This is a genomic window from Rhizobium sp. BK376 (assembly GCF_004341625.1).
Taxonomy (GTDB): Bacteria; Pseudomonadota; Alphaproteobacteria; order Rhizobiales; family Rhizobiaceae; genus Rhizobium.
On sequence record NZ_SLZG01000002.1, the window covers coordinates 736,492 to 792,228 of the forward strand.

General features: G+C 59.5%; 56 protein-coding genes, 1 tRNA gene and 1 riboswitch (2 of these 58 cut by a window edge). Of the genes, 33 read left to right on the forward strand and 24 right to left on the reverse strand.

Features of this window, described 5'->3' with window-relative positions:
• Window positions 1-276, reverse strand: the 5' portion of a protein-coding gene (locus EV561_RS08020) for a VOC family protein (RefSeq protein ID WP_132519638.1). It extends 177 nt beyond the left edge of the window; 276 of the gene's 453 nt are visible here — the first part of the coding sequence; the start codon lies at window positions 274-276; the stop codon falls past the left edge of the window.
• 125 nt (window positions 277-401) lie between these two features.
• Between EV561_RS08020 and EV561_RS08025 the strand changes: the two genes are divergently transcribed.
• The gene (locus EV561_RS08025) at window positions 402-935 is read left to right on the forward strand and encodes a GNAT family protein (RefSeq protein ID WP_132519641.1); all 534 of its coding nucleotides are present in this window, start codon (window positions 402-404) and stop codon (window positions 933-935) included.
• Between the two features lie 274 nt (window positions 936-1,209).
• Window positions 1,210-2,724, forward strand: a complete 1,515-nt coding sequence (zwf, locus tag EV561_RS08030) for a glucose-6-phosphate dehydrogenase (RefSeq protein WP_132519644.1) — start codon at window positions 1,210-1,212, stop codon at window positions 2,722-2,724.
• 59 nt (window positions 2,725-2,783) lie between these two features.
• On the opposite strand, the gene EV561_RS08035 is transcribed toward zwf, so the two are convergent.
• Window positions 2,784-4,118 (reverse strand): DUF2778 domain-containing protein, encoded by a 1,335-nt coding sequence (locus EV561_RS08035; RefSeq protein ID WP_245512615.1) that lies wholly within the window; start codon window positions 4,116-4,118, stop codon window positions 2,784-2,786.
• 544 nt (window positions 4,119-4,662) lie between these two features.
• On the opposite strand from EV561_RS08035, the gene EV561_RS08040 reads away from it, so the two are divergent.
• The 5 genes from EV561_RS08040 to EV561_RS08060 all read left to right on the forward strand — a co-directional run bounded on the left by EV561_RS08040 (window position 4,663) and on the right by EV561_RS08060 (window position 8,474).
• On the forward strand, window positions 4,663-5,688 hold the full coding sequence (locus tag EV561_RS08040; RefSeq protein ID WP_132519647.1) for a methyltransferase: 1,026 nt from the start codon (window positions 4,663-4,665) through the stop codon (window positions 5,686-5,688).
• 54 nt (window positions 5,689-5,742) lie between these two features.
• Window positions 5,743-6,516, forward strand: a complete 774-nt coding sequence (locus tag EV561_RS08045; RefSeq protein WP_245512616.1) for a 2'-5' RNA ligase family protein — start codon at window positions 5,743-5,745, stop codon at window positions 6,514-6,516.
• A gap of 529 nt (window positions 6,517-7,045) precedes the next feature.
• A complete protein-coding gene (locus EV561_RS08050) occupies window positions 7,046-7,468 on the forward strand; it encodes a secondary thiamine-phosphate synthase enzyme YjbQ (RefSeq protein ID WP_132519650.1) in 423 nt (140 codons plus the stop codon).
• Between the two features lie 162 nt (window positions 7,469-7,630).
• Window positions 7,631-7,951: a hypothetical protein gene (locus tag EV561_RS08055; RefSeq protein WP_132519653.1), complete on the forward strand. Its 321-nt coding sequence runs from the start codon at window positions 7,631-7,633 to the stop codon at window positions 7,949-7,951.
• 166 nt (window positions 7,952-8,117) lie between these two features.
• Window positions 8,118-8,474: a hypothetical protein gene (locus tag EV561_RS08060; RefSeq protein WP_132519656.1), complete on the forward strand. Its 357-nt coding sequence runs from the start codon at window positions 8,118-8,120 to the stop codon at window positions 8,472-8,474.
• A gap of 128 nt (window positions 8,475-8,602) precedes the next feature.
• Here the strand turns inward: EV561_RS08060 and EV561_RS08065 are convergent, their stop codons facing one another.
• Complete coding sequence (locus tag EV561_RS08065) at window positions 8,603-9,349, reverse strand: SIMPL domain-containing protein (RefSeq protein ID WP_132519659.1); 747 nt, start codon at window positions 9,347-9,349, stop codon at window positions 8,603-8,605.
• A gap of 157 nt (window positions 9,350-9,506) precedes the next feature.
• Here EV561_RS08065 and EV561_RS08070 point away from each other — a divergent pair.
• Window positions 9,507-9,582 (forward strand) — tRNA-Ile (locus EV561_RS08070).
• A 127-nt stretch (window positions 9,583-9,709) separates the two neighbouring features.
• On the opposite strand, the gene EV561_RS08075 is transcribed toward EV561_RS08070, so the two are convergent.
• Window positions 9,710-10,219: an arsenate reductase ArsC gene (locus EV561_RS08075; protein WP_132519662.1), complete on the reverse strand. Its 510-nt coding sequence runs from the start codon at window positions 10,217-10,219 to the stop codon at window positions 9,710-9,712.
• A gap of 539 nt (window positions 10,220-10,758) precedes the next feature.
• On the opposite strand from EV561_RS08075, the gene EV561_RS08080 reads away from it, so the two are divergent.
• On the forward strand, window positions 10,759-10,977 hold the full coding sequence (locus tag EV561_RS08080) for a hypothetical protein (protein ID WP_132519665.1): 219 nt from the start codon (window positions 10,759-10,761) through the stop codon (window positions 10,975-10,977).
• Window positions 10,978-11,157: 180 nt separating this feature from the next.
• On the opposite strand, the gene EV561_RS08085 is transcribed toward EV561_RS08080, so the two are convergent.
• The 3 genes from EV561_RS08085 to EV561_RS08095 form a co-directional block, all read right to left on the reverse strand.
• Window positions 11,158-11,364, reverse strand: coding sequence for a hypothetical protein (locus EV561_RS08085; RefSeq protein WP_132519668.1), 207 nt, complete (start codon window positions 11,362-11,364; stop codon window positions 11,158-11,160).
• Window positions 11,365-11,683: 319 nt separating this feature from the next.
• The gene (locus tag EV561_RS08090; RefSeq protein ID WP_132519671.1) at window positions 11,684-11,980 is read right to left on the reverse strand and encodes a hypothetical protein; all 297 of its coding nucleotides are present in this window, start codon (window positions 11,978-11,980) and stop codon (window positions 11,684-11,686) included.
• 87 nt (window positions 11,981-12,067) lie between these two features.
• Window positions 12,068-13,015, reverse strand: coding sequence for a polysaccharide lyase (locus EV561_RS08095; protein WP_245512629.1), 948 nt, complete (start codon window positions 13,013-13,015; stop codon window positions 12,068-12,070).
• Between the two features lie 391 nt (window positions 13,016-13,406).
• On the opposite strand from EV561_RS08095, the gene EV561_RS08100 reads away from it, so the two are divergent.
• A complete protein-coding gene (locus EV561_RS08100; protein WP_245512617.1) occupies window positions 13,407-14,546 on the forward strand; it encodes a polysaccharide biosynthesis protein GumK in 1,140 nt (379 codons plus the stop codon).
• A gap of 14 nt (window positions 14,547-14,560) precedes the next feature.
• Here the strand turns inward: EV561_RS08100 and EV561_RS08105 are convergent, their stop codons facing one another.
• Window positions 14,561-16,057, reverse strand: a complete 1,497-nt coding sequence (locus EV561_RS08105; RefSeq protein ID WP_132519677.1) for an oligosaccharide flippase family protein — start codon at window positions 16,055-16,057, stop codon at window positions 14,561-14,563.
• 82 nt (window positions 16,058-16,139) lie between these two features.
• On the opposite strand from EV561_RS08105, the gene EV561_RS08110 reads away from it, so the two are divergent.
• Both EV561_RS08110 and EV561_RS08115 read left to right on the forward strand, forming a co-directional pair.
• Window positions 16,140-17,081: an ATP-grasp fold amidoligase family protein gene (locus tag EV561_RS08110; RefSeq protein ID WP_132519680.1), complete on the forward strand. Its 942-nt coding sequence runs from the start codon at window positions 16,140-16,142 to the stop codon at window positions 17,079-17,081.
• 173 nt (window positions 17,082-17,254) lie between these two features.
• Window positions 17,255-17,749: a heme-degrading domain-containing protein gene (locus tag EV561_RS08115; RefSeq protein ID WP_132519683.1), complete on the forward strand. Its 495-nt coding sequence runs from the start codon at window positions 17,255-17,257 to the stop codon at window positions 17,747-17,749.
• A gap of 131 nt (window positions 17,750-17,880) precedes the next feature.
• On the opposite strand, the gene EV561_RS08120 is transcribed toward EV561_RS08115, so the two are convergent.
• A complete protein-coding gene (locus EV561_RS08120) occupies window positions 17,881-19,137 on the reverse strand; it encodes an AGE family epimerase/isomerase (RefSeq protein WP_132519686.1) in 1,257 nt (418 codons plus the stop codon).
• A gap of 176 nt (window positions 19,138-19,313) precedes the next feature.
• Between EV561_RS08120 and metH the strand changes: the two genes are divergently transcribed.
• From metH to EV561_RS08135, 3 genes are all read left to right on the forward strand, one after another.
• The gene (gene metH, locus EV561_RS08125; protein WP_132519689.1) at window positions 19,314-23,087 is read left to right on the forward strand and encodes a methionine synthase; all 3,774 of its coding nucleotides are present in this window, start codon (window positions 19,314-19,316) and stop codon (window positions 23,085-23,087) included.
• A gap of 193 nt (window positions 23,088-23,280) precedes the next feature.
• Window positions 23,281-23,514: a type II toxin-antitoxin system prevent-host-death family antitoxin gene (locus tag EV561_RS08130; RefSeq protein ID WP_132519692.1), complete on the forward strand. Its 234-nt coding sequence runs from the start codon at window positions 23,281-23,283 to the stop codon at window positions 23,512-23,514.
• Window positions 23,511-23,912 (forward strand): type II toxin-antitoxin system VapC family toxin, encoded by a 402-nt coding sequence (locus EV561_RS08135; protein ID WP_132519695.1) that lies wholly within the window; start codon window positions 23,511-23,513, stop codon window positions 23,910-23,912. Before EV561_RS08130 ends, EV561_RS08135 begins: the two co-directional genes overlap by 4 nt.
• Window positions 23,913-23,914: 2 nt before the next feature.
• On the opposite strand, the gene EV561_RS08140 is transcribed toward EV561_RS08135, so the two are convergent.
• On the reverse strand, window positions 23,915-24,679 hold the full coding sequence (locus EV561_RS08140; RefSeq protein ID WP_132519698.1) for a GntR family transcriptional regulator: 765 nt from the start codon (window positions 24,677-24,679) through the stop codon (window positions 23,915-23,917).
• Window positions 24,676-25,557: an N-acetylglucosamine kinase gene (locus EV561_RS08145; RefSeq protein WP_132519701.1), complete on the reverse strand. Its 882-nt coding sequence runs from the start codon at window positions 25,555-25,557 to the stop codon at window positions 24,676-24,678. Before EV561_RS08145 ends, EV561_RS08140 begins: the two co-directional genes overlap by 4 nt.
• A gap of 544 nt (window positions 25,558-26,101) precedes the next feature.
• Here EV561_RS08145 and EV561_RS08150 point away from each other — a divergent pair.
• From EV561_RS08150 to EV561_RS08170, 5 genes are all read left to right on the forward strand, one after another.
• Window positions 26,102-27,361: an ABC transporter substrate-binding protein gene (locus EV561_RS08150; protein WP_132519704.1), complete on the forward strand. Its 1,260-nt coding sequence runs from the start codon at window positions 26,102-26,104 to the stop codon at window positions 27,359-27,361.
• Window positions 27,362-27,555: 194 nt separating this feature from the next.
• On the forward strand, window positions 27,556-28,500 hold the full coding sequence (locus EV561_RS08155) for a sugar ABC transporter permease (protein WP_132519707.1): 945 nt from the start codon (window positions 27,556-27,558) through the stop codon (window positions 28,498-28,500).
• 12 nt (window positions 28,501-28,512) lie between these two features.
• Complete coding sequence (locus EV561_RS08160; protein WP_132519710.1) at window positions 28,513-29,352, forward strand: carbohydrate ABC transporter permease; 840 nt, start codon at window positions 28,513-28,515, stop codon at window positions 29,350-29,352.
• A complete protein-coding gene (locus tag EV561_RS08165) occupies window positions 29,349-30,413 on the forward strand; it encodes a Gfo/Idh/MocA family oxidoreductase (RefSeq protein ID WP_132519713.1) in 1,065 nt (354 codons plus the stop codon). The genes EV561_RS08160 and EV561_RS08165 overlap by 4 nt, the downstream gene beginning before the upstream one ends.
• A 12-nt stretch (window positions 30,414-30,425) precedes the next feature.
• Window positions 30,426-31,430, forward strand: coding sequence for an ATP-binding cassette domain-containing protein (locus EV561_RS08170; RefSeq protein WP_132519716.1), 1,005 nt, complete (start codon window positions 30,426-30,428; stop codon window positions 31,428-31,430).
• A 78-nt stretch (window positions 31,431-31,508) separates the two neighbouring features.
• Here the strand turns inward: EV561_RS08170 and EV561_RS08175 are convergent, their stop codons facing one another.
• Window positions 31,509-32,072 carry an acyltransferase gene (locus tag EV561_RS08175; RefSeq protein ID WP_132519719.1) on the reverse strand — a complete coding sequence of 188 codons (564 nt, stop codon included), beginning with the start codon at window positions 32,070-32,072 and terminating at the stop codon, window positions 31,509-31,511.
• Window positions 32,073-32,269: 197 nt separating this feature from the next.
• Here EV561_RS08175 and EV561_RS08180 point away from each other — a divergent pair, with 197 nt between their 5' ends.
• Complete coding sequence (locus EV561_RS08180; RefSeq protein ID WP_132519722.1) at window positions 32,270-32,956, forward strand: class I SAM-dependent methyltransferase; 687 nt, start codon at window positions 32,270-32,272, stop codon at window positions 32,954-32,956.
• Complete coding sequence (gene phnF / locus EV561_RS08185; protein ID WP_245512618.1) at window positions 32,953-33,690, forward strand: phosphonate metabolism transcriptional regulator PhnF; 738 nt, start codon at window positions 32,953-32,955, stop codon at window positions 33,688-33,690. The genes EV561_RS08180 and phnF overlap by 4 nt, the downstream gene beginning before the upstream one ends.
• 5 nt (window positions 33,691-33,695) lie before the next feature.
• Here phnF and EV561_RS08190 read toward each other — a convergent pair whose 3' ends face one another.
• Window positions 33,696-34,589: a LysR substrate-binding domain-containing protein gene (locus EV561_RS08190; protein WP_245512619.1), complete on the reverse strand. Its 894-nt coding sequence runs from the start codon at window positions 34,587-34,589 to the stop codon at window positions 33,696-33,698.
• A gap of 87 nt (window positions 34,590-34,676) precedes the next feature.
• Between EV561_RS08190 and EV561_RS08195 the strand changes: the two genes are divergently transcribed.
• Complete coding sequence (locus tag EV561_RS08195) at window positions 34,677-34,898, forward strand: hypothetical protein (RefSeq protein WP_132519725.1); 222 nt, start codon at window positions 34,677-34,679, stop codon at window positions 34,896-34,898.
• A gap of 94 nt (window positions 34,899-34,992) precedes the next feature.
• Here the strand turns inward: EV561_RS08195 and EV561_RS08200 are convergent, their stop codons facing one another.
• The 6 genes from EV561_RS08200 to EV561_RS08225 form a co-directional block, all read right to left on the reverse strand.
• A complete protein-coding gene (locus tag EV561_RS08200; RefSeq protein WP_132519728.1) occupies window positions 34,993-35,466 on the reverse strand; it encodes a 6,7-dimethyl-8-ribityllumazine synthase in 474 nt (157 codons plus the stop codon).
• A gap of 92 nt (window positions 35,467-35,558) precedes the next feature.
• A riboswitch (FMN riboswitch) is annotated at window positions 35,559-35,727 on the reverse strand.
• A gap of 102 nt (window positions 35,728-35,829) precedes the next feature.
• Window positions 35,830-36,891 carry an ABC transporter ATP-binding protein gene (locus EV561_RS08205; protein WP_132519731.1) on the reverse strand — a complete coding sequence of 354 codons (1,062 nt, stop codon included), beginning with the start codon at window positions 36,889-36,891 and terminating at the stop codon, window positions 35,830-35,832.
• A gap of 11 nt (window positions 36,892-36,902) precedes the next feature.
• Window positions 36,903-37,691 carry an ABC transporter permease gene (locus EV561_RS08210; RefSeq protein ID WP_132519734.1) on the reverse strand — a complete coding sequence of 263 codons (789 nt, stop codon included), beginning with the start codon at window positions 37,689-37,691 and terminating at the stop codon, window positions 36,903-36,905.
• Window positions 37,688-38,584, reverse strand: a complete 897-nt coding sequence (locus EV561_RS08215) for an ABC transporter permease subunit (RefSeq protein ID WP_132519737.1) — start codon at window positions 38,582-38,584, stop codon at window positions 37,688-37,690. Before EV561_RS08215 ends, EV561_RS08210 begins: the two co-directional genes overlap by 4 nt.
• Before the next feature lie 76 nt (window positions 38,585-38,660).
• The gene (locus tag EV561_RS08220; protein ID WP_132519740.1) at window positions 38,661-39,764 is read right to left on the reverse strand and encodes an ABC transporter substrate-binding protein; all 1,104 of its coding nucleotides are present in this window, start codon (window positions 39,762-39,764) and stop codon (window positions 38,661-38,663) included.
• Window positions 39,765-39,952: 188 nt separating this feature from the next.
• The gene (locus EV561_RS08225) at window positions 39,953-40,825 is read right to left on the reverse strand and encodes a MurR/RpiR family transcriptional regulator (protein ID WP_132519743.1); all 873 of its coding nucleotides are present in this window, start codon (window positions 40,823-40,825) and stop codon (window positions 39,953-39,955) included.
• A gap of 178 nt (window positions 40,826-41,003) precedes the next feature.
• Between EV561_RS08225 and EV561_RS08230 the strand changes: the two genes are divergently transcribed.
• The 7 genes from EV561_RS08230 (at window position 41,004) to EV561_RS08260 (ending at window position 49,160) form a co-directional block, all read left to right on the forward strand.
• Window positions 41,004-41,771: an N-formylglutamate amidohydrolase gene (locus EV561_RS08230; RefSeq protein ID WP_132519746.1), complete on the forward strand. Its 768-nt coding sequence runs from the start codon at window positions 41,004-41,006 to the stop codon at window positions 41,769-41,771.
• A gap of 123 nt (window positions 41,772-41,894) precedes the next feature.
• Window positions 41,895-43,490: an amino acid permease gene (locus EV561_RS08235; protein WP_132519749.1), complete on the forward strand. Its 1,596-nt coding sequence runs from the start codon at window positions 41,895-41,897 to the stop codon at window positions 43,488-43,490.
• Between the two features lie 132 nt (window positions 43,491-43,622).
• The gene (locus EV561_RS08240; RefSeq protein WP_132519752.1) at window positions 43,623-44,993 is read left to right on the forward strand and encodes a glutamine synthetase family protein; all 1,371 of its coding nucleotides are present in this window, start codon (window positions 43,623-43,625) and stop codon (window positions 44,991-44,993) included.
• A 120-nt stretch (window positions 44,994-45,113) separates the two neighbouring features.
• Window positions 45,114-46,499 carry an aldehyde dehydrogenase family protein gene (locus EV561_RS08245; RefSeq protein WP_132519755.1) on the forward strand — a complete coding sequence of 462 codons (1,386 nt, stop codon included), beginning with the start codon at window positions 45,114-45,116 and terminating at the stop codon, window positions 46,497-46,499.
• Entirely contained in the window at window positions 46,496-47,647 is a 1,152-nt protein-coding gene (locus EV561_RS08250) for an iron-containing alcohol dehydrogenase (protein WP_132519758.1), read from the forward strand. Before EV561_RS08245 ends, EV561_RS08250 begins: the two co-directional genes overlap by 4 nt.
• A gap of 82 nt (window positions 47,648-47,729) precedes the next feature.
• Window positions 47,730-48,272 (forward strand): AAA family ATPase, encoded by a 543-nt coding sequence (locus tag EV561_RS08255; protein WP_132519761.1) that lies wholly within the window; start codon window positions 47,730-47,732, stop codon window positions 48,270-48,272.
• 174 nt (window positions 48,273-48,446) lie between these two features.
• Entirely contained in the window at window positions 48,447-49,160 is a 714-nt protein-coding gene (locus EV561_RS08260; RefSeq protein WP_132519764.1) for a ParA family protein, read from the forward strand.
• Between the two features lie 75 nt (window positions 49,161-49,235).
• Here EV561_RS08260 and EV561_RS08265 read toward each other — a convergent pair whose 3' ends face one another.
• Window positions 49,236-50,669 carry a L,D-transpeptidase gene (locus tag EV561_RS08265; protein ID WP_245512620.1) on the reverse strand — a complete coding sequence of 478 codons (1,434 nt, stop codon included), beginning with the start codon at window positions 50,667-50,669 and terminating at the stop codon, window positions 49,236-49,238.
• A gap of 180 nt (window positions 50,670-50,849) precedes the next feature.
• Here EV561_RS08265 and EV561_RS08270 point away from each other — a divergent pair, with 180 nt between their 5' ends.
• From EV561_RS08270 to EV561_RS08280, 3 genes are all read left to right on the forward strand, one after another.
• The gene (locus tag EV561_RS08270; RefSeq protein ID WP_132519770.1) at window positions 50,850-51,689 is read left to right on the forward strand and encodes a DUF4432 family protein; all 840 of its coding nucleotides are present in this window, start codon (window positions 50,850-50,852) and stop codon (window positions 51,687-51,689) included.
• Between the two features lie 72 nt (window positions 51,690-51,761).
• Window positions 51,762-52,100, forward strand: coding sequence for a sulfur transferase domain-containing protein (locus EV561_RS08275; protein ID WP_132519773.1), 339 nt, complete (start codon window positions 51,762-51,764; stop codon window positions 52,098-52,100).
• Window positions 52,101-52,195: 95 nt separating this feature from the next.
• The gene (locus EV561_RS08280; protein WP_132519776.1) at window positions 52,196-52,540 is read left to right on the forward strand and encodes a RidA family protein; all 345 of its coding nucleotides are present in this window, start codon (window positions 52,196-52,198) and stop codon (window positions 52,538-52,540) included.
• 62 nt (window positions 52,541-52,602) lie between these two features.
• Here the strand turns inward: EV561_RS08280 and EV561_RS08285 are convergent, their stop codons facing one another.
• The 4 genes from EV561_RS08285 to EV561_RS08300 all read right to left on the reverse strand — a co-directional run.
• Window positions 52,603-53,199 carry a TetR/AcrR family transcriptional regulator gene (locus EV561_RS08285; RefSeq protein WP_132519779.1) on the reverse strand — a complete coding sequence of 199 codons (597 nt, stop codon included), beginning with the start codon at window positions 53,197-53,199 and terminating at the stop codon, window positions 52,603-52,605.
• A gap of 12 nt (window positions 53,200-53,211) precedes the next feature.
• On the reverse strand, window positions 53,212-53,715 hold the full coding sequence (locus EV561_RS08290; RefSeq protein ID WP_132519782.1) for a DinB family protein: 504 nt from the start codon (window positions 53,713-53,715) through the stop codon (window positions 53,212-53,214).
• Between the two features lie 159 nt (window positions 53,716-53,874).
• On the reverse strand, window positions 53,875-55,533 hold the full coding sequence (locus EV561_RS08295) for a thiamine pyrophosphate-binding protein (RefSeq protein WP_132519785.1): 1,659 nt from the start codon (window positions 55,531-55,533) through the stop codon (window positions 53,875-53,877).
• Window positions 55,533-55,737, reverse strand: the end of a protein-coding gene (locus EV561_RS08300; RefSeq protein ID WP_132519788.1) for a CaiB/BaiF CoA-transferase family protein. The gene runs 1,010 nt beyond the window's last position; only the last 205 of its 1,215 coding nucleotides appear in the window; the start codon falls outside the window, past its right edge; it ends in the stop codon at window positions 55,533-55,535. Before EV561_RS08300 ends, EV561_RS08295 begins: the two co-directional genes overlap by 1 nt.

Below are 55,737 nucleotides of genomic sequence, written 5' to 3' on the forward strand. Positions count from 1 at the left end.
CTTGCCGCCGTCGAGCAGATGCTCCCAGTAATAATCGACCTCCGCCTGGTCCTTGCAGTCGACGAAGAACGAAACCGCTTCGTTGAATTTGAAATGTGGTCCGCCGTTGAGGCACATGAACTTCTGGCCGGCAAGTTCGAAGTTGGCAAAGAAGGCCTTGCCGTCAGGCGCTCTCTTCATCTGTGTCACGCGGCTGTCCCTAAAGATCTTGCTGTAGAAGGTGATCGCCTCTTCGAGCTGGTTGTCGAACCAGAGGCAGGGGGTAATTTTCTGCATGCTTTCCTCCATTTGCAGTGTTGCTGTGCCAAGGACGGACAGGGATCGGACGTTCCGACAGCGGCCCTCGGTTTTTTCTGCAACCCAGCTCGATCCCAGCTCGATCATCGTGCTAGAAGCCGGATATGATCAGTCTCGTCCCGTTTTCTACCGACCATATCGAAACTCTACTCACCTGGTTTCCGACCGATGCGGATCTGGTGCAATGGGCAGGGGCGACCCTCGTTTTTCCGCTCGACAGACGGCAGCTCGAAGACATTCTCGCCGAAACACAGGTTGTTCGGCCGCAGCGCAATGCCTGGATGGCCGTCACCGATGAGGGCCGTATCGTCGGTCATGTGCAACTGGTGACGGATCGGCGCAATGGTATCGGGCGGCTTGCCCGCGTCGGCGTCGCGCCGGCCGAGCGCGGCCGCGGATATGGCATTCAGATGGTCCGGTGCGTGGTGGACAAGGTGTTTTCCGATCCGAATACGGAGCGCGTCGAACTCAACGTCTTCAGCTTCAACACTGCTGCACTGCGCACCTATGAAAAGCTGGGTTTCGTTCGCGAAGGCACGCGCCGATCCTCGGCTCGCGTTGGCAGCGAGCGTTGGGACACCGTCATCATGGGGCTGCTCAGAAGTGAATATCTAAGCCATGTCGAGGCTGTGGCCTGACGGTCACGGCGGAATGGAGCATTGAGGGCTGGAGTCACCTCCCGGTGACCCGTGCGCTCAAACGAAATGCCATCGCCCACATTACGCAGCGCATCGCAGATTCCCGAAAGAATGCGGAAGCTCGATATCGTGAACGGGAATCTCTGGACATTCGCGTCGTTGCTTGAAAGCTTGTAATATAAAGGCTCTACGTCATATCTGGCGAAGCAAATGAACAAGGAGGCCCCCACATGTTCCGGATGTCGATCGATCGTCTCGTTTCCTGGGTGCGGCTATGACCGGCCCCTATGTTGCTCCCGCCCCGCCGGTCACCCTCGTTATCTTCGGCGCCACCGGTGACCTCACGCGTCGCCTGCTGGTGCCGACGCTGATCAACATGATCAAGTCCGGCCTGGTCGGAGACGGCTTTGCCGTGCTCGGCGTTGGCATCGAGCCCGGCGGAGACGAGATGTTGCGCGAGCGGCTGGGCAAGTTCCTGCTCGACAACAAGATCCAGTTTGAAGATGGCGGCATCGGCTGGCGAAACCTCAGCGAGCGGATTTCCTATATTTCGGGCGACTTCACCCAGGACTCGATCTACGAGCAGATCGGCCAGCGCCTCGAGAAATCGGGCCATGGCAATGCCGCCTTCTACCTGGCCGTACAGCCGCGCTTCTTCGGTGACATCATCGACAAGCTCGGCGACCATAAGCTGACCACGGAGACCGCGGGCTATTTCCGCCGCATCGCGATCGAGAAGCCGTTCGGTACCGATCTGGCTTCGGCCAAGGCGCTGAACGTGCGCATCCTCAACCGGGTCGCCGAGACGCAGGTCTACCGGATCGACCATTTCCTCGGCAAGGAGACGGTGCAGAACATCATGACGGCGCGCTTTGCCAACATGATGTTCGAGTCGCTCTGGAACAGCAATTATATCGACCATGTCCAGATCACCGCTGCGGAGATCGTCGATGTCGGCACGCGCGGCAAATTCTACGACGAGACCGGCGCATTGCGCGACATGGTGCCCAACCACCTGTTCCAGCTTCTGGCAATGGTGGCGATGGAGCCGCCGAACAGCTTCGACGCCGAGGCGATCCGTAACGAAAAGGGCAAGCTTCTGAAGGCGTTGCGCGTCTATTCCCCCGAGGAAGCGAAGCACAACGGCGTACGCGGTGCCTACACGGCGGGTTCGCTCGCCGGCAAAGACCTGCCGGCCTATACGCAGACACCCGATGTCAACCCTGACAGCAAGACCGAAACCTTCGTGGCCTTGAAGCTCTTTGTCGATACATGGCGCTGGGCGTGCGTTCCCTTCTATCTGAGAACCGGAAAGTCGCTGACGGCGCGGGACACGGAAATCGTCGTCACGTTCAAGCAGGTGCCCTTTGCGCAGTTTCACGGCACCGAGGTGCAGCGCATGCTGCCGCCCAATAAATTGATCATCCAGGTGCAGCCAAACGAGGGCCTGCACATGGAAATCTCGATCAAACGGCCAGGTCTCGTGGTCGATACCGTGCCCGTGTCGCTGGATTTCCGATATTCTGATATGTTCGATATCGGCAATACGACCGGCTACGAATCGCTGCTTTATGATCTTTTCATCGGCGATCAGACGCTGTTCCAGCGGGCCGACGCGATTGAGGCGGGCTGGGCTGCGGTGCAGCCCTTCCTCGATCTCTGGTCACATAGCGGTGACAAGCCGGATCCCTATGCACCGGGCAGCATGGGTCCGCAATGCGCCGACGATCTGATCGAGCGCGACGGGCGCAAGTGGCACGAGCCGCAGGTCCTACGGAAGGACAAGTAACCTACATTGGATCGAAGGAACGGTGCCGGCATCCGGCATCGTTCAATATTCGTCTCTGATCAGCGGGAGAAAAGCCTGCCGAAGAGCGTACGGGACGGCTCGGCGGACGCCGTTGCGGTGCCGCTATATTCCGACATGCGCCGTACGACGACGAGCTGGCGGATTTCGCCGCGCTGGTAGGCGGCGAGGAAGCGGCGATAATCCTTGAAAGAAACGCAGCCGTTCGAATCGCCAGCCTTGCCAAGCATGTAGGTATGCGCAAGCAGGCCGACGCGGTTATAGACCGCGCCCTGGCCACCGACAGGCGTCAGGCGGATCGCCTGCACGCCATGGAACAGGCTTTCGCGCAGGGTCAGGGCGTAGGTGTGCGGCGGGGTCGGGCCGCGGTTCTTCTGGTTCACGAAGCGTGGGTTGTCGCGCATGTTGCCGAGACCGGAGTGAGCCTCCAGCCGGGCGCCGCTCGGCAGATAGACCATGCCGGCCTCGATATCGTAGATGGCGGTGCCATTTGCAGCACGCTGAACCGTCGTCGGCTTCCGGACGCTCGGCATATCGCTGTTGTCGTCGTCATCTTCCGTGCGAGCATAGGCAAGCGCCTGCTCCGGCGCGTTTCGCGTGCGGCCGGGGGGTGCTGCGTCCCGCAGGGCATCGTCCGGGCGGGCCATCGGCAAGGGGACGGCGCTATCCGGATTGGAAAGAACCAGGCCGAAGGCCTTTTCCGCTGAGTCGGCACCGGTCGAATTGCTATCGTCGCCGGCGTCGTCCGAAGTGTCGAGGCTTGCCATCATGACGCTATCGGCATCGTCCGGCCGTGCGGTCGGGATTGGCGGGGCGATGGTGGCAAAGCCGTCATCCGGCTCTGCGCTTGCCAGCACTTGGCTCTGCAGCTGCGCCAGAGTCGGTCCGGTGTCCGCCGCCGGGGTGGTTGACATGGGGGTAGCCGCCACGGGGGCAGATGGGGCCGCAGAGGCAACGACAACGTCGTCCTTCACCCTTGTCGGGGCGGTGATGTCAGTGGTTGTTTGATGGGGATGATTGAGGGAGGCGACTGCGATTGATGGCTTTGGTTCGAGTGCGGCGGTGTCTCTGGATGGTGACGCCGCGGCATTGGCCATCGCGAGACGCATGATCAATTGCCTGCGCACCGCGTCCGGCATTGCGTGAGCGCCATTGGCAGCCTGCTGGGCCGGCGCTGCCGCCGGCGGCTGGATGCGGGCCATGCGGATGGCGGCAACGGAGCGGGACGCAGCCGCATAGGCTTCGATCACACGCTTTTGCTCTGCCTTCGACGGTGTCGAAAGAGCGGCCATCTGCAGTCGCTGCAAGGGATCGGCAAGCGCCACGGATTTCGGGCCAAGCGAATTTTCTACGATCTGGGCGGAACCAACTGACATCACCATCGTTTGCATGGTGAAAACGGTGGCTACCACCCACGCGAAACCGACAGTCGCCGCTCCCATAAGAGCGGTGCTGAGCATGATGCTGCGAGACTTTGGGCTTCGAAGCGAAAATCCGCCAAACGGATTTACGTCACTGAATGACTCGGTCGCAAACGCCATAATACACGTCTTCCAAACTGATTACGCAGGCCGAGGGCTTTTACCGACACACTGCTCCCGGACCGGCATAGCGGCGATGAGCGTTTTTGAAATGCTCATCGTGACATGCCAGTTCTTGAACAATGGAGAATTATGGTAACTATTTCCTTTACGCCGCCGGCTTTAATTTCAGAAGTGAGGAATATTAGACCCTGAGAATTTAAGGGTGTTTTTTTCGCTCATGTGTGTCCCTTTTGCATCGTATCGAGACTTTTTTGTGTTGGGATTAAGCCAGTCATAAGGCGTAAGTGCTAAATTAGCTACTTCTTTCTGGCGAATGCCGAGCCCCTGTGAATTCTGCTAGGCTGCCAGCGGCTCCGATCCGACGAGGGAGAATCCGATGTCTCTGACAAAAGATGAGGCGGCCACGGGCGAGGTTTCTCCCGCTCTGGCCATTGAAGCCATGTTTGCGTTTCGCAGCACTGCTGCCATCAAAGCCGCAATCGAACTCGATGTCTTCACCGCCATTGGTGCCGGAGATGCGACGGTCAAATCGCTCGCCGCAACAGTCGGTGCTTCAGAGCGAGGATTGCGCATCCTTTGTGATTTCCTGGTCGTGGAAGGCTTTTTGCTCAAACAGGAGGATCGGTACCTGGCGACGCCATCCACCCGCATGTTCCTCGATCGGCAATCGCCGGCCTATATGGGGGCGGCGGTCGATTTCGTTGCCGCGCCCGAGATGGCGGAGTTGTTCCTCAACGATCCCTCGTCCTATGTCCGCAACGGCGGAGCCGTCGGCCTTGCCAATGTTTCACCGGACAATCCAGTCTGGATCAGGTTCGCGCGGGCGATGGGTGCCTTTACCGGCAGCAGCGCGGAAAGCCTTGCCGCCGAGGTCGCGACATGGCCGCAGCCGCCGAGAAAAGTGCTCGATATTGCCGCAGGCCCAGGCCGTTTCGGCATAGAGATCGCAAGAACCATACCGTCGGCAAAGATTGTTGCAGTCGATTGGCAGTCGGTCCTTGCGCTTAGCGAACAAAATGCTCAGGAGGCGGGTGTTGCCGAGCGATACCAATCCCTTGCCGGAAGTGCGTTCGATGTCGACTGGGGCGGGGATTATGACCTCATATTGCTTCCAAACTTCCTGCACCATTTTGACGCAGATACTTGCGTTGGACTGCTGAAAAAGGTGCGCAGCAGCCTCGGCTCCGGCGGGAGGGTTGTCGGCGTCGAGTTCGTGCCGAACGAAGACCGCATCAGCCCACCATTCGAGGCGGAATTTTCCTTCGAAATGCTGGCGACCACGCCCGCGGGAGACGCCTATACGAAGAAGGAATTGGACGAGATGGCGAGACGGGCGGGTTTTCGCGGCGTCACGACGAAGCCGCTTTCACCATCGCCTGCGAGCCTCGTCTTCTTCGAATGATCGCGGCACCATAGGGCAAATGCCACAAAGCCAAATTCGCTGGGGAGCTTGGTCATGGCTGATCGAAAGCAAAGTCTGAGGATGCCTGCATCTTTGGTTCGCCCGCGACGTCTGCGAGCATTGGTCTTCGCGATCACGGGCCTCGGGCTGTCGCTGGCGCCGGGATTTACCCAGAGATCCCTTGCACAGCAGGTTCCCGTAACCGCGGTCGACATTGCGCTCGAACCCGACGCGACCATGCTTCAGCACGCAGCGGACGCCAATGCTCGTCTGCTCAAATCTTTCCCGAAGGGCTTTTCTCTTGATGAGACGCACCATCCCCACATCACGATGCTGCAGCAATTCGTCCGCACGGACGATCTCGACAAGGTATTTGCGGCGGCAGACGCGGTTCTGGCCAAGGAGAAGCCTGCCGGATGGACGCTGAAGGCATTCAAGTATTACTACATCCCAGCTCCGCCTGTCGGCCTTGCGGGAATTGTCGTCCAACCGACCGACGACCTGCGCCGGCTGCAAGCTGAGCTTATCACTGCCGTCAAACCTTATACCGTAAAGACCGGCACTCCGGCGGCTTTCTTCAGCGACGCGGATGGTCGCGACATTCAGAAATCCCTGATCAACTATGTCGCCAATTTCGTCACGGACGCGGCCGGCAAGCGTTTCAATCCCCACGTGACTATCGGCGTTGGAACGGAAGCCTATTTGAACAAGATGCTGGCAGAGCCATTCCCTTCGTTTACGTTTTCAGCGACGGGTGCGTCGGTCTATCAGCTGGGCACATTTGGCACGGCCCGAAAGAAGCTCCATGATTTTACACTGACGCCCTGAGGCTGGATCGGGTAGGGCGAATGGCAACTCGCGATCGATCACAGGCCTGATGCCTTTCGCGGACAGCCGGTAACGTCCTTGGGGTGCGTCGGAACGTTTGAGCCTTTCTTGCGTTGAAATGGTCTTGTAACCGGGGGAACGTCATGTTGCGATCAAACATCAAATACGTCATTCCAGCCTTTGTAATTGCAGCGACTTTAATCGAAGCCGCTCCAGTCATGGCGGCGGATATGGTTACCTATGTCGAGCCCCACAAATCCCACGTCTCGCGGGTTTATCAACCCCGCGTCGTTCGCACCGCATATCGGGTGAGGCCGACGACTTGCAGCGAGAGGATCGTGGAATATCGCGCTCCTTATGTGCCACATACCCAAGTCTTCCGGGTTTGCAGCCGCTACCAATTTTGACGGATGTGATCTTTCGATCTGGCGCCTGAGCGGGATCGGGGCGGTTCACCCTTGACTTCGCCTTGCCGAAAGCCGACTTCGGGCATGATCAAGGATCTGCCCGCGACGGAAGGTTTGCCGCAGTGCCCCAGAAAATCCTCACCGTTTCGACCCGTGGCCAGGGCCTCTACGAGTTTACCGGCGAGGTCGCCGATTTCCTGCGGAGTGCCGGCGCAGGCGAGGGGCTGCTGACCGTCTTCGTGCGGCACACATCCTGTTCGCTGCTGATCCAGGAGAATGCCGATCCGGATGTGAAGACGGATCTCAACGCCTTCTTCCGCCGGCTCGTGCCGCCATCCTCTGATCCCTCGATGCGCTGGATCGTGCACACGACCGAAGGGCCGGACGATATGCCGGCGCACATCAAGGCTGCGCTGACGCAGGTTTCGGTCGGCATTCCGGTCATCGGCGGGCGGCTCGCCCTCGGCACATGGCAGGGCATCTATCTCTTCGAGCATCGCGATCAGCCGCATCGGCGCGAGGTCGTGCTTCATTTCGGCGGATGAAGCGTTAGTCCCCAGTGAGCCGTTAATCGATTTGAATGCCGGCTGAACACGCGGTTCGCGCCCGGTTCAGTTTCGGTGGCCTATCTTTTCCTCAATCCCGCAAGAAACGGGCCCGCAGGAAACGGGATCCGATCAGAACCGAAGCAATCAAGAGGAAATCCCATGAGCAGTCTCTTTGCCAAGGCCGGTATCGCAGCGCTGATCGCGCTTGGCGCAGTCCCCGCTGCCTCGACGGCATCCGCCGGCGATCTGTCGATGAAGGTCCGCGAGGTTCGCTACGATCCCCACGCCGCTCGCACATGCTCGCCCGTGCTTGCCGTGCAGAAGGCCCGCTATGATGGCATGCGCTATGCGCACATTGCCGATATGACGGCACGCCGCGTCGTCGTCGAGGGTCGCAACCATCGTGGTCCGGACCGTATCGTGTTCGCCAATGTTCCCGGTTGCCCGCGCTGGCATCGTGGTGAATTCCATGTTCAGTAAAGCCATCCTAAAGAAAGGAAGGGCTTTATTATCGCTGGCGCAAGTTTTAACTGAACGACTCGTGAACGGCCGATTCTGAATCCGTTCAGAATAGACCACTATCCTTCCGGTCATCGCCTGTGATGCGGCGGACCAAGATGAAGCGTTTTGTTTCGAGGAGAAGAACATGAAGGAAATTCTGGCAAAGGCAGGGATCGCGACGGCGATTGCCGTCGCCGCCCTTTCGGGCGCGGTGACCAGCGCCAGCGCGCAAGGCGTCGACATCTACGTCGGCCCCGGCTATCATCGTCCGCCACCGCCGGATTACTACCGCCCGCCACCGCCGCCTCCGGGCTATGGCTACGGTCGTCCGCGTGGCTGCGATCCGCGACAGGCTGAAGACATCGCTCGCGATTATGGCTTGCGCCGTGCCCGCGTTGCCGACATCACGCCTCGCCGCGTCATCGTCAACGGCTTTGGCCGTCGGGGTCCTGATACGATGGTATTTGCCAATGTGCGCGGCTGCCCGTTGATGGGCCGTTGATCCCCGGCGTTGAAGATCGGGCTGTCTCTCAGCCGAGAGCATCCCTGTAAACAAACCGCCCCGGCGATCCCGATGGATCAGCCGGGGCGGTTTTTCTTTGCCCGCTTCTTTGGGCCGGCAGCGACGCCTTACTGGTCGATGGCGTAGGTGACGTTGACCGTCACGTCATAGGTATTCTCGCCGCCCTGGACCGGAACGGCGGGGGCGGCAGCATCCTTCATCATTGCGGCGCGGAAAACGGGCTGCGGGGCAGGGCGGATGGAATTCTCGCTGATCTCGATGACGCGGCCGAGCTTGACGCCGGCTGCATCGGTCAGCGTCTTCGCCTTGGCAAGAGCATCGGCCACCGCATCCTTGCGCGCCGCGGTCAGCGCCTCCTCCGGCTTGTCATTGGTGAACTGGATGTCTCCGCCCTGGTTGATGCCGAGGGTGACGGACTGGTCAATGATGGAGCCGAGCTTGGAAAGATCACGAATGCGCACCGAGAGCGAATTGGTCGCCTGGTAACCCACAAGCTCAGGCGGCTGAGGCTGGCCCTTGTTATTGTTGGGATAGTTGTATTGCGGCTGGATCGAGAAGCGCGATGTCTGAAGATCGCGCTCGGCAATGCCGGCATCCTTCAGCGTCGCGAGGACTGCACCCATGGCCTTGCTGTTCTCGTCAAGCGCATCACGCGCGGTCTTGGACTGCTTGACGACGGCAAGCGTGACGATCGCCATATCGGGTGCGATCGAGGAATGTCCTTCCCCCGTCACCATGACCACCGCCTCGCGCGGCTTCGCCTCCTGCGCAAGCGCGCCTGCGGCGGCAAGCGGCAAAAGGGCTGCGGCCAGAAGCGTCGAAAAGGCAAAATCTCTGGTTTTCCTCAGAGGCATGGTTCGTTCCTTGATTGATGTTCCGGGGCACAGGCTTTTTGCGGATTGATTGTGAAGGTATTGCGGCAGTCCCTTGTGAGCGAAAGAGAATTGCGTTAGAGGCAAGGCAGCCCCGGGGAACCATTGTCCCGGCGCGATGCGCTGTATCCTTCGCGCAGGGCCTGTAGCTCAATGGTTAGAGCCGGCGGCTCATAACCGCTTGGTTGGGGGTTCGAGTCCCTCCGGGCCCACCATCTTCGCCTCCTGTTATTGAGCAGTAAAGCTCATTGATCACTCGCTCGCCGTGTTGAGAATTGCTAATCGGTATTCCTCCGTGCGCTCTACCGACGAAGCTCGGTGCAGGATCACAGATCCCCGCCCTCAACTTGCCATCGGCTCGGCGCGGCCGATCTCTTCGATGTGGCTTTGCAGGACGTGCCGTTCGATCGACGTAATGGGGAGATTGACGAACAGGGAAATTCTGTTCTTGAGATATCGCGCGGCCTGCGCGAAGGCGCGGGCCTTTTCCAGGTCCAGGCCTTCGACGGCCTTGGGGTCCTCGATCCCCCAATGGGCGGTCGCGGGATGTCCGGGCCATACGGGACAGGCTTCACCGGCGGCGTTGTCGCAGACGGTGAAGATGAAATCCATGTGCGGCGCGTCGGGTTCTCCATAGACGTCCCAGCTCTTGGAGCTCAAGCCGGCGGACGGATAGCCGAGCGCTTCAAGGGTTTTGATTGCCCAAGGGTTGACGGCGCCGCTCGGTTGGCTTCCAGCCGAAAACGCCCGGAAGCGGCCCTTGCCGTCGATATTCAGAATGGATTCCGCCATGATCGACCGGGCCGAATTGGCGGTGCATAGAAAGAGAACGTTGAATATTTTGTCACTCATCGATGTCCTCCCAACAATTGTAAAGTGACGGCGTGGATGATCGGTTGGCAGAGTCCCGGCGAGCCCTGATGCCGCACGAACAAGACCCGCTACGATCTTCTCGGCGGTGACGCTCTCTCCGCCCGCCGTCGCAACCAACCAGAACCTCTCCGGGGTGTCCCGATCGGGCGCCTGATGGCAGCGAGAGCCGTTTTTTTATCCGTATCCAGATCTGTTATCTTTATATCGCGTTCACGTCCTGCTGACCACGGGGAGTGGACGGAAGTTCGACCTTGCAGGCTGTTCTGCCGGGCGCTTTGCCCGGCAAGCGGGTAGATATTCAACCTGCAGGCCCGGACGCGCGGAAATGCCCGCGCGATTTTGGAGCAGCCGGCAGAAGCGATGCGAGAAAAGGGATATTCGGGCGCTTGACATTTCGCCGGCAAAGTAGCTCAGAATAGAAGTTGCCGATTGAGGGGTCCTGTTTTCTCGAAAGCCTTGGAACCAGATCACTGCGGTGCGCATTTCGCTCATTCGTACAAAACGAAAAAGAGAGAGCCATGCCGATGCAGAACAGCTCAACGATACCCACGCCCGACGAGCATGTCGTAACAGCAAAAGAAGCTCTGGAACCGCTTTACATGAGGCTAGAGCAAGAGGCCGAGATGAAGCTGCTTGCGGCAGCCATGCGCGCAGGCTGGTCCGCCGACGAGGCAATGTCGGCCATCGACGAGCTGCGGCGCGAAGAATTACGGACCTCGGCCGGTCGAAGCCACTAGGGCTGCGGGCGCGTTCTGCCGAGGGCTGTGCAGCTTCCGAAATGGCGTGCCATTGGGCTGGAAAAGGGTTGGTCCGTCTTATCAAAGGCTGGGCCATATCGGGGCCAGAATATTCCGACCGCCTCAAACTGCTGACCTTGGCGTCACATACATCTTCAACAGTATTGAAGGTGTATTGTTTCAGTGCGCCTCGTGGTCGTGCAGTGCGCCCAGCAATTGGTCCTGGGTCTGATGGCCGGCATTGTAGAGATCGATGGCGATGCTTGCGGCAAACAGGCCTTCCTGGCTGTGAAGCCGGACGCTGCGTTCCGCGCACCAGGCATAAAGCGCGCCGGCAAGTACATCGACATCATCGGGATAGAACTGCGAGTTGGCCATCATCGACATTCGCGACACCTTGGGATTTGCGGGGGCAGGGGTTCAGGAGCGGATTTCTCCAGACTGATTTTATTCCTGAAATTTGCAAGGTCGTTCAAATGGCGGCGTTAATGACGATCAAACCTTAAACGGGGCATGCTTCAATTCGGCACAGTTAAGATTTACGATCGGGGAAAGAGCGATTATCGCGGCGTCTGGTCCGGTGCATGAGGTGCTGGATTGGCTGATAAGCTCGGCTTCTCGCCGGCCGGATGCACAAATAAAACCAATGCGAGGATGACGGCCACAGCCACCATCCCCGCGAGAATAAATTTTGGTCTCGACCACATCATTGGTGGATAGGATGCGATGCCTCTATCGCTGCTTCTATGAGTTCTTCCGCAAAGCAGATTGCGGATATCGAGTCTTCCTTGTCGAGCTTGAGCTCGCTGCATTTGTCGCGCATTGCCTTGCGGATTTCCGCAAGCAGGCTGGCATCGACAACCTCGTCGCCTTCATCGAGTGCATGGGTCAAGGCCGATTGCGCAACGACTTCAAGCACCGCCATGCGGCCCTCGATCTCGCCCATGGTTGGAATGGCATTCCTTGCGCCGTCGCGCTGGCAGTCACGATTCGTGGTGAGCATCTGACGCGTCTCCTTGTGCTGGGCAAGAAACGCGCAAAGCGCCAAAAAGTTCGCTCTCGGACGATCACAATTTGATCACAGCGGCCGTTATTTCGGAGGGCAGACGTTGCTCTGTTCCAGCACGTCTGCGCAGTTCGGAGAGCGCCGGAAATCGTCGTAATACATGGTCCAGTCGGTGGTGTCGGCTGCGCGATAGGGACCGAACTTGAAATACTGGTTCTTGCCGAGACCCTTGTCGGCATGGCCGATATGTCCCTTGACGGTGACAATCCATTTGTTGTTCGCGAAGATTTCAATTCGGCCTGTCCCATCGGGTCCAGGCTGGGTGTAGATCGCGAAATCGATCCAGCCGGAATCCGGGGTCGGCAGCTTGTTGCCGTGCTCGGTAATGGTGATCGCGTCGGTGCAATTCTTGAACTCGGCGCCATCCTCCTTTGACCAATTGGCGTCGGTGGCGACAAGCGCGCGCATCTGGTTTGTGTCCGGGCGATACCAGACCGGCGCCTCTGTGCCGCCGCAGGATTTCGTCTCGCCATTGCCGCTTCCGGTCGGCGGCGCGACATAGTTCGTTTCGACGGTGGCGAAGAGCTTGCCGTTGTTGAGGCGGAGCGCAAGAAAGGGGCTGAAGTCGCCCTGCGCCTCCGGGCCGATTTCACGTTTCCACTGCGCGATGAGATAGCGATGATCGCCCGATGGGATGGGATCTCCAAACTTGACGGCGAAGCCGTACCAGACGCCCTGATCATAGGGGACCCGGTGGCTTGTGCGTTCCCAGATTTCTGCGCGTTCGCTGCAATTCTGTTCGGATGAGGTACACAGGGGCTTCACGCTCAGCTTCAGTGCCCCGCCACCATTGCGGGTCACCGCTGACTGAAATTCGTAGCTGCCGGCTTCCTGCTCGGTATTGTCCCGATAGTAGAGATGGCCCTGCGGGGAAAAGTCCTTACCGTCGAATCCATCACGCAACACTTCCTGGCCGGGATTTTCAGCATAAGCAGTGGCTACGCTGGAAAACGCAGTCAAAATTGCGCACATGACGATCTTCACTTTCATTGGGAAGGATTCTCCGGCGGGATTTCAGTGCGCTATCAATGACCTGAACCGCATCGGCGGGCAAGGGGCGGGTATTCGTCGCATCGGCTGGACTTGTCGTTATTGCCGACAGATTTTCTGACAGGGCCGACTACCGGAAGTCGCAGCCGTTGCTTAACCGCCTGTTAGGTCCTTTTCGGCTCAAATCGACACATCGAGGGCTTGTCGTGGATTTCAGCGCCCCGGACATGATTGTCCGCTTCCCGCGGCATATTTCATCACTTCCCACTTTGGGCCATGAGAGAGGCCGGCCGGGGGATGCAGTTTCAGGATCGTAGGCAACCAGTCATCCGCAGTCTGGTTCGTTCAATACGGTTCCGCGAGCGGGGATCCATTGGCAGATGACTTGAGTGGAGAGCGCCTGAAGATCGTCATTCTGACATCGCACGTGTTCTTGCGAGGATATCGCAAGGCGTCCATTCACTTCGTCGCACGCAAGTGGGCGGAGCAGGGACATAAGGTCCATTTCGTTACGATCGGACATAGCTGGCTGACGCGTCTGAAGGACCGTCCGCGATTTAATGCCTTGTCGAAGGTACAGGCGAACCGTTTCGAGACAGTAGAGCCAAATCTTGATGCCGGGGCCTATCTTCCGCCGCTGCATGCGTTTAGCTCGAACAACAGGGTGCTGAATCGGGTGAACGAGGTCGCCTTCCGCGTCTACGGCAGTTATCTGCCGGATTTTGCCCGCAAGGCCGTCGCAACGGCCGATCTCGTCGTCATCGAAAGCGGTTCGGCGCTCAGCTTTTTCAACTATGTTCGCAAGCTCAATCCTCGTGCCAGGACGCTCTATTTCTGTCGTGATCTCTTAAGAAGCGTCGGTGCGGCGCCCATCCTGCAGAAAATGCAGGAAGAGGCGATCCCGCGCTTCGATGTCATCTGCGTGCCGTCGCAGCGTCTTGGTGCTTTGTTGCCGACTGGTGGCCGCATTCGCGTCATCCCGCAGGGTGTGGATACGGCACTGTTCGATCGTCGCTATGCTTCGCCCTACAAGCCCGGCAGCCGAAATGCCATTTCGGTCGGCAACATGCTTTTCGACCAGCTGGCTGTCGACCAGATGGTGGCTGCGGCGCCCGAAATGACCTTCCATATCTTTGGGGCGACATGGCGCGGGGCGCCGTCGCCGAATATCGTCGTCTATGGCGAGCGGGATTTCGAAAGCATCGTGCCCTATATCCGTCATGCGGATATCGGCCTTGCGCCCTACCGACTGACGGCCGATGAGGTCTATCTTGCGGAATCGAGCCTCAAGCTCTCGCAGTATAGCTATTGCCGTCTGCCGATCCTGCTGCCCGATCTCATTCCATTCAAGCGCGCCAACGGCATTCCCTATCGCCTCGATGGCGAAACCGGCTGGCGGCAGAAGATCGATGCGGCGCTGGCTATGCCGCGTTTGCCTGAATTCAGCGAAGGAATTCTGACTTGGGGCGATGTAGCCAAACAGACGTTGCGGGCTGCATTCGATCAGGCTTGATTCCTTGGCACGGCTCAGGAGGGTGCAAGAAAGCCGAGCAGTCCATTGACCAGGGGCCGTGACGGCCCGGGTAATTTGCCTCCGAGGCTTTCCATCAGCATCTCTCCATCAGCTGCCTCGATGAGGCCCAGCAGGCGCACTGCAAGCGCATAGACGACGGCACCGGCAGGGATCGCAACGATGATGGCAGCAGGACCGTCGAGGAGATAGACGGCGGTTCCCGCGGCTGCCGCACACAGGGCGGCGGCCAGGACGTTCCTGGCAAGGGCTCCCACGGGAACAGCAACGCCGACATGCCTTCGAGCCGTCAGCGCCAGCAGGATAAATGTGAGCGTGGTGATCGCGGCGCGGGAGGCCGCCGCGCCTTCGAGGCCGGCAAGTGGCACCGAAAGGGATAATAGCAAGACTGTTAGGATGCCGCTGATTACTTGCACGCGCAGCAGAAGCCAGCTGCGACCGGCAGCGCCGACCACGCCCCAGGGGATGACCGAGAGGCCTGCAATCCAGACAAAGGCCAGGAGCGTTGCAGCTGCGGGTACGGCAGGCAGAAAGGCATCACCAAAGATCAGCGGCAGCAGGTCGGGCATGATGGCGGCGCCGCCGAAACTGACCGGTAGCATGACGAGCGCGACCATGCGGATGACCCGCGAATAGGCATTCTGCAGAGCCTTCTGGTCGCCTTTGGCATGGGCGTCGGAGAAGCTGACGATCAGGGCGGGTGAGATCTGCAGCATGACCTGCTCGATCAGACCCGCAAGGCCGAGGCCGACGGCGAAATAGCCGATGCCTGTCGCCGAGAAGAAGAAACCGAGGAAGAGGAATTCGACGCGCGAGAGGACCAGGATTTCGATGAGGTCACTCAGCCACATATAGCGGCCATAGGTTCGCATTTCCGGTGTCAGCGCGTGGGAGGAAGCAGGGATGCTCCGGTCGAGGTAATGGCCGAGCCGGAGCGCCTGCGGCAGATACCTTGCGACATAGCCGAAGAGAGCGCCGGTTGGGCCGAGAAGCCATGCGCCGACAAGAACCAGCGGAACCTGCAGTGCGCTGCCGATGGCCGTGCTATTCGCCGTCTGGCCAAAACGGTTCCGGCTGCGCGCAACCGCCGTCGAGAAGGCGGAAACGGCATAGCTGAGAAAGAGAATGGCGGTTACGACCCAGAACCAGGCATGGCGTGCGTCGCGATAGGCATAGGTCATCGCCGCATAGACGAGGATTGCAGCGCAAACCATCAGGAGCGAGATCGTGAATGCCCGCAATGCGGCGCGCACCAGCGACTTCCAGGCGCTGCCGGTGCCCGACAGTGCGCCGGCGTTTCGCAACAGTGTCTGTGGCAGGCCCATGTCGGCGATCGCTGCTGCCGAGGTTGCGACCCACAACGCGTAGGCCACCTTGCCGGAGCCGGCAGGGCCAAGCAGACGTGCTGCGATGATGTTGCTCGCAAAGCCCGCGATAAGCGAGATGATCGTTGCTGCAAGGCTGATCAGGGAGCTTTTGAGTAGGTTCGACATGGGCCAATCATGATAGTGCTTCCATAACCTTGTGTTAAAGGAGCATTGGTATTCCTCGCAAAACAGGAGTGGCTAAGCGACCTTGACCGATAATATTGGCGATCGAGATACTTTCCTCATTCCCGGATACTTGCAGAAGAGTATCGGCGAGCGGGCGCTTAATCTCGTCTGGCGGCTGATTTCGCCTTTGCCGGATCGAGCCTACTGCAATCTCAAATACTTCACGATCCGCGGCAAGTTTCCCAATCTCAAGTCGCCGCAGACGTTCACCGACAAGATGCAGGTGCGCAAGCTCTACGATCGCAATCCGCTTTTCCCGCGCTTCGTCGACAAGGCCGGTGCCAAGGAACTGATCGCGGAGCGGGTCGGCAGCCAGCATGTCATTCCCACGCAATGGGTGGGGACCGATCTTACCGATGTCGACTGGTCGGCGATCACGCTGCCGGCGGTCGTCAAGCCGACGCATGCGAGCGGTGTCGGCCGCTTTCTCTACAGCGATGCCGATATCCGGAAGTTATTGAAGGAAAATCCCTCGTCGCAATGGCGCGCCATCGACCATGCATCCTACAATCGCGAGTGGGCCTATAGCGGGCTGGAGCGGCGCATCATCATCGAGACGATGCTTCTCGCCGATGGTCGCGTTCCCTGGGACTACCGGCTGTTCACCTTTGGCGGCAAGGTTTCCCATATCGAGATCGACATTCGCGAGGGCGGGCAGGGCTATTCCTGCAACTACACGACCGAATGGAAGAAGCTGCCTTTCTACGATCCGGACTATCTCGGGCTCTACCCCGGCGAAGTGCCCCGGCCGGCGCGGCTGGAGGAGATGATCCGCATTGCCGAGACGATTGCCCATGATATCGATTTCGTCCGGGTCGATCTCTACGCTTCCGCCGACTGGGTCTATGTCGGAGAACTCACCTTCTACCCCGGTGGTGGCTTCGAGGCATTCGAGCCGGCAGAATACGATTCGCTGCTGGGGCAGAAATGGCAGCTCGGCTTCGATCTGCCGGCCAGACCCTAGAGCACTTCCGCTTTCTTCGAATCACCGAAGCGCTCTATCCCTTTGATTTGACGCAATTCCGAACGCAAAACCACGTCACACTTTTGCTGGAATTGCTCCAGAAGGCCGTAGACAAATCGGCGCATAGGCGCTTGATAGGGTCGACTAGGATATTTTGGAGGAGAATTTCACCGATGACGATCGACCACGATCTGAGCCGCATTGCGGTGCAGGAGGAAACACTGCGTTTCGACGCGTTCGACCTTTCAACCGCCTGGGTGCTCGGCAAGCTGCTGCATGACCTTGCGAGCGAGCGCAATCTTGGCGTGGCGATCGATGTTACTTTCCACTCCATGCCGGTCTTCTACATCGCTTTGCCGGGATCGACGCCCGACAATGCCCAGTGGATCAGGCGCAAGCGGAACATGGTGCTGCGCTATTTCCGCAGCAGCTATGCGAGCGGCCTGATGCTCGAGAAAGCCGGCAAGAGGGTCGAAGACAATGGTTTGCCGCCGACCGACTACGCCTCGCATGGCGGCAGCTTCCCGATCAATGTGAATGGGACGGGTTGCGTGGGGGCCGTTACGGTTTCCGGTCTGCCCCAGCGTGACGACCACAATCTCGTCGTGGAGGCTCTTGCGCTAATGCTCGGGCACGAGCTTCACAATCTCGCGCTTTCGGAGGGCTGAGCGCCTTGGCGAGGGCGGGCGCCCTCGTCTCCGCCGTCATGCTCGGGCCTGCCCCGAGCATCTGCAACGGATGATTTGGTTGCAACATGGCAGATCCTCGGGACAAGCCCGAGGATGACGAATGGTGAGACTCAAACCCTGCCGCTGGCTTCCCGAATGACCTTCGTCAGGCTGCCGGTTGCCGGGAAGAGCGGGATCAGGCAGGCCTGGAGTGCGTGGTAGATATCGCCCTTGCCTGGGAAGATTGTGTGGGCGGGCTTCAGGTCTTCCGTCAGTTCCTCGTGCCAGCCGCCATTCTTGTGATCGAGGAAATTCCGGCCGATGACGCCCCAGATCTTGCGGTAGCTTGCCTCGTGGAAATCGCTCGGATCATTCTCGTTGAGGAAGTGCGCCGCGCCCGCGCCCTCACAGGCCGGCCACCACAGCTTCTCGCGCTTTGCGGGGGTGTCGTTCCAGTCAAGCGTATAGAAGAAGCCGCCCTTGTCATTGTCCCAGCCCAGTGACATGGATTGTGCGAATAGAGCGCGCGCCGCATCCGGCATCCAGTCGTGGCGCTTGCCGCCGAGTGCCCAGAGCTGCAGCGTCAGCCGCGCCCATTCGAGCCAATGGCCCGGCGTCGTGCCTGACGGGCGGAACATCTCGTTGCCGCGATAATTCTTGTCGAGCACCCACTGTGCGTTGAAGTGCTCTGCGACGCGCCAATCGACCGAACCGGCGGAACGGCGGATGATGAGATCGGCGATGCTTTCGGCCTTGGTCAGATATTCCTTGTCGCCCGTCGCTTCAAAGGCCGCCATCAGAGCTTCAGTCAGATGCATGTTGGAGTTCTGGCCGCGATAAGTGCCGCCGTCGATCGGCGACCAATCTTGATTATATTCTTCCTTGATCGCACCGTGTTCGGCTTCCCAGAACTTCGTGTTCAGGATCTCGGTGACGTCGGCGATCATTCCATCGGCGAGTGGATGGCCGACTGTTTTGGCGGAGGAGGCGGCGAGCAGCACGAAGGCATGGCCATAGCCCTGCTTGCTCGAATCGACCTGGCCGTCATTGTTGCGCGACCAGCAATAGCCGCCGAACTTTTCATCGCGATGCCGGTTCCAGAGATAGGTCATGCCGTGATCGACGATTTCGTCGGCGCCGGGACGACCGAGCAGCGAGCCGACGGCGAAGCAGTGGATCATGCGGGCGGTGAGGTGGACGCTGCGAAGCGGATTGACGGCATCGAGCGGGTTGCCGACATCGTCCATGTCGTGAAAGCCACCCGTGGCGTTGACGCCGTTATACTGGAAGAAGTCGAAAAGTCCGTTCGCCTGATCGAGAAGCCAGCGGCGATGGTAGTCGCGCGTGGTCCAGTTTCCGAGTTTTGGCGATTCTGCTTCGAGATTCATGCTCATCCTCCGACTCCCTCCATAGGTTTGTTGCCATTTCTATATAGAGCGCCCGGTGGGATGTCACGGTCACGAAGGGGCTTGTGATCGATAGATCGATGCATAGATATGTTGACATAAAGATATCTTTATGTGATTTGATTGCGAAGTCGCAATCAGGCTAAAGGAGTCCGCTCGTGTTCAATGATCTTTTTGGTTCGGAAGCGACGAAACGAGATGGCAACGAAGTCTTCGCGGCGCTGAGGAAAGCGGCGAGCGAGCGCATTCTCGTTCTCGACGGCGCCATGGGCACGCAGATCCAGGGGCTCGGCTTCGACGAGGATCATTTCCTCGGCGACCGCTTCATCGGCTGTGCCTGCCACCAGAAGGGCAATAACGACCTGCTGATCCTCTCGCAGCCCAATGCGATCGAGGAAATCCACTACAAGTACCTGAAGGCCGGCGCCGATATCATCGAGACCAACACCTTTTCCTCTACGCGCATCGCGCAGGCCGACTATCAGATGGAAGGCGAGGTCTATGCGCTGAACAAGGAAGGCGCCGAAGTCGCGCGCCGCGCCGCTGTTCGCGCCGAGCGTGAGGACGGCAAGCGTCGGTTCGTTGCCGGCGCCATCGGGCCGACCAACCGGACGGCTTCAATTTCCCCTGACGTCAACAATCCAGGTTACCGGGCGGTCACATTCGACGATCTACGCATTGCCTATGGCGAGCAGATCGACGGCCTGATCGACGGCGGAGCCGACATCATCCTGATCGAGACGATCTTCGATACGCTGAATGCCAAGGCCGCGATCTTTGCCTGCGAGGAGCGTTTCGTGGCAAAGGGCGTTCGTCTTCCCGTGATGATCTCGGGCACGATCACCGACCTTTCCGGCCGCACGCTTTCCGGCCAGACTCCATCCGCATTCTGGAATGCCGTGCGCCATGCCAATCCATTCACGATCGGCCTCAACTGTGCGCTCGGCGCCAACGCTATGCGTCCGCACCTGCAGGAGCTTTCGGGCGCTGCTGATACTTTCGTCTGCGCCTATCCGAATGCCGGCCTGCCGAACGAATTCGGCCAGTATGATGAAACGCCTGAAATGATGGCAGCACAGGTCGAGGGCTTTGCCCGCGATGGCCTGGTCAATATTGTCGGCGGCTGCTGCGGTTCGACGCCTGAGCATATTGCCGCCATTGCCGCTGCAGTTTCGAAGTACAAGCCGCGCGAGTTGCCGGCACATCGGCCTTTCATGTCGCTTTCGGGTCTGGAACCCTTTGAGCTGACCAAGGAGATTCCCTTCGTCAATGTCGGCGAGCGCACCAATGTCACCGGTTCGGCACGCTTCCGCAAGCTGATCACCAATGCCGACTATACCGCGGCTCTCGCCGTCGCCCGCGACCAGGTCGAGAACGGTGCGCAGGTCATCGACATCAACATGGACGAAGGCCTGATCGACTCCGAAAAGGCGATGGTCGAGTTCCTGAACCTGATCGCGGCAGAGCCGGATATTGCCCGCGTGCCCGTCATGATCGACTCGTCGAAATTTTCCATCATCGAGGCCGGTCTGAAATGCGTTCAGGGCAAGCCGATCGTCAATTCGATCTCGCTGAAGGAAGGCGAGGAGAATTTCCTCAAGCAGGCCCGGCTGCTGCACGCTTATGGCGCTGCCGTCGTCGTCATGGCCTTCGACGAGACGGGCCAAGCTGACACCTATCAGCGCAAGGTCGATATCTGCACGCGCGCCTACAAGATTCTGACGGAGCAAGCCGGCATCGCGCCCGAGGACATCATCTTCGATCCGAACATCTTTGCGGTCGCGACCGGCATCGAAGAGCATAACAATTACGGCGTCGACTTCATCGAGGCGACCCGGACGATCCGGCAGACCATGCCGCTCGTCCATATTTCCGGCGGCGTCTCAAACCTTTCCTTCTCCTTCCGCGGCAACGAGACCGTGCGCGAGGCGATGCATGCCGTGTTCCTCTATCACGCCATCCAGGCGGGCATGGACATGGGCATCGTCAACGCCGGCCAGCTTGCCGTCTACGACAATATCGATGCCGAACTGCGCGAGGCCTGCGAGGACGTTGTGCTGAACCGCCGATCCGACGCGACCGAGCGACTGCTCGAAGTCGCCGAACGCTTCCGCGGCGCGGGGGGCCGGGAAGCAAAGGTGCAGGATCTGGCATGGCGCGAATGGTCGGTCGAGAAGCGGCTGGGGCATGCGCTGGTCAATGGCATCACCGACTATATCGAGGCCGATACCGAAGAAGCCCGTCAGCAAGCGGAGCGCCCGCTGCATGTCATTGAGGGGCCGCTGATGGCCGGCATGAACGTCGTCGGTGATCTCTTCGGCTCCGGCAAGATGTTCCTGCCGCAGGTGGTCAAGTCGGCGCGCGTCATGAAGCAGGCGGTCGCCGTGCTGCTGCCCTTCATGGAAGAGGAGAAGCGCCTGAATGGCGGCGACGAACGGAAATCCGCTGGCAAGGTGCTGATGGCGACCGTCAAGGGCGATGTCCATGATATCGGCAAGAACATTGTCGGTGTCGTGCTCGCCTGCAACAACTACGAGATCATCGATCTCGGCGTCATGGTGCCGGCGACGAAGATCCTCGAAACCGCTGTAAAGGAGAAGGTCGATATCATCGGCCTGTCCGGCCTGATCACGCCGTCGCTCGACGAAATGGTGCATGTCGCCTCCGAAATGGAGCGGCAGGGTTTTGATATCCCACTCCTGATCGGCGGCGCGACGACCAGTCGCGTCCACACGGCGGTCAAGATCAATCCGCGCTACGAAAAGGGCCAAACGGTTTACGTCACCGACGCGTCCCGCGCCGTCGGCGTCGTGTCGGCGCTGCTGTCGCCTGATGCCAAGCAGGGCTATGTCGAAACCGTCCGGGCCGAATATACCAAGGTCGCGACCGCCCATGCGAAAAGCGAAGCGGAGAAGGTACGCCTGCCGCTCGCCAGCGCCCGTGAGAATGCGGTCAAGATCGACTGGTCGGCTTACAAGCCCAAGGCTCCGGAATTTTTCGGCACCAAGGTCTTCGACGATTACGATCTGGCGGAACTCGCGAAATATATCGACTGGACGCCGTTCTTCCAGACCTGGGAGCTGAAGGGCCGGTTCCCGGCCATTCTCGAGGACGAGAAGCAGGGAGAGGCGGCGCGTCAGCTCTATGCCGACGCTCAGGCCATGCTCGAAAAAATCATTACGGAAAAATGGTTCCGCCCTCGTGCGGTTATCGGCTTCTGGCCCGCAGGTGCGGTCGGCGACGATATCAGGCTTTTCACGGACGAAAGCCGTTCCGCCGAACTCGCCACCTTCTATACGCTGCGTCAGCAGATCGCCAAGCGCGAGGACCGGCCGAACGTGGCGCTGTCGGATTTCGTCGCTCCAGTCGCAAGCGGGGTGAAGGATTATGTCGGCGGTTTCGTCGTGACCTCGGGCATTGAGGAAATCGCCATCGCCGAGCGCTTCGAGCGGGCAAACGACGACTATTCCTCGATCCTCGTCAAGGCGCTTTCCGATCGCTTTGCCGAAGCGCTGGCAGAGCGCATGCACGAGCGCGTGCGCCGCGAGTTCTGGGGCTATGCCAGGGACGAGCACCTCTCGAACGAGGAACTGGTGTCGGAAGCCTATGCCGGCATTCGCCCGGCCCCCGGTTATCCGGCCCAGCCCGATCACACTGAAAAGGCAACGCTGTTCCGCCTGCTCGATGCCGAGGCAGCGACCGGCGTAAAGCTGACGGAAAGCTATGCAATGTGGCCGGGCTCTTCGGTGTCCGGCATCTATATTGGCCACCCCGACGCCTATTACTTCGGCGTTGCCAAGGTGGAGCGCGACCAAGTGCTGGATTATGCCGAGCGCAAGAGCATGCCGGTCGAAGAGGTCGAGCGCTGGCTGGGCCCGGTGCTGAACTATGTGCCGACAAGGACTGCTGCGGCGGTGGAGGATGCGGCTTAGGGGGCGGGGCATTTTCCCAAATCCAGGGGCGGCATATTTAGATGCAATGCGGCTGGGAGATTGATTCATCTTGCGGCCGTAAGCATTTGATCGAGAATCGAAATCGACGTCTGAGACAATTTGCACAGTGAGCAGATAGAAATAAACGCCCCTTCATTATATATATATAGCTAAGTTAGCCAAGGAGCTGTCGATGCAATTTACCGTTCACGCCGCAAAAACAAATCTGTCGAAACTCATCGATGCTGCGCTGTCCGGCGAAGAGGTTATCATTGCCAAGGGCAGCAAGCCTGTCGTGAAAATCGTTCCCATTGAACAGGCCTCGTTTAGGATCGGCATCCTCAAAGGTAAGCTTACCGGAGAGGGGCCCGATTTCTTCGAGCCTATGCGTGAAGATGAACTTGGGCTTTGGGAAGGCGCCGAGTGAGTTCATTCCTACTGGACACACATGCCTGGGCATGGTCGCTAACGGGCGATGCGCGTCTTTCGCCGAGAGCGGTTGAACTCATCGAGGGGGCTGAGAATGTTTTCGTCAGCCCAATCAGCCTGTTTGAAATCGGTCAGAAAGTGCGCATCGGCAAGTGGCCGGAGATGGCGCCCTTCGTTGACAGGTTGCCCGGGCTGCTTCAGGAGCAGGGCGGACGAATAGCTGCGATGACACCCGAAATATGTCTTGGCGCGTCGATGCTGACCTGGAACCATCGCGATCCTTTCGACCGGTTTCTCGCGGCTACAGCAATCGAAAATCGGATTGCGATCATCTCGGCAGACTTGGTTTTCGACGGTCTTGCCGATCATGATGGTTGGATTGCCCGGCTTTGGTGACCTCAGCTCGGCCCAATCGTCAACTCGGCGACAAAGTCATAGGCATCGCCGCGATATAACGAGCGGGTGAATTCCACCGCGCGGCCGGAGCCGAGATAGGAGATACGCTCAATCGAAAGGCCTGCGGCGCCGACCGGTACGCCGAGCAGCCCGGCGTCGGCTTCCTTCATGTTCGTTGCGGAAATCCGCTGGACGGCACGAACCGGGCGGACCTGGCGGCGCTCCAGTTCGGCATAGAGCGAACTGGTGACGGTCGACGGGTCAGGCAGGAATTCGCCGGAAACGCTGGCGTGTTCGATGGCGAGCGGCTGGTCGTCGGCGATTCGCAGGCGGCTGAGGCGGGAGACCTTTGTGTCCGCCGCCAGTCCGAGAATCATCATTTCATCGGGCGAGGGGGTGTGGATGCCCTTGTGCAGCCATTCGGAGCGGGCCTTCATGCCGCGCCGCGCCATGTCTTCCGTGAACGAGGTCAGCTGCGAAAGCCGTTGCTCCACTTTCGACACTGGCTTGGTCACGAAGGTGCCGGAGCCGTGGCGGCGAACAAGGACGCCTTCGGCGACGAGGTCATCGATGGCTTTGCGCACGGTCACGCGGCTCACGGCGGCGTATTCTGCGATATCGCGTTCCGGTGGCAGCGCATCGCCGTGCTTCAGCGTTCCGGCCTTGACCGCGTCTTCCAGCGTTCGCCGCAGCTTGACGTAGAGCGGGCCGGTGCCACCAGCGAGGAGGCGCTCAGGAGAAAATATGTGGGTGAGGTCTTCGGTCATGCCCGGACCCCTTCTTCTCTGGCGAGATCGACCGCAAAGGCGACGGCGCCCTGCAAGGCGTCGCCCTTCGGCTCCGCCATCAGGGTCTGATGGCTGGTGGCGAGCCGCGACCTGTAGGCGCCGGCGAGACCGCCGAGAAGGCAGATCGCGCGGCACTCCGGCCAGAGCAGCGACTGGATCGTATCATCGATATCGCGCGCCGCCTTGCTGACAATGGCAAGCGCAACGGGATCGTTGCGTTCGGCATGGCCGAAGACGAGTGGGGCGTAGCGGGCGAAATCCTTGGGCTTCGATATGTGGGCGAATTCCACCACCTTTTGTGGATCGTTGCCAAATTCGGCCATTACCAGTGTCGTGACGGGTGTGGCGGGGTAAACACCGTCATGGGAGAGGAGGGCGGCTTCAAGCAGGTCGCGTCCGAGGCGTGCGCCGCTTGCCTGATCGCCGACCACGAAGCCCCATCCGCCGATCTCGGTCACCTTGCCATCACGCCGCGCGCTGTAGACCGAGCCGGTGCCGAAAGCGCCGACGACACCGTCACCATCACCAAGGGCGCCCTGTAGCGCGATCAGCGAATCCGTGACGACGCGGCTTCTGGCGAAGGGAAGGGATGCCTGGATGCAGGCGCCATAGGGGCCGACATTGGCGCCCGCGACGCCCAGCACGACGCTTGCCTTGTCGATGTCGGATACGGGCAATCCGGCGCCCTGAAATGCTGCCTTGGCGGACTCGACGATATTGGCAAGGGCTCCTTCCGGATCAGACATGATGTTGGCGGCGCCGGCCTTGCCGGTGCCGAGAATATTGCCCGTTCTGTCTGCCACAGCGGCACGGCAGCTTGTCCCGCCGCCGTCGATGCCGATCGCAAACCCTGTCATCTGACCCTCCGGATGCCGTCAGTTCCCTTTTTTCTTTACAATACCAAAAAAATACCATTTACCAAGAGGTAGGCCCTGGCTTTATTTTTGCAGTTATCATACTGTTTTTGCTGATGAAAATTTTTAAAGACGATTTTCTGGCGCCAAAAAGTTAAATTCGGCTGGACAATTGGTATTTTTTTGGCCTTAATTCTTCCCAAGGGAACAGTGCAGGCAAGCATCGGCGGAACCGGCAAAAAATAGCCGGAAGGCCCTCGAAAAGATGGTGGACCTAGCCGTTGTCAGGTGAGCATGGATCTTTCGGGATGCCATCGCCATTGGCCGGCACGTGTTGTTTCCCCTTGAAAGAATTCCTTGCGCTCCGGCTGGGATGCCGGCGTGCGAAGAGACGGGCGGCTTCGGGAAGAGAGCCCAAGCGCCCTTGCGCATTCGGAGCCGGCAAGATTGGCGGCTCCGCTGGGGCGTTGGCTGTTTCCTCAGGCACGCCAATTGCTTGTTTCAGACCGAGAACAGCGCTTTCGAGCGCGTAAACAAGGAGAGGGAAATGAAAAATACTGTTCTGAAAAGCTTGCTCCTCGCATCCAGCCTTCTGGCAACGGGTGGCTTTGCTCATGCGGCCGACGTAACGCTGAACGTCGAAAGCTGGCGCAATGACGACCTGCAGATCTGGCAGCAGAAGATCATCCCGGCTTTCGAAGCCAAGAACCCGGGCATCAAGATCACTTTCTCGCCGACTGCACCGACCGAATATGACGCTGCAACCGACGCAAAGCTTGCTGCTGGTTCGGCAGGCGACATCATCACCTGCCGCCCGTTCGACAAGTCGCTCGGCCTTTTCAAGGCTGGCAACCTGACAAGCCTCAACGACCTGCCGGGTATGGAGAACTTCTCAGCTGTCGCCAAGGCCGCCTGGACCACCGACGATGGCAAGACGACCTTCTGCGTGCCGATGGCTTCGGTCATCCACGGCTTCATCTACAACAAGGACGCTTTCGACAAGCTCGGCATCAAGGTCCCGACGACCCGCGACGAGTTCTTCGCAGCGCTCGACAAGATCAAGGCTGACGGCACCTACATCCCGCTGGCCATGGGCACGAAGGATCTCTGGGAAGCCGCAACCATGGGCTACCAGAACATCGGCCCGAACTACTGGAAGGGCGAAGATGGCCGCAAGGCTCTGATCGACGGCAAGCAGAAGCTGACGGATGCCGATTGGGTCGCTCCCTACCAGGAACTCGCCAAGTGGAAGCCTTACCTCGGTGATGGCTTCGAGGCTCAGTCCTACTCTGACAGCCAGAACCTCTTCACGCTCGGCCGTGCCGCCATCTATCCGGCCGGTTCGTGGGAAATCGCGCTGTTCAACAGCCAGGCTCAGTTCAAGATGGGCGCATTCCCGCCGCCGGTCGCCAAAGCTGGTGACACCGCCTACATCTCCGACCATCCGGATATCGGCGTCGGCATGAACGCAAAGACCACGCATCCGGAAGAAGCCAAGAAGTTCCTCACCTGGGTTGCCTCGCCGGAATTCGCTGAAATCTACGCGAACTCGCTGCCGGGCTTCTTCAGCCTGAACTCCAAGGACGTGAAGATGGCCGATCCGCTCGCTCAGGAATTCGTTTCCTGGCGCAAGGATCACCAGTCGACGGTCCGCTCGACCTATCAGATCCTGTCGCGCGGCACGCCGAACCTTGAAAACGTAACGTGGACCGAATCCGCGAACGTCATCAATGGCACGGATACGCCGGATGCTGCTGCCAAGAAGCTGCAGGACGGTCTCGACAGCTGGTACAAGCCGGGCAAGTAAGCCTCAATGACAGAGGGCGGCGCGTTATCGTCGCCCTCTATCCTGTGTTCGTCACAGACATTCCGTCATGCGAACGAAGTCTTCGCATGAAAGAGTCTCCCGCTGCTGCACAAGCATTATCCGATTCCTGATGCGTCCAGACCATGTCGTGGGCAGGGATGGGGAGAGAACGAAGCCAAAGCGAGCCTGAACCAATGACCGATACGACATCGGCGAATGTTACTCCGATCAAGCGCCCGGTGCGGTGGCATATCGGCGTCTTTCTCCTGCCGGCCTTCCTCGTCTACACGGCGATCATGATCCTGCCGCTGATCGAAACGCTCAGGCTTTCCTTCTATAATGTCGTGGATGGTGCTCCGGCCTTCGTCGGCTTTGCCAACTACAAAGTGCTGTTCGGGGATCCGCGCTGGGGGCATGATTTCTGGAATGCCTTCCGCAACAACCTCATCTTCTTCGCCGTTCATATGTGCGTGCAGAACCCGATCGGAATTGCGCTGGCGGCGCTGCTGTCGACGCCGAAGCTGCGTTTCGTTTCGTTTTATCGCACCGCGATTTTCCTGCCCACGCTGCTGTCGTTCGTCATCGTCGGCTTCATCTGGAAGCTGATCCTTTCGCCGATCTGGGGCGTCGCGCCCGGCCTTATGAACATGGTGGGCCTGCGATCCCTGTTCGAGCCATGGCTCGGCAAGACCGATACCGCGCTGGTCACGGTGTCGCTGATTTCGAACTGGCAGTATATCGGCATTCCAATGATGCTGATTTACGCCGCGCTACTCAGCATTCCGGAAGAGGTGATCGAGGCTGCGGAATGTGACGGCATCACCGGATGGTCGCAGTTCTGGAAGATCAAGCTGCCACTGATCCTGCCGGCGATCGGCATCATTTCGATCCTGACTTTCGTCGGCAATTTCAACGCGTTCGACCTGATCTACACGGTCCAGGGTGCGCTTGCCGGCCCTGACGGAGCGACGGACATTCTCGGCACCTTCCTTTACCGCACCTTCTTCGGTTTCCAGCTGCAGATGGGGGACCGCTCGATGGGAGCGACTGTCGCGACGGTCATGTTCCTGATCATTCTCGCTGGCGTTTCGCTCTATCTTTTCACGATCCAACGGCGCATGCGCCGCTACCAATTCTGAGGAGTGCTGCCCATGTCGAAAGCACGCACATCCCCGTTCCGCACCGGCTTCGTGCATCTGGCGCTGCTGGCTTATACGCTGATCGCTCTCTTTCCCGTCTTTCTGACGATCGTGAATTCGTTCAAGGACCGCGGCGCCATCTTCCGTTCGCCGCTGTCGGTGCCCACGCCGTCGACTTTCAGTCTCATTGGCTACCAGACGGTGTTGGGGCAGGGTAATTTCGCTCTCTATTTCCAGAACAGCTTCGTCGTTACAATCGTCTCGATCTTTCTCGTGCTGCTCTTTGGAGCCATGGCGGCCTTCGCGCTCTCCGAATATCGCTTTCGCGGTAACACCTTGACTGGTCTCTACATGGCGATCGGCATCATGATCCCGATCCGTCTCGGCACGGTCGCTATCCTGCAAGGGATGGTCGCGGCGCATCTCGTCAATACACTGACGGCATTGATCCTCGTCTATACGGCTCAAGGGTTGCCGCTTGCGATCTTCATCCTGTCGGAGTTCATGCGCACCGTGTCGGACGATCTGAAGAATGCAGGCCGCATCGACGGGCTCTCGGAATATGCGATCTTCTTCCGCTTGGTGCTGCCGCTCGTTCGGCCAGCCATGGCAACCGTGGCCGTATTCACTATGATCCCGATCTGGAACGACCTCTGGTTCCCGTTGATCCTCGCGCCCTCGGAAGCCACCAAGACGGTAACGCTTGGGTCGCAGATCTTCATCGGCCAGTTCGTGACCAACTGGAACGCAGTGCTTGCGGCGCTGTCGCTAGCGATCCTGCCGATCCTCGTCCTCTATGTCATCTTCTCGCGGCAGCTTATCCGCGGCATCACATCGGGAGCCGTCAAATGAGTTCCTCTGACAAGCCAATCCGCGTTCTCGTCGCCGGTCTCGGCAATATGGGCCGCAGCCATGCGCTCGCCTATCACAACAATCCGGGCTTCGACATCGTCGGTCTCGTCAACCGCTCCAAGCCGAGGCTGGCGGAAGAGCTGAACGGCTACACGATCCATCCGGATTTCGAGACGGCGCTGAAGGAGTTGAAGCCCGATCTCTGCTCGATCTGCACCTATTCGGACAGCCATGCGGATTATGCCGTGATGGCTTTCGAGGCGGGTTGCGACGTGTTCATCGAGAAGCCGCTGGCAACGACCGTGGCCGATGCCGAGCGTGTCGTCGCCGCGGCGAAAAAGGCGGGGCGCAAGCTGGTGGTCGGCTACATCCTGCGGCACCATCCGTCCTGGGTGCGGCTGATCGCTGAAGCCCGCAAGCTGGGCGGCCCCTACGTCTTCCGCATGAACCTGAACCAGCAATCCAGCGGCCCGACCTGGGAGACGCACAAGGCGCTCCTGCAGACCACGCCGCCGATCGTGGATTGCGGTGTGCACTATGTCGACGTCATGTGCCAGATCACCGACGCCCGGGCGGTCGAGGTGCGTGGCATGGGGCTTCGCCTCTCGAACGAAATCGCGCCTGACATGTACAATTACGGCCATCTGCAGGTTCTCTATGAGGATGGCTCGGTCGGCTGGTATGAGGCTGCCTGGGGACCGATGATCTCGGAGACGGCCTTCTTCGTGAAGGACGTCATGTCGCCGAACGGTGCCGTTTCGATCGTCATGGACCCGAATGCAAAGTCCGATGATATCGATACACACACCAAGACATCGGTCATCCGACTGCACAATGCCGAGACCGGTCCCGATGGCAAGTTCATCCGTCCCGACCAGGATCTGAAGATGGATGGCGAGCCCGGCCATCAGGAGCTCTGCGACCTGGAGCAGGCCTATGTGCTGAAGGCCATCCGTAACGATATCGACCTGACGCGCCATATGGACGACGCCGTCCAATCGCTGCGCATCTGCCTTGCCGCGGACGAAAGCGTTCGCACTGGCAAGCCTGTTTACTTGTAAGGATCAGAGACTGTGGGATCGCTTCAACTGAAATCCATCCGCAAGGCCTATGGCAACCACGAGGTGCTCAAGGGCATCGACCTTGAGGTGAAGGATGGCGAGTTTGTCATTTTCGTCGGTCCTTCGGGCTGCGGAAAGTCGACCCTGCTGCGCAGCATCGCCGGGCTGGAGGACGTCACCTCAGGGGCAGTTGCCATCAATGGCAAGGACGTGACCCTTGCGCCGCCGGCCAAGCGCGGCATTGCCATGGTGTTCCAGTCCTACGCGCTCTATCCGCACCTGACCGTCAAGGACAATATGGGGCTTGGCCTGAAGCAGGCCGGTACCGCAAAGGACGAGATCGAGCGTCGGGTGGACAAGGCATCGGGCATGCTGTCGCTCGGGCCGTATCTTGCGCGCCGTCCGGCCGAGCTCTCCGGTGGCCAGCGCCAGCGCGTCGCGATCGGCCGCGCCATCGTCCGCGAGCCGGACCTCTTCCTGTTCGATGAGCCGCTGTCGAACCTCGACGCGGCGCTGCGCGTCCAGACGCGCCTTGAGATCGCCCGTCTGCACCGCAGCCTCAAGGCGACGATGATCTACGTCACCCACGACCAGGTCGAGGCGATGACGCTGGCCGACAAGATCGTGGTCCTGAACGCCGGTGCGATCGAGCAGATCGGCTCGCCGATGGAACTCTACAATCGTCCGGCCAATGTTTTCGTTGCCGGCTTCATCGGTTCACCGCAGATGAATTTCATTCCGGCTGAAAAGCTCGGCGACACCTCGGCCAAGACGATCGGTATTCGGCCCGAGCACATTACGCTCTCGCGCGATCAGGGAATGTGGTCCGCCAAGGTCGTCCATGTCGAACATCTGGGCGCCGACACGATCATCTACCTCGAATCGGAACATACCGGGCTTCTGACGGTACGTCTCTTCGGCGAGCACAAGTACGAGCCGGACGACGTGGTATACGCAACGCCGGACGGGAGTCACATGCATCGCTTCGATGTCAATGATCAGGCGATCAGGAACTGATCGTCACAACAGCCCCAAAGCAGAACTGCCCCGCCTTTTTGCGGGGCTTTTTTTGCCGCCGGCAAGCCTGGTCGCATCTCAATCCCACTCGACATCCCTGATATAGCGCGCCGGATTGCCAGCCCAGAGGGTGCCCGGCGGTATATCCTTGGTCACGACGGAGCCGGCGCCGATCACGCAGCCGTCGCCGATCGTCACGCCCGGCAGGATCGTCACCCGCGCGGCGATCCAGACGTGATTGCCGATGACGATCTTCTTCGGCCGCGGTTTGCTGCCCGTTATCCTGTGGTGATTCTGGTCGAGCATATAGAGCTGCGGGCCGATGACCACGTCATCGCCGATGGTCAGCTCGCCCGCAATGGAGATACGGGCCTCGTTGTTGATATAGCCGCTGCCGAGCTTTATCCGCGCGCCTTCGCCTACCCCGAAGATGCTGCCCGAATAGATCTGGAAGTCGCCCTTTACGGAGACTTCGGAAGCTTTGCGGATGAGGATGTTGGATTGCAGTGGGAGGGCGGTTCCCCACTGGATGCCGAACCAGAGATGGCCGGGGCCGGTTATTTTTCCATCGAGAATGGCGGTCGTCTTGCGGCCGAGCGTCAGGCCCTTGGGAGACGTCAGGCGTCTGAACAGTGATCTCATTATATATCCGTTATGGCTGAAAACCTTGAGGAAATGGAGCGGGCAAGCGGACAATCAAGCCGGGAAAATTGGCGGTATTGCGCTCTCCGCTATTCTTAATTCGATTTCACATGAAATAGTCTGGTCGTCCGGACGAATTCATGTGACTGTCATAGTCTGCCGCTAGGTTTGCTGCATCAACTCGAACGGAGAGCATCATGACGGACGCAGCCAATACCTATACCACCTGGCACACCGAACCGCAGGGCGACGCACGGATGGCGGAATCCCACAGCCGCTACTGGCGGCATTTCATCGAGACGATCCCTGAGCGGGATTTCGCGGCGAAAACCGTTCTCGACTTCGGTTGCAATCGCGGTGGCTTCCTCCAGCTTCTATACGGGATCCGGCCGTTTCGCCGCGGCGTCGGTATCGACATCGCATCGGAATCGGTTGCCGTTGCCGAAGCGAACAAGGGAAACCTGCCGGTTCAGTTTCATGTCACGACCGATCTCTCGCCATGGGCGGACAGTTTTGATGTCGCCTTCAGCTACGAGGTCGTCTATCTGCTGCCCGAGTTGCGCCGCCATGCCGAACAGATGTTTCAGGTGATGCGCAATGGCGGGGTCTACTATGCCGTCACGGGTTGCCATACGGAAAACCCGCTTTGGCCCAAATGGCGCGAACTGATCGGCGGAAACAGCAACGCTCCGGTGCAGGACTATTCGCCCGAAGATTATATCACTGCCTTCGTGGCTGCCGGCTTTGACGTATCGGTCAAGCGCTTCGGCTATGATGGCTTTGTGACCGCCTCGAAGGACCGCAAATATTATCCGAGCATCCTGGATGCGCTTGCCTATCCGGCTGAATATAAGCTGCTTTTCAGGCTCGAAAAACGCGTGTGAGTGGTTTGAATATGGTGGATCGCAAGAGCGGAAGCGCATTGTGGCATCAGATTGGGGAGGTTCTGGCGGCGGAGATTGCCGCCGGAACGCTTTCGCCCGGCGAGCAGCTGCCGACGGAGCCACAGCTGATGGAGCGTTTCGGCGTCAGCCGCTTCACTGTGCGTCAAGCGCTGGGACATCTGGAAACACGAGGACTGGTGCGCGCGGAGCAGGGGCGGGGAACCTTCGTCCACAAGGGCGCGCTGGACTATACGCTGTCGAGGAAGACGCGCTTCTCCAGAAACCTGATCGAGCAGGGGTTCGAGCCGGGCGGCGAGTTGCTGCTGCACGCGGTTATTCCTGCGCCGACTGAAGTGGCGTTTCGGCTGAGGATTGCGGAGGGCACGCCTGTCATTCACCGTCGCGGCGTCATGACGGCTGACGGGATGCCTGTCGAGCTGGGCAATACCTTCTATCCCGCTGACCGGTTTCCCGATTTCGAGCGGGTCAGGCGGGAAAATCCGACCATTTCCGCGTCACTCGCGGTCTACGGCATAACCGATTACGATCGTCAGTCGACTGAGATCGAAGCGCGGATGCCCGATGCGGAGGAGGCGCGGTTGCTACGGCAGCCGAAATCGTCCCCTGTTCTCGTCGTGCTCAAGGTCGATGCCGACAAGAATGGGCAGCCGATCGCCTATTCGGAAGGGCTGTGGGTGGCCGAGCGCGTCACGTTCAAGCTCGATTTCGGCTGATGCGGTCATGCTTGCCGCAGGCCAGCCTGGTTTATGGGGCGGAAAGCGGCGCGGATGACCTCCGCCATGCTCTCGACAGCGGGGTTGGAGTGATAGGCATTGCGGCGCAGGACGACGCGGGAGGAATCGATCGGCGGGAAACCGTCCTCGATTGTCAGCTCGCGGCAATCCGGCGGGATATTGCTGCGCGACAGCGGTGCGATGGCAAGCCCTGCGGTGACCGCGATCTTCAGGCCGCCGCTGGTGTCGCAGCTATAGGCGATGCGATAGGGCAGGCTGTGCTGTTCGAGCGAACGGATGGCAAACTCCGTGCACCAACTCGAACGGCCATAGACGGCGATCGGCATCGGGTTTCGCTCATGCAGGCGATGAACCGTGGAGGTGACCCAGACGGTCGGGTCGATGAAGAGCACTTCGCCGTGGACCTGTGCACTCCAGTCGAACACGACGGCCAGATCGAGGCGGTCGTTTTCCAATGCGTCCATCTGCTGGGCCGTGTAGCCGCACATAACTGTTACGTCGACTGAAGGGTGGCTTTCGGCGAAGACCCCAAGTGCGCGAGGCAGGATGGTATGACCGTACTCCTCCGGGATCCCGATGCGCACTAGGCCATCAAGCGGCCTGCGCCGCATGGCGGCTGTCGTCTCGTCCATCAGGTCGACGATGCGGCGGGCATAGGGCAGGAGCTGCTTGCCGCTTTCCGTCAGCGCGACACCGCGCGGGCCGCGTTCGAAAAGCGGCTTGCCGACGCTTTCCTCCAGCCGCTTGAGCTGCAGGCTGACGGCAGATTGGGTCCGCCCGACATCGGAGGCGGCGCGGGTCACGTTGCCGGCTTCCGCGACGATCAGGAAGACCCGCAGCAAGTCGCTTTCCAGGGGAACATGCATTTGTGCCGCCATGAGTTTTCTCAATGGCAGGCATTGTCACTATTCGTTTGTGCAATGTCAAAGCGTGGATGACGATTGTGCCTGCAAGGGAGATCGACCATGCTGATGCTGAGCAGCAAGACGATGAGAGTGGAGCGGAGGACATGGGCTGAGCGTTGGCGTCAGTGGTGGACGGAGCGCAGGGCGCTTGAGGACGCTTTGCTGAGTCGAAACAAATACCTGCTGGATGATGCCGGCATTTCGCATGAGGAGGCGCGTGACAGTCTTAGTCTTTGGGTCTCGTTGAAACGCCTGCTCCGGCCGCCGGACGGGGGTCTCTAGGCAATCGGGATTTTGCCGCTTGCCGGCGTCTCACTCGATCGCCGCCCTTTGCCGTAAAGCCAAGAGCGGCGTCACTTGTGAAAGAGATTGTGCGTTACGCCGCGAATGTCAGGAACTTTGCGCGTTCGGTCAGGATCTGGCGGCAGGCGCTGGCGACTTCGCGGCCCTTGAGTACGAAGTGCTCCTTGAAGAAGTTGATGTGCGCTTCGCTTTCCTGGAAATGATGCGGCGTCAGCACCGCCGACAAGATCGGAATGCCGGTGTCGAGCTGTACGCGCATCATCGCTTCAAGGACGGTATCGGCCACGAATTCGTGGCGGTAGATGCCGCCATCGACGACGAATGCGCTGGCGACGATCGCAGCATAGCGACCGCTGCGGGCAAGCAGCTGAGCGTGCAAGGGGATCTCAAGTGCGCCGGGCACGTCGAAAACGTCGACCGCTGCCGCGCCCTCGGTTTGCTGCCATTCCGATATGAAACCTTCGACGCTCTGATCGACGATTTCGGAATGCCAGCGAGCGCGGATGATCGCAATGCGGCTTTGCTGAGGGGAAACGGAGATTGTCATGGTTCTTTGCCTTTCAAGGGTTTTCAAAACTATCCCTTGGGCGAACAGGCTTGACCAACCGGCACCCTTCACGCGTGAAGGTGGCTGATCCTGCGTGCTCTCTTCCATCCGGACTATACCGTCGGCTCCGGCCTCTCACCGGATCTGCTGACCCTTCCACCCTTGTGGGCAAAAGGCGCTCGCGGGCTCCGGGCCTTTCTGTTCGAAAACATGAGGCCCGATACCGCCGGTGGGGAATTTCACCCCGCCCTGAGAACGAGCAGACTATAGACTTAAGCAAATCAGGAAATCAAAGCAAAAACGCCGGGCTGATACCCGGCGTTTGAGAACAGTGTGTCGGTCTTTTCCGACCAATCCGAAAAATCAATCCTGGAGGACCAGAAGATCGGATGCGGAGAAGCGCAGCGTGACCTTTTCGCCGACGGACGGCGGCAGCAGGCCGGGGCTGTTGAACATGTCGAAAGAGATCGTGTTGCCGGCAACGTTCATGCGCGTGCGGATAACGGAGCCGAGGAAGTGGGCCGAGGAGACTTCGCCGGTCAGTGCGGTGTCGCCCTTTGCAGATTCAGCGAGCGAGCCGGCTTCGGGACGCAGCGCGAGCGAAACCTTGTCGCCCGGCTTGAAGGCGGTGACGGACTGCTTGAGCGTGATGTCCTGATCGCCGATCTTGATGCGGTTGGCATCGGGGTCAACGACGCTGCCCTCGATCATGTTCAGCGTGCCGACGAACGATGCAACGAAGCGCGTTGCCGGCGTGTTGTAGATTTCGAAGGGCGTGCCGATCTGATCGGCGCGACCGGCATTCATGACGACGATGCGGTCGGAGATCGACAGGGCTTCTTCCTGGTCGTGCGTCACGAAGACAGTGGTGATACCGAGCTTCTGTTGGATGGCGCGGATTTCTTCGCGCAGCGAAACGCGGATCTTGGCGTCCAGCGCCGAGAGCGGTTCGTCGAGCAGGAGAACCTGCGGCTTGACGGCAAGCGCGCGGGCGAGCGCTACGCGCTGCTGCTGGCCGCCCGACATCTGGTAGGGGTAGCGACCGGCCAGATGGTCGAGCTTGATCAGGCCGAGCATTTCCTTGACGCGGCCGTCGATCTCGTTCTTCGGCGCGCCGGCGACCTTGAGGCCGAAGGCGACGTTGTCGTGCACGGTCATGTTCGGGAAGAGGGCATAGGCCTGGAAGACCATGCCGATATTGCGCTGGTTCGGCTTCAGCGGGCGCTGGTCCTTGCCGGCGATCGTCAGCGTGCCGGCGGTCGGCGTTTCGAAGCCGGCGATCATGCGCAGCACGGTGGTCTTGCCGCAGCCCGACGGTCCGAGGAAGGAGATGAACTCGCCCTTCTCAATGTGCATGTTGAAGTCATGCACGACCTGGGTTTCGCCGAAGGATTTCTTGATGTGGGTCAGTTCGAGAAAAGCCATGGTACAAAACCTTACGCTTTAGCCGGAGCGGCATTCGTGAAACGGGAAACGAGCTGCAGGAGGCCCATGCTGAGCCAGGTCACTGCGAGGGCGATGATAGCGAGCGCCGAAGGCTCATAGGCCCTGTTGGCGCCGACAAGCTGCATGTAGGGGCCGAATGCCGGGCGGTTGAGCAGTGCCGCCATGGTGAATTCGCCCATGACGATCGCCAGCGTGATGAAGGCGCCGGAAAGGACACCGCTCATCACATTCGGGAAGATGCACCGAAACAGGATCGTCGTCCACTTTGCGCCGAGGCTTTCAGCTGCTTCCGTCAGCGTGCCGACGTCAATGGTGCGCATCGCGGTGTCGACGGAGCGGTACATATAGGGAAGCGACAGAACGATGTAGGAGCAGACGAGCAGGATGTTCGTCGTCAGGTCGTAGCCCGTCAGCGGCAGGATCGAGGACGAGTTATAGAGGCGCAGATAACCGAAGACGATGACGATGGCCGGAATGACGAGCGGCAGCAGCGTGACGAATTCTACGATCGGACGGAGTTGCGGCAGACGCAGGCGAACCCAATATGCCGTGGGTACGACGAGCAGCATACCGAAGATGATGGTGAGCAACGCCATCAGCATCGAGAAGCCGAAGGCTGTGAGGAAGTGGAGATCCGAGAAGACCGATACGTAGGCATCGAAGCTATAGACGCCACGGCGCATGCGGAGCGAGAACTCCAGCGTGCCGATGAGCGGCACGAGGAAGTAGATGGCACCGATGGCGACAGCAAGCCATGCGAAGAATTTTTGCAACTTCATTTTTGCCACCGTTCAGCGCGCATGCGCATGACAATATAGACGATGTTGGAGACGCCTGTGATCACGATCATGCCAAGTGCCATCGCGTAGCCGAGGTTGGCGTTGTGCAGCACGTCACCGCGGATCTGGGCGTAGAGCTGGATCGGCACGATGTTCAGCGAGCTACCGGTTAGCGCAATGGCCGTCGCGATGGCGCCGAAGGAATTGGCGAAAAGGAGCAGAGTGGTGCCGAGCAGGCTCGGCCACAGGATCGGCAGTGCGACCATTGTCCAGTACTGCTTGTTCGTGGCGCCGAGGATCGAGGCGGCCTCGCGCCATTCCTTCTTCATACCATCCAGTGCCGGTGTGATGATCAGCACCATCAGCGGGATCTGGAAGTACATGTAGGTGATGGTCAGGCCGAAGAAGGTCAGAAGGTTGAAACCGGTCGCGTAGAGATTGAAGTGGAACAGGTTCATCAGGATGATGGTGATCAGACCCTGACGGCCGAGCGTGGCCACGAAGGAGAAGGCCAGCGGCACACCAGCGAAGTTCGAAGCGACACCGGAGAAAGTCAGAAACACGTGGCGAAGCCAGGTGGGCAGGCCACCCATGACGAGCGCCCAGGCGAGGTAGAAGCCGAGTAGCGCGCCGCCCAGAGCCGAGGCGACCGAAATCTTGATACTGATCAGGTAGGACGACATGATCGTATCGGTGAACAGACCTGCGATATTGTCGAAGGTAAAGGCGCCGTCAGGCGTCAGGAACGCGCCGGCAACCAGATAGATCGTGGGAAGAATGAGGAATAACAGCGCAAAGATGGTGAAGGGCGCAATGCCCAGCCAGTCGATGATCACCTTCTTGTTGAAGGTCGTCGCAGGTGCGGAAACCGCCGAAGTCGAAATGCTGCTCATGGAAAAGCCCAGCCATTCGTGCGTCTGAGTGAGGAAAGCTTCCCCGCCGTGTGACGGGGAAGCTTCTGGTCGCAGATTACTTTACGGCAGCGCCTACAACGCTGTCCCACTGCTTGCTGATGACAGAGGCGCCAGCGTTCTGTTCGTCGAGCGTCGGGAAGACAGCCTTTTCATAGGAAGCAGCCGGCGGCAGCTTGTCGAGAAGGTCCTGCGGGATCTTCTTGTTCTTGGCCAGATCGTTGAAGCGGATCGGGTGGCAATAGCCCTTCAGCCAGCCAACCTGACCTTCGTCCGAGTACAGGTATTCCATCCAGAGCTTGGCAGCGTTCGGATGCGGAGCGAAAGCGGAGATCGCCTGAACGTAGACGCCAGCGAGAACGCCCGATGCCGGAACGGTAACTTCGAGCGGCGGGTTGCCCTTCAGGCTGTCGCGCCATGCGAGAGCGTTGTAGTCCCATGCGACGACGATCGGGGTCGAGCCCTGAGCCATCGAAGCGGACTTGCCGATGACCGGAACGAAGTTGCCAGCCTTGTTGAGGGCAGCGAAGTACTTCAGGCCGGCTTCGCCGATCTTTGCGCCATCCTTCTCACCAGCAGCGAGACCGGCTGCGTAAACAGCCTGGGTAGCCTGGTTGGAAACGCGCGGGTCGCCAGCGAGAGCAACGGTGTTGGCATAGTCAGACTTCTGGAGGTCTGCCCAGTCCTTCGGCGGATTCTTGACGATATCCGTGTTCACGGCAAAGGTCAGAACGCCGTAGTAGTCGCCGTACCAGTAGCCTTCGCCATCCTTGGCGCTATCAGGAATGGAGTCCCAGGTGGAGACCTTGTAAGGCTGCAGGAGACCGTCCTTCTTGGCGGTCGGGCCAAAGGAGAGACCAACGTCGATGACGTCAGGAGCCTGCGGGCCGGTGTTGCCCTTGTTGGCCTTGATGGCTTCAACTTCATCGCCCGAACCAGCATCCGGGTTCAGTTCGTTGACGGAGATGCCGTACTTGGCCTTGAAGCCTTCGATCAGGTCGCCGTAGCCGCACCAGTCGTGCGGAAGAGCGATCGTGGTCAGCGTGCCTTCCTTCTTGGCGGCAGCGATGAGATCGTCGCTCGGAGCAGCAGCGGCAATCGCGGACGAAGCCACGACCATCGCGGTGGTGAGCGAAAGGAGGCGATGAATTTTCGAGATCACTGTTGTTCTCCTTTGGTGTCAGTGTCTGACGTTGCTGTTAAAGACCTTAGATGAAGCTTGTGTGACACTTTCATGTAAGGTTTTTTCCAGAAAAGCCGGAGGTTTTACTTATATAAGCGAATTGTGACATCAGGTTTTTACATGAGCTCGATCCGCAGATCGGTGTCATGCCTGTTCCCTTGTCCCCACTAGCCAAGTTTGCTGAAAAGCTTGGTCTGCTCGAACAGGCCTTCCAGTGTTTTCATGCGCTCGCTCGTCTCGTCCCAGGTTGAATTCTGGACAGCTTCGATCAGAGCTTCGACGATGAAAAGTGTGACAACCGATGAATCCCACGCTGAGGGCGCTTCGATTTGCACGCGAAACGTGTGTTTTGCGTATTTCGTCGCCGGGGTAGCCCATTGGTCGGTAAAAACGATGATTTCTGCGCCGCGTCGCTTCGCGGCGATCGCCAGGCTAACCATCTCCTGCTCGTAGCGCCTGATATCGAAGATTATCAGCACGTCTCCCGGGTTCATGTTCAAGACATATTGCGGCCAGGAGCTTGAATTGGACGAAAGCAGGGTTGTGTTCGGCCTGATAACCTGCATATGCGTGAAAAAATACTCGGCAAGCGCACCGGTAATACGTCCTCCTACAAAGTAGAGGCCGCGCTGCCGTTCCGACAGCAAGCTGGCGACACTATCGAAGGTTGCCGTATCGAGATTTGTTAGCGTTTGGCGCAGATTGCCCATGATGGCATCGGCAAAGCGGTTCAGGATATGGGTGCCCGGGGCATTCGAGGCCCAGCGGTCGTGCTTTGTCAGCGGGTTGGAAATGGTTGCTTCGACCTCCTGATGGAGGCGGGACTGAAATTCGGAATAGCCCTTGAAGCCGAGCTTCTGCACCATGCGTGCCACGGTCGGGGTAGAGACACGCGCGTTCTCGGCAACGGTCGTAATACTGCCCAGTCCGGAGACGGGATAGTTATCGAGCAGGCTATGGGCCAGCTGCTTTTCCGCGCGAGTCAGTGCCTCGAAACGGGCATGAATGACGTCCGAAACGGTCTTCGACGCATGGTCCACTCGATTTTTGCTCCCGGGACGGTCTTTGCCTGTCTCCATAAGGATTTAACAACGCGGGAATGTGACAAGTCAATGTCAAAAATGAAGAGAAAATTTCAGTTTCCGATTGACAGTGACAGAAAGCTGAAGAATTCTTTTCTTATAAGCTTTTTATTAAGATTTCGGCGGAACGGCTTCAATGCTTGCACAGCAAGGCATATTGACGGAAGCGGATGGGGATTGCGTCGCGGTCGAGAGGCCGCATGGCAAAGGTTCCTTCTTTATCATATGTGAGCATGCGTCCCGAAGGCTTCCCGAGCTCTTCGGTGATCTCGGACTGACGAGCGAAGCTTTGTCGAGCCACATCGCCTGGGATCCGGGTGCCCTTTCAGTGGCAAGGCATATCTCGGCAAATCTGGATAGCACCCTGGTTTATCAGCGCTTCTCGCGATTGATCTATGACTGCAACCGCCCGCCGGAATCTCCGGCGGCAATGCCGGAGACCAGCGAGATCTACGCCATACCCGGCAACAGGGATTTGAAGGATACCGAACGCCGCGAGCGGACCGAGGCACTTTATCTGCCTTTCCATGATCGCATTCGTGCGCTGCTGGCCGACCGGTCGGCGCGAGGGCAGGCGACGATGATCGTCACGATCCATAGCTTTACGCCTGTCTATCTGGGCAAATCCCGTGCCGTGGAACTTGGCATCCTACACGACGAGGACAGCCGCATGGCAGATCGCATGCTGTCGGCTGCAGCGAAAGCGCCGGTCTATCGCACCGAGCGAAACGAACCTTACGGGCCGAAGGACGGCGTCACCCATACGCTGAAACTGCATGGGATCGCCAACGGCCTGCATAACGTGATGATCGAGGTCCGCAACGACCTCATCGTAGACGAGGTCAGCCAAAGGGTCATGGCTGACTATCTGTCTGGGCTGATCCAGCAAAGTCTGGACGCCTGAAACCATAAAAAACGACCCGTGGGAGCAGTTCAACTGCGGTTATGTCGATCGGTAAATTCCGAGAGGCACTTGGCAACTGGGATCATCCGTAATTCCGCGGGTGATCGGCAAGAGGGGAATATCATGTCGGACTATACCGATCAGGATAAGAAGCAGGACGTGCAAGTCCTGCATTCCATGGGCTATGCCCAGGAACTAGAAAGACGCATGAGTTCGTTTTCGAACTTCGCAATCTCCTTCTCCATCATCTGCATTCTCTCCGGTGGTATCAATTCACTCGCGCAGGCAACATCAGGTGTCGGCGGTGCTGCTATCGGTATCGGTTGGCCGGTCGGCTGCATCATTTCGTTGTTCTTTGCGCTCGGCATGGCGCAGATTTCGTCGGCCTATCCTACGGCAGGCGGCCTTTACCACTGGAGTTCGATCCTTGGAACGCGCTTTACAGGCTGGCTGACGGCATGGCTAAACCTGCTCGGTCTCATCACCGTGCTTGGCGCAATCAACATCGGTACGGCTCTGTTCCTTGGCGGGACTTTTGGTGCCCAGCTCGGGATCGCTGATGCCAACGGCGTCGTTTCTCCGGGCATGCAGGTTGTGCTCGTCGTCATTTTCACGATCATTCAGGCGGCCATCAATCACTTCGGCATCGGGCTGACGGCGAAATTGACGGACTTTTCCGGCACTCTGATCCTCGTGACAGCCGCCGTGTTGACCGTAGCTTGCTTCTATTTCGCGCCGACTCATGATTTCTCGCGCCTATGGACGTTCACCAACTATTCCGGTGATGCAGGCGGCGCGGTTTGGCCTCAGTCCGACAGCATGTGGTACATTTTTGCGCTTGGCCTGCTGCTGCCGATCTATACGATCACCGGCTACGACGCCTCCGCGCATACATCCGAAGAAACCAAGAAGGCGGCGCTTTCCGTCCCGCGCTCGATGGTTTCGGCCGTTATCTGGTCGTCGCTGGCTGGCTGGGTCATGCTCTCGGCCTTCGTCATTGCCATTCCGGATATGGCTGCCGGCGCAAAGCAGGGCTGGAACGTGTTCTTCGCGACTATCAATGCCATCATGCCGGCATGGCTGGTGACTATTCTTTATGTCGCGATTTTCATTTCGCAGTTCCTGTGCGGCTTGGCGACTGTCACGTCGTGCTCGCGCATGATCTACGCCTTCTCGCGTGACGGGGGCGTTCCGGTCGGTTCCAAAATGCTTGCGAGCGTCAGCCCGAAATTCCGGACGCCGGTCGCAGCGATCTGGACGGGTGCCGTCCTCGAAAGCCTGTTCGTCTGGGGTGCACTTTTCATCTCCGTCGGTGAGGCAAGCCTCTACGTCACCGTGGTGAACGCGACACTGATCTTCCTGTTCCTCTCCTTCCTCTTCCCGATCGTGCTTGGCATCTTTGCCTACGGCACGAAGAAGTGGCCGGCTCCGGGACCTTGGAACCTCGGAGGCGGCGTCTACAAGGCCGTCGGCGTTCTCGCAACGCTCGGAATGATCCTGATCGTCTACATCGCCATCCAGCCGCCGAACGACAAGGTTTTCGGCGTAACGGTCGGCTTCATCATCCTCGCCGTCGTCATCTGGTTTGCCGTCGAGAACCGCCGCTTCCAGGGCCCGCCGATCGGCGACATGATCGCCAAGCGCAAGGCTGAGATTGCGGCGGCCGAGGCTGCAGTCGGTGAGACGACAGCAGTCACGGGGGCCGTTCCGGGCGAGTAAGTATCATCATCCGCTCCTAGCAGGGGGCCGCGTCGTGCGGCCCCTATCGGTGCAAGGCTTGGCCAGCGCTTCGGCGCCGGATATGCATTTGTCGTCCCGATTTTCCGACTTTGTTTTTTAGGTGGACCAATCATGACCAGCAGCTATACGTTCGACGACCTCAAAAAAGACGTTGCCGAAGGGCGCATCGACACCGTTCTCGCATGCCAGGTGGATATGCAGGGCCGGTTGATGGGCAAGCGCTTCCAGGCAGAATATTTCATCGAAAGCGCATGGAAAGAGACGCATAGCTGCAATTATCTGCAGGCGACCGACATCGAGATGGAGACGGTCTCCGGCTACAAGTCGACCAGCTGGGAAAAGGGCTATGGCGACTATACCATGAAGCCGGATCTTGGCACGCTTCGTCGGATACCCTGGCTCGAGGGTACGGCGCTGGTTCTCTGCGACGTGCTCGACCACCACACCTATGACGAGGTTGCGCATTCGCCGCGCGCCATCCTCAAGAAGCAGGTCAAACGCCTCGAAGCCATGGGGATGAAGGCCTTCATGGCGTCGGAGCTGGAATTCTTCCTGTTCAACCAGAGCTACGAGCAGGCGCAGAATTCGGGTTACCGCGACCTCAAGCTCGCGAGTGCCTACAACGAAGACTACCATATCTTCCAGACGACCAAGGAAGAGGACGTGATGCGGGCGATCCGCACCGGCCTGCAGGGTGCTGGCATTCCGGTCGAGAATTCCAAGGGCGAGGCCTCGGCAGGGCAGGAGGAAATCAACGTCCGCTATGCCGATGCACTGACCATGGCGGACCGCCATTCGATCATCAAGAACGGCTGCAAGGAGATTGCCTGGTCAAAGGGCAAGGCGATCACCTTCCTTGCCAAGTGGAGCTACACCGCTGCCGGCAGTTCCTCGCATATCCATCAGTCGCTTTGGAGCGCCGATGGCAAGACGCCGCTCTTCTTCGACGAGACGGCTGATCACCGCATGTCACCGCTGATGCGGCACTATGTGGCCGGTCTTTTGGCCCATGCCAGCGAGATCACCTATTTCCTGGCGCCCTACATCAATTCCTACAAGCGTTTCGTCGCCGGCACCTTTGCACCGACCAAGGCGATCTGGAGTACGGATAACCGCACCGCCGGCTACCGGCTCTGCGGCGGCGAGACCAAAGGTATCCGCATCGAATGCCGCGTCGGCGGCTCCGACCTCAATCCCTATCTCGCCTTCGCGGCCCTGATCGCGGCCGGCATCGATGGCATCGAAAATAAGCTGGAACTGGAGGCGCCCTATGTCGGCGACGCCTATGGCGCCCGTGACGTCCGCGAAATCCCGCGCACCCTGCGGTCTGCCGCCGTCGCCATGAACCAGTCAAAGATGCTGCGCGACGCCTTTGGCGACGAAGTGATTGATCACTACACGCGGGCGGCCGAATGGGAGCAAGAGGAATATGACCGCCGCATTACCGATTGGGAAGTAGCGAGAGGATTTGAAAGGGCGTAAGTATCGCAACAATTTCGCCGCCTTTTCCGCAAAAACGGAAGTAAGGTAGGTGACCAAATGCAGGGCTGATTCAGCCCTGCGCCAATCCATTCGTTTGCAGATAAAAGACAGGATTTGATCATGGCCATGATCCAATGCATATCGCCGGTCGACGGTTCGGTTTATGCCGAGCGGCCGGCGCTTTCGCTTGAGGCGGCAAAGGATGCCGTCGCGCGGGCGCGCAAGGCGCAGAAGGCTTGGGCGAAGCGTCCGCTCGAGGACCGTGTTCAGCTCGTTCTCAAGGGCGTGGCGCGCCTGAACGAGATGGCCGATGTCGTCGTGCCGGAACTTGCCTGGCAGATGGGTCGCCCGATCAAGTACGGCGGCGAATATCGAGGTTTCAACGAGCGTTCCAACTATGTCGCCTCGATCGCAGCAGATGCGCTTGCGCCGCTCGTCGTCGAGGACAGCGCGAGTTTCGAGCGCCGCATCGAGCGCGAGCCGCATGGCGTCGTCTTCGTGATTGCGCCGTGGAACTATCCCTACATGACGGCGATCAACACCGTTGCCCCGGCTTTGATGGCCGGCAATTCGATCATTCTCAAGCATGCCAGCCAGACGCTGCTGGTCGGCGAGCGGCTGGTGCAGGCTTTCGTCGAAGCCGGCGTTCCTGCCGATGTCTTCCAGAATGTCTTCCTCGACCACGAGACCTCGTCGGCGCTGATTGCCGCCGGCAGCTTCAACTTCATCAATTTCACGGGTTCGGTCGAAGGCGGGCGTTCCATCGAGCGCGCCGCGGCCGGCACCTTCACCGGACTTGGCTTGGAACTCGGCGGCAAGGATCCGGGCTACGTCATGGAGGACGCCGATCTCGACGCGGCCGTCGATACGCTGATGGATGGGGCCACCTATAATTCCGGCCAGTGCTGCTGCGGCATCGAGCGCATCTATGTCCATGAATCGCTCTTCGACTCCTTTGTCGAGAAATCGGTCGCCTGGGTGTCGAACTACAAGCTCGGCAATCCGCTCGATCCGGAAACCTCGCTCGGGCCGATGGCGCATAAGCGCTTCGCCAAGGTGGTTCGCGACCAGATCGCCGACGCCGTCTCGAAGGGCGCCAAAACGCTGGTCGATCCGAAGCTTTTCCCGGCCGATGATGGTGGCGCCTATCTCGCGCCGCAGATCCTGATCAATGTCGATCATTCCATTGCCTTCATGCGTGAAGAAACCTTCGGACCGGCCGTCGGCATCATGAAGGTCAAGAGCGATGCGGAAGCGCTTGAGTTGATGAACGACAGCCCCTACGGCCTGACGGCATCGCTCTGGACACAAGATCCGGAGCGGGCAGGTCGCCTCGGCCGCGAGATCGAAACCGGCACCGTCTTCATGAATCGCGCCGATTATCTCGATCCCGCGCTTTGCTGGACCGGCGTCAAGGAAACCGGCCGCGGCGGCTCGCTTTCCGTTCTCGGCTTCCACAATCTCACGCGCCCGAAATCCTACCACCTGAAGAAAGTCACAGCATGAGCATCAATATTTCAGCCAATTGGAGTTATCCGACAGCTGTCAAGCTCGGTCGCGGCCGCATCAAGGAACTGGCCGACGCAGCCAAGAGCCTCGGCATGAAGAAGCCGCTGCTGATCACCGACCGGGGTCTGGCCTCGATGGCGATCACCAAGACGGCGCTCGACATTCTGGAAGAGGCTGGCCTCGGCCGCGCCATCTTCGCAGATGTCGATCCGAACCCGAACGAGAAGAACCTCGAAGCCGGCATCAAGGCCTTTAGGGATGGCGGCCATGACGGCGTCGTCGCCTTCGGCGGTGGCTCCGGTCTCGATCTTGGCAAATGCGTCGCCTTCATGGCCGGGCAGACGCGTCCCGTCTGGGATTTCGAGGATATTGGCGACTGGTGGACGCGTGCCAACGTCGAGGGCATCGCGCCGATCGTCGCCGTTCCGACGACGGCGGGCACCGGCTCGGAAGTCGGCCGCGCCAGCGTCATCACCAATTCGGTGACGCATGTGAAGAAGATCATCTTCCATCCGAAGTTCTTGCCTGGCGTCGTCATCGCCGATCCGGAGCTGACCGTCGGCATGCCGAAGCTGATCACGGCAGGCACGGGCATGGATGCCTTCGCGCATTGCCTGGAAGCCTATTCCTCGCCTTTCTATCATCCGATGTCGGCCGGCATCGCGCTGGAAGGCATGCGCCTGGTCAAGGAATACCTGCCGCGCGCCTATAAGGAAGGCACCGACCTCGAAGCCCGCGCCAACATGATGTCGGCCGCTGCCATGGGTGCCGTCGCCTTCCAGAAGGGCCTCGGCGCCATTCACGCGCTGTCGCACCCGATCGGCGCCGTCTACAACACGCATCACGGCATGACCAATGCCGTCGTCATGCCGGCCGTGCTGCGCTTCAACCGCAAGGCTATCGAAGAGAAGATCGGTCGCGCTGCGGCCTATCTCGGCATTTCGGGTGGCTTCGACGGCTTCTACGATTATGTGCTGAAGCTGCGCGCCGAACTCGGCGTTCCCGATACGCTGACCGCGATGGGCATTGCGCCTGATCGCATCGACGAGCTTTCGGCCATGGCAATCGAGGATCCGAGCGCCGGCGGCAATCCGGTGCCGATGACGCTCGAAAACACCAAGGCGCTCTTTAGGGATTGCTTCTGATCAGCGATATCAGGAATTCCGCGGCGGTGGTTCGTCGCGGAATTCGATACTGGTGACATCCCAGAAGCCGGAGGAGATCAGCATGACCGGACTGGTCGTCATTTCCGGCTGCTCCGGCGGCGGCAAGTCAACCTTATTGGCTGAGCTTGCCGATCGTGGTTTTGCTGTCGTGGAAGAGCCGGGCAGGCGGATCGTCAAGCAGGAACTGGAAGGAAGCGGCGCGGCCTTGCCTTGGGTCGATATGGTCGCCTTCGCTCGGTGCGCAATGGAGATGGGGCGATCCGACGTAGCCGCTGCACGGGCGAACGCCGGCTGGATATTCTTTGATCGCGGCATGATCGATGCTGCCGCTGCGCTGCAATATATTACGGGCCAATCCATACCGGACGAGCTGAAAGCCGGTGGCTTTTACTACGGCCAAGTCTTCCTGACGCCGCCTTGGCCCGAAATCTATGTGACTGATTCCGAGCGTCTTCACGGCTTCGATGAGGCGGTAGCGGAGTATGACCGGCTTGCGGCCGTTTATCCCTCGCTGGGGTACGAGGTGATCGTGCTGCCAAAGGTTAACATTCAGCAGCGAGCAGATTTCATTCTGGATGCTCTAAAAGCCGGATTTTCCGAATGAATCTTGCGGTTGTGGCGACTCTTCCCGTTCACCCCTAGAAATACAGTGTGAAACTCGCCTCGTTCGTTATCTTTTTGTTAACCATGATCGGAAAGGATGCATTAACCGCACGATGCTCCCGACGGTGCGGAAAAGAGCGATGCTAGCGCTCGCAATCCCCCTCAAGGATCAGACATGCCAGTCATCACATTTGCAAATACCAAAGGCGGCGCAGGCAAGACGACGGCTGTGCTGCTGCTCTCCACGGAACTGGCGCGGCGCGGCTATCGCGTCACCATCCTGGATGCTGATCCGCAGCATTGGATCTCGCACTGGAAGGAAATCTCCGGCCCGATCCCGAACGTTTCCGTCATCGATTTCGTGACGAGCACATCGCTGCCGTTGCATCTGCGGGAGAGCAAGGACAGCACCGATTTCTTCATCGTCGACCTGCCCGGCGCGCGCAATCCGCTGCTGGCAACCGCGATTGGCCTTTCCGATCACGTGCTGATCCCGATCCAGGGCTGTGCCATGGATGCTCGCGGCGGCGCGCAGGTTCTGGAACTGCTGCAATATCTGGAGAGCAAGGCGGGGATCAGCATCCCTCATTCGGTCGTGCTGACCCGCGTCAACTCCATGGTCACGACCCGCGCCCTGCAGACGGTCAAGGCGCTGCTCAACCAGCGTCAGGTGCCTGTGCTCGAAACGCCAATCATCGAGCGTTCGGCCTTCCGCGATATCTTCGACTGTGGCGGCACGCTGCACACAATGGATCCTTTCAGGGTGAGCAACCTCGAAAAGGCGCAGGAGAATGCGGCCGCATTCGCCGACGAGATGCTGAACAAGCTGCCGGTTCGACTGACGGCTTCGGCATTGATCGCTGCCCAGCGCCTGCGCGACGCTGCCTGATCTTCAAACGGTAAAAGCAAATCAGCCGCCGGAGATCGCTTCGGCGGCTGATTCGTTTCTGAAGGGATGCTATTCTTATTCGACGAACTCGACTGTGACGCCGGGCTTCACCATTTTGGCCAGCTCGTTGGCGTCCCAATTGGTCAGGCGCACGCAGCCGTGGCTTTGCGACTTGCCGATCTTGGAAGGATCGGGCGTTCCGTGAATGCCGTAGGTCGGCTTCGACAATGCCATCCAGACATTTCCGACTGGCCCGTTAGGCCCCGGCGGAATATCCAGGATCTTGTCGTTGGCACCCTGCCTGAAATTGATCTTCGGATTATAGGTGTATCCCGGATTGAAGACGACGCGCTCGACCGTCACGGTGCCTGACGGCGAAGGTGTATCGGTGGAACCGATCGTGGCGGGGTAGGCGGCCAGAAGCGCGCCGTTGGCATCATAGGCAAAGACCTGCTTGCGGCCCTTGTCGGCGATGATGCGGGCAACGGCTCCCGTTTTGTTGTCGCCGGGATTGACCACCTTGATCACCGAGCCGGGGACAGTGAAATCCACGCCCGGATTGAGCTGCTTGAGGTAGTCCTCATCCATATGGAAACGTTCGGCCAGCATTTCCGTGGTCGACGTATAGCTGAGCGAGGTCAGCGTCGCCTTCTGGGCATAGTCTTCCGGGATCGATGCAACGTAGGGGCCGGCGGCGTCGGCCGGCGTGATGGTGTAGTTGATGATGGGCATGCCGCCCGACAGCCGAAGCTGCTCGAGGATCGCGTCCGTATTGTTCGGATCGAGCTGCTGGCCGGTCATCTGCTGATAGGCATAGATCGCCTTAGTCACGTTGGCGCCCATGCGGCCGTCGATCGCGCCGGGAGAGATGCCCTGGCGATCGAGGAAGACCTCCAGCGCCGTGATTTCCATCTTCGACTTGTTCTTCAGCGTGATAACAGGCTGTGCCGGCACAGCGGGCGGCAGCGCCTGCTGCTGGTCGAGCGAGGCATAGTCGTCGCCACTGTTCGGGTTGCTATCGGGCATGGGCTGGTTGTCCAGCGGCACGCGTTGGATCGAGCCTTCCCCCGAGATGGCGCCGGTGATGGCTCCCGGTTCCTGCTGACCGTAGCCGTTGTCGGCATAACCGCCGTCATCGTTGCGAACGCCATAGCCACGGTTGTCATAGCGCGTGTCGCCGTAGCGGTCGTTACCTTCACCGTTATTATAGTACCCGTCGTTGTAAGCATCGCGTCTCGGCGCCCTCGGATAATAGGTGCTGGCGCGCATTTCGGTCGCGATCAGGTTGCCGTAACGGTCGATCAAAACCCGCCGGCCACGGCGATCTCTGGCGACAATCACATTGCCGCCTTCGGGAATCTGGTCGAGAATATGGCCATCAGGAGTGACCATGAAGGTGTCGCTGTTTGCGCTGCGATAATATTGCTGCGCATGAGCCTCCGGCAAGGTGCCGGCCAACATGACGATGGCGGCTGCCAGGACAAGGCTTGATTTTACGACTCTGCTCACGTCAGTTTTCCTCGATCGGGGATACAACGGACAAACACACGGGAATTTTGACGCCAATGTGGAATCTTTCCATATCATACTGAATAAAAGATAAAAATTTGTGTGAAGCAGCGACCGAGATTAACGTTTGGTAAGGTTGATGGTTGCATCGGTTCGGGAACAGGAAAGGGAGAGAACAGGATGATGGAATTTGCGGGTGCCAAGGGCCCAAAGCTGATGCTGGATGAGAGCTCCGTGCTCGATATCGGCGGCTGCTTCGTCGATGGAGTCGATATCGCGCCCGGCAAGGCTGTCCCTGACGACGGCGATGCGCGGATTTCGCATTCGGTCGAGGGTTTTCTGTTTACCTGCGGCCCCGATCATATCCGGCACCGGGAGCCTATCCCCGGCCGCAAAGATGGGAAAGTCTATCCGCTGCATGGCTCCGCCTCCAGCCATCCGGCCAAAATCCTCTCGACGCGATTCGAGAACGGCAATGCCGAATGCCACGCCGTGATCGACATTGTCACCGTGGAAGGGCAGCCCGCCCGAATCGAGCGGCGCTGGCGCATCGATGGAACCACCGGCGAGGTGCATCTGGAAGATCATGTGGTCAACACGAGCGCCCAGGCGGTGCCGACCTTTCTGATGTACCACATGAATATCGGCGGCAAATGGTTCGATGCGAAAACGCGGCTCGAAGGCAAGATGCTTGACGGCGGCGGCTTTCCCTGGACGTTCGGCCCGGAGCTTGGCGGCATTTTCTGTGTCGAGGCACCAGGAACCGAGAACGGATTTGCGGAAGTTCGTCTCGGCCCGATCGCTGCTATCGGCGGCAAGACGTTGCGTGTCCGTTTCCGTGCCGATACGCTGCCGCATCTGCAGGTCTGGCGGAACCAGAAGGCGCCGGCCGATGTGCTCGGCATAGAGCCGGTTTCGCATCGCTGGGTCTCGCGGGCGGAGCTTGAAGCCGGCGGCGAATTCAACTGGCTGAAGCCTGGAGAGAGCCGCAGCTACGCGCTGAGCTTTGCCTTCGTGTGAGCCCTGTCGACGGTTGACGCTGTGCGTGTGGCGGCGTAGATCAAAAGCCCTGATTTCAGAGAGGAACGTGCCATGGACATCCGCCCGATCGATGATGAGTACTCCGTTTCCGGCCAGATCACGGTTGGGGATCTCGACGAGATCAAGGCCATGGGTTTCCAATCGATCGTCTGCCATCGTCCGGACGGCGAAAGCCCAGACCAGACTCCGTTCGACGACATCGCGACCCGGGCGGAAGAACTCGGCCTGATCGTCGCGCATGTTCCGGTCGGCCCGATGGGCGTGACCGAGGAAGCCGTCCAGAGCATGGTCGATGCGCTTGACGAATTCCCGCGTCCGATGCTCGGCTACTGCCGTTCCGGTGCACGCTCGACGGCGATCTACCAGAAGACACATCACATCCGCGGCTGATCCGCGGTCATTTCGGGACCATTTCCGTCCCTGGGGCGCTGCGATTGCGGCGCCCGCTTAAACATCGTTCACACGACAGTTCAGGAGAGAACATCATGAGCATCAAGCGCATCGACGTTGGCCCGCGCATGAGCGGCGCCGTCATCCATGGCAACACCGTCTATCTGGCCGGCCAGGTCGGCGAAGGCGAGAGCGTCACGGATCAGTGCAAGTCGGCACTGGCCGAAGTCGATCGGCTGTTGGCTGCCAGCGGCTCGAGCAAGTCGAAGATCCTGCAGACGCTGATCTACCTCTCCGACATCGCTTATTTCGCCGAGATGAACGCTGCCTGGGAAGCCTGGGTCGATCCGGCCAACACGCCGGCCCGCGCCACGAGCGAAGCCAAGCTTGCTGCGCCGAAGTACAAGGTCGAATTCATCGTGACCGCTGCGATCGACTGAGCTGATTGACGCATTGTGAATATCGAAGCCGGTGGGTTCGCCCGCCGGCTTTTTTGTTTGGCTCAGCCTACGAGGCGTCGGAAATGATCCTCGATATCGTGAAGAAGCCGGAGGCGATCGGTTTCGCTGTCGGCGATGCTGTCCTGATTGACCACGCCATGCAGAGCATTGAACAGAAAGACGGCGGTGAATGCCGGGGTGGCCAGCGACCAGGCGTTCTCGCGATTTCCGGCCGTCAGCAGTTCTGCCAGGTGGTCAATCAGGATGTTGCTTGTCAGTCCCTCCCGCGTCGGGGGCGGCGAGATGGCAAAGACAAGATTATGCAGGCGGGTGGCGTTCAGATAGCCCATGGTGCACGCTTTCGCCCAGGCGCGCAGTTTTGCGTTCCAATCCCCATCATCCTCTCTGCCGACCTCCTCAACGATGCTGTTCAGAAGATCTTGAACAAAGCGCACTCGCATCGCTTCAAGGACGTCCGCCTTCGACGAGAAATGAAGGTAGAGAGCACCCTTGGAAACCGCGGCTCCCTGGGTGATGTCTTCGATCGTCGTTTGCTCTATGCCTTTTTCGAGAAAGAGGCGTTCAGCCGATCGAATGAGATCATCCCGCCGCTCTTCGGCCGGTTTGGTTCTAGGTCTGCCGCTCGCACCATGTGCCATCGCTCATTCCATTTACGCTCGCCGCTGCGGATCAGCTCGATGCAGATATCCGGCAAAAACGTCCCGCATTGCTGTGTCTTCGATTTCAGGCAGAAGGCGGCCGACCTCCCCACGGTGATAGCCGCTGTGTGTGATGACGTGAGCCAACATTTCTTCGCGTGACATTCGTCCCTTGCCGCCGTCGGTGAATGTAAAATCTATCTCCTCTTCAAGCTCTTCTCGCGCGATCTGGGAAAGGTAGCCCAGATACCATCTGTCGGTTTCCCGGATAGCCGATGCGAGATCGGTCAGCGCCGGAGGCTGCTTCGTCCAACTCGCCTTATAGGAATGGGGTTCCCTTGTGAGATTGGAAGCGAAAATCCGATCGACGATATGCGCGTGATTAAGAACGCGAAGGGCGGAATGCAGATTTTCGGATGAAGTTTCTCTCGACAGGGAGGTCAAGGCGTCGAGAAGCTCCTCATCGGCGCTGGCTTTGTATTGGAACAGGGAGCTCAGAAGTGTCTGCGCAGTCATCGCTCTCTCCAAAAGCGTGGTCGGATGCGAGCCAGAGTAATTATTGACTGGTGGTCAGTCAATAATTTTTGGAACATGTCTTAGTTTCAGAGAGCGGTCGCAGAACCTCAATTCTGCGACCGCAAGCGTTTGACATCTAGGGGTGGGCGACGAAGTCGCTCAGCCGCTTTTCGTTCGTGAAATTTCTGCCAGGGTCCTCGAGGGCGTGATCGCTTCGGGATCGAGCTTCACCTCGATGATCGCAGGCTTGCCGCTGGCTCGGGCGCGTTCGAAGGCAGGGCCGAATTCTTCGGTTGTTGCTACCGTTTCGCCATGGCCGCCATAGGCGCGGGCCAGCGCTGCGAAATCGGGGTTGCTGAGGGCCGTTGCGCTGACGCGGCCGGGATATTCGCGCTCCTGATGCATGCGGATGGTGCCGTACATGCCGTTGTTGATGACGAGCGCGATCAGCGGCAGGCCGTATTGGACGGCGGTTGCAAATTCCTGCCCATGCATCATGAAACAACCGTCGCCGGCAAAGCAGATCACTTCGCGTTCCGGGAAGAGCTGCTTGGCAGCGACCGCTGCCGGTAGGCCGTAGCCCATGGAGCCGGAGGCGGGGGCCGCCTGGGTGTTGAACCGGCGGAAACGATGGAAGCGATGCAGCCAGGTGGCGTAGTTGCCGGCGCCGTTGGTGAAGATGGCGTCGCGCGGCGTGTTTGCCTCGATCCAGTCCATGATGCGGCCCATATGGACGGCGCCTGGGCTTGTTTCCGGCGTGGTCGACCATTTCAGATAGGCGTCATGCATCTGCTTCGTCCGCCCGGCCCAGCACGGTTCGACCGGTGCCTCGAGATCGGCAAGGGCGGCAGTGAAATCGGCGGGGCTGGCGCAGATCGCCAGATCAGGGCGATAGACGCGACCGAGCTCCGACGGATCGGGATAGACATGCACCAGCGCCTGCTTCGGATAGGGAATGTCCATCAGCGTATAGCCGGAGGAGGGCATTTCAGACATCCGGCCACCGATAAGTATCAGCAGGTCGGCTTCCTTAACCTCCTTGGCGAGCGCTGGATTGATGCCGATGCCGACATCGCCGGCGTAACTGTCGTGCAAATGGTCGAACAGCATCTGCCGGCGGAAGGAGCAGCCGACGGGGAGCTGGAAGCGCTCGGCGAAACTCCTGATCTCGGCGACGGATTTCTCATTCCAGCGTGTGCCGCCGAGGATGACCATGGGGCGTTCGGCAGAGGTCAGGCGGCCGTAGAGGTCGTCGATCTGGCTGCGGCCCGGATGGGCGGCGACGGGCATATAGTGCCTGGGATGCGCAGCCTCGACTTCGTCGCGCAGCATGTCTTCCGGCAAGGTCAGGACAACAGGGCCGGGGCGGCCGGAGGTGGCGACCGCAAAGGCGCGGCTGACGAATTCGGGGATGCGCGCGGCGTCATCGATTTCGCCGACCCATTTGGAAAATTCGGTAAAGGCGCGGCGGAATTCCACTTCCTGGAAGGCCTCACGCTCGCGGGCATCGCGCTGCACCTGGCCGATGAAGAGGATCATGGGGATCGAATCCTGCATGGCGATGTGCAGGCCGGCAGAGGCGTTGGTGGCGCCGGGACCGCGCGTCACCATGCAGATGCCGGGCTCGCTCGTCAGACGGCCCCAGGCATCGGCCATCATCGCCGCTCCGCCTTCCTGGCGGCAGACGAGCACGTCGATATCGCTGTCATGCAAAGCGTCGAGCACGGCGAGAAAGCTCTCGCCGGGGACGCAGGAGATGCGCTTGACGCCGTTTGCCTTCAGCGCCTCGACAATGAGCTGGCCGCCGGTGCGTTTCATCAGTTTGCCTTTCCTTTTAATTCCCCGAGCTTGGCCAGTTCCGCGAGTTCCGCCAGAACTTCCTGCTGGTGTTCGCCGAGACGCGGGCTCGGCCTGTCGTAGACAAGCGGCGTTTCGGACAGAACGACCGGGGTGCGCACGCTTGGGATACTGGTGCCGGCCATATCCTCAAGATCGATCTTCAGGCCGCGCGCCTTGATCTGC

Excerpts from the sequence above, each read along its gene's own strand:
- EV561_RS08040 (WP_132519647.1), top strand. The coding sequence starts at position 4,663 with ATGTCTCTGACAAAAGATGAGGCGGCCACGGGCGAGGTTTCTCCCGCT.
- EV561_RS08210 (WP_132519734.1), bottom strand. The coding sequence starts at position 37,691 with ATGAAGTTGCAAAAATTCTTCGCATGGCTTGCTGTCGCCATCGGTGCC.
- EV561_RS08230 (WP_132519746.1), top strand. The coding sequence starts at position 41,004 with ATGCTTGCACAGCAAGGCATATTGACGGAAGCGGATGGGGATTGCGTC.
- EV561_RS08115 (WP_132519683.1), top strand. The coding sequence starts at position 17,255 with ATGACGATCGACCACGATCTGAGCCGCATTGCGGTGCAGGAGGAAACA.
- EV561_RS08275 (WP_132519773.1), top strand. The coding sequence starts at position 51,762 with ATGGACATCCGCCCGATCGATGATGAGTACTCCGTTTCCGGCCAGATC.
- EV561_RS08190 (WP_245512619.1), bottom strand. The coding sequence starts at position 34,589 with ATGGCGGCACAAATGCATGTTCCCCTGGAAAGCGACTTGCTGCGGGTC.
- zwf (WP_132519644.1), top strand. The coding sequence starts at position 1,210 with ATGACCGGCCCCTATGTTGCTCCCGCCCCGCCGGTCACCCTCGTTATC.
- EV561_RS08280 (WP_132519776.1), top strand. The coding sequence starts at position 52,196 with ATGAGCATCAAGCGCATCGACGTTGGCCCGCGCATGAGCGGCGCCGTC.
- EV561_RS08075 (WP_132519662.1), bottom strand. The coding sequence starts at position 10,219 with ATGAGTGACAAAATATTCAACGTTCTCTTTCTATGCACCGCCAATTCG.
- EV561_RS08175 (WP_132519719.1), bottom strand. The coding sequence starts at position 32,072 with ATGAGATCACTGTTCAGACGCCTGACGTCTCCCAAGGGCCTGACGCTC.
- EV561_RS08235 (WP_132519749.1), top strand. The coding sequence starts at position 41,895 with ATGTCGGACTATACCGATCAGGATAAGAAGCAGGACGTGCAAGTCCTG.
- EV561_RS08240 (WP_132519752.1), top strand. The coding sequence starts at position 43,623 with ATGACCAGCAGCTATACGTTCGACGACCTCAAAAAAGACGTTGCCGAA.
- EV561_RS08255 (WP_132519761.1), top strand. The coding sequence starts at position 47,730 with ATGACCGGACTGGTCGTCATTTCCGGCTGCTCCGGCGGCGGCAAGTCA.
- EV561_RS08165 (WP_132519713.1), top strand. The coding sequence starts at position 29,349 with ATGAGTTCCTCTGACAAGCCAATCCGCGTTCTCGTCGCCGGTCTCGGC.
- EV561_RS08180 (WP_132519722.1), top strand. The coding sequence starts at position 32,270 with ATGACGGACGCAGCCAATACCTATACCACCTGGCACACCGAACCGCAG.
- EV561_RS08245 (WP_132519755.1), top strand. The coding sequence starts at position 45,114 with ATGGCCATGATCCAATGCATATCGCCGGTCGACGGTTCGGTTTATGCC.
- EV561_RS08060 (WP_132519656.1), top strand. The coding sequence starts at position 8,118 with ATGAAGGAAATTCTGGCAAAGGCAGGGATCGCGACGGCGATTGCCGTC.
- EV561_RS08160 (WP_132519710.1), top strand. The coding sequence starts at position 28,513 with ATGTCGAAAGCACGCACATCCCCGTTCCGCACCGGCTTCGTGCATCTG.
- EV561_RS08055 (WP_132519653.1), top strand. The coding sequence starts at position 7,631 with ATGAGCAGTCTCTTTGCCAAGGCCGGTATCGCAGCGCTGATCGCGCTT.
- EV561_RS08285 (WP_132519779.1), bottom strand. The coding sequence starts at position 53,199 with ATGGCACATGGTGCGAGCGGCAGACCTAGAACCAAACCGGCCGAAGAG.
- EV561_RS08200 (WP_132519728.1), bottom strand. The coding sequence starts at position 35,466 with ATGACAATCTCCGTTTCCCCTCAGCAAAGCCGCATTGCGATCATCCGC.
- EV561_RS08250 (WP_132519758.1), top strand. The coding sequence starts at position 46,496 with ATGAGCATCAATATTTCAGCCAATTGGAGTTATCCGACAGCTGTCAAG.
- EV561_RS08205 (WP_132519731.1), bottom strand. The coding sequence starts at position 36,891 with ATGGCTTTTCTCGAACTGACCCACATCAAGAAATCCTTCGGCGAAACC.
- EV561_RS08130 (WP_132519692.1), top strand. The coding sequence starts at position 23,281 with ATGCAATTTACCGTTCACGCCGCAAAAACAAATCTGTCGAAACTCATC.
- EV561_RS08025 (WP_132519641.1), top strand. The coding sequence starts at position 402 with ATGATCAGTCTCGTCCCGTTTTCTACCGACCATATCGAAACTCTACTC.
- EV561_RS08270 (WP_132519770.1), top strand. The coding sequence starts at position 50,850 with ATGATGGAATTTGCGGGTGCCAAGGGCCCAAAGCTGATGCTGGATGAG.
- EV561_RS08140 (WP_132519698.1), bottom strand. The coding sequence starts at position 24,679 with ATGACCGAAGACCTCACCCACATATTTTCTCCTGAGCGCCTCCTCGCT.
- EV561_RS08105 (WP_132519677.1), bottom strand. The coding sequence starts at position 16,057 with ATGTCGAACCTACTCAAAAGCTCCCTGATCAGCCTTGCAGCAACGATC.
- EV561_RS08150 (WP_132519704.1), top strand. The coding sequence starts at position 26,102 with ATGAAAAATACTGTTCTGAAAAGCTTGCTCCTCGCATCCAGCCTTCTG.
- EV561_RS08085 (WP_132519668.1), bottom strand. The coding sequence starts at position 11,364 with ATGTCGATGATGGCCAACTCGCAGTTCTATCCCGATGATGTCGATGTA.
- EV561_RS08035 (WP_245512615.1), bottom strand. The coding sequence starts at position 4,118 with ATGTCAGTTGGTTCCGCCCAGATCGTAGAAAATTCGCTTGGCCCGAAA.
- EV561_RS08145 (WP_132519701.1), bottom strand. The coding sequence starts at position 25,557 with ATGACAGGGTTTGCGATCGGCATCGACGGCGGCGGGACAAGCTGCCGT.
- EV561_RS08215 (WP_132519737.1), bottom strand. The coding sequence starts at position 38,584 with ATGAGCAGCATTTCGACTTCGGCGGTTTCCGCACCTGCGACGACCTTC.
- EV561_RS08260 (WP_132519764.1), top strand. The coding sequence starts at position 48,447 with ATGCCAGTCATCACATTTGCAAATACCAAAGGCGGCGCAGGCAAGACG.
- EV561_RS08045 (WP_245512616.1), top strand. The coding sequence starts at position 5,743 with ATGGCTGATCGAAAGCAAAGTCTGAGGATGCCTGCATCTTTGGTTCGC.
- EV561_RS08295 (WP_132519785.1), bottom strand. The coding sequence starts at position 55,533 with ATGAAACGCACCGGCGGCCAGCTCATTGTCGAGGCGCTGAAGGCAAAC.
- EV561_RS08065 (WP_132519659.1), bottom strand. The coding sequence starts at position 9,349 with ATGCCTCTGAGGAAAACCAGAGATTTTGCCTTTTCGACGCTTCTGGCC.
- EV561_RS08095 (WP_245512629.1), bottom strand. The coding sequence starts at position 13,015 with ATGTGCGCAATTTTGACTGCGTTTTCCAGCGTAGCCACTGCTTATGCT.
- EV561_RS08090 (WP_132519671.1), bottom strand. The coding sequence starts at position 11,980 with ATGCTCACCACGAATCGTGACTGCCAGCGCGACGGCGCAAGGAATGCC.
- EV561_RS08155 (WP_132519707.1), top strand. The coding sequence starts at position 27,556 with ATGACCGATACGACATCGGCGAATGTTACTCCGATCAAGCGCCCGGTG.
- EV561_RS08080 (WP_132519665.1), top strand. The coding sequence starts at position 10,759 with ATGCCGATGCAGAACAGCTCAACGATACCCACGCCCGACGAGCATGTC.
- EV561_RS08195 (WP_132519725.1), top strand. The coding sequence starts at position 34,677 with ATGCTGATGCTGAGCAGCAAGACGATGAGAGTGGAGCGGAGGACATGG.
- EV561_RS08290 (WP_132519782.1), bottom strand. The coding sequence starts at position 53,715 with ATGACTGCGCAGACACTTCTGAGCTCCCTGTTCCAATACAAAGCCAGC.
- EV561_RS08120 (WP_132519686.1), bottom strand. The coding sequence starts at position 19,137 with ATGAATCTCGAAGCAGAATCGCCAAAACTCGGAAACTGGACCACGCGC.